The sequence below is a fragment of the Pseudoalteromonas sp. PSi26 genome, assembly GCF_054960575.1.
The window spans coordinates 172,672-230,342 of sequence record NZ_JBHNYT010000008.1; the positions used below are offsets into that span (position 1 = coordinate 172,672).

48 protein-coding genes and 1 pseudogene (1 of these 49 running past the window's edge) are annotated in these 57,671 nt (G+C 39.8%); 24 read left to right on the forward strand and 25 right to left on the reverse strand.

All coding sequences use genetic code 11. The annotated features are described in order from the left end of the window. On the reverse strand, positions 1-1,482 hold the 5' portion of the coding sequence (locus ACFI34_RS11030) for a M3 family metallopeptidase (protein WP_462673516.1). Its footprint begins 660 nt before the window's first position; 1,482 of the gene's 2,142 nt are visible here — the first part of the coding sequence; it begins with the start codon at positions 1,480-1,482; its stop codon lies off the left edge, out of view. 309 nt (positions 1,483-1,791) lie between these two features. Between ACFI34_RS11030 and ACFI34_RS11035 the strand changes: the two genes are divergently transcribed. The 6 genes from ACFI34_RS11035 to yegD all read left to right on the forward strand — a co-directional run bounded on the left by ACFI34_RS11035 (position 1,792) and on the right by yegD (position 8,791). Then, positions 1,792-2,652 carry a mechanosensitive ion channel family protein gene (locus ACFI34_RS11035; protein WP_006791430.1) on the forward strand — a complete coding sequence of 287 codons (861 nt, stop codon included), beginning with the start codon at positions 1,792-1,794 and terminating at the stop codon, positions 2,650-2,652. A gap of 416 nt (positions 2,653-3,068) precedes the next feature. Beyond that, positions 3,069-5,354 (forward strand): TonB-dependent receptor, encoded by a 2,286-nt coding sequence (locus ACFI34_RS11040; protein ID WP_462673517.1) that lies wholly within the window; start codon positions 3,069-3,071, stop codon positions 5,352-5,354. Between the two features lie 114 nt (positions 5,355-5,468). Beyond that, on the forward strand, positions 5,469-5,768 hold the full coding sequence (locus ACFI34_RS11045) for a hypothetical protein (RefSeq protein WP_058405052.1): 300 nt from the start codon (positions 5,469-5,471) through the stop codon (positions 5,766-5,768). 62 nt (positions 5,769-5,830) lie between these two features. Continuing rightward, positions 5,831-6,487 (forward strand): HAD family hydrolase, encoded by a 657-nt coding sequence (locus ACFI34_RS11050; RefSeq protein ID WP_462673518.1) that lies wholly within the window; start codon positions 5,831-5,833, stop codon positions 6,485-6,487. 33 nt (positions 6,488-6,520) lie between these two features. Continuing rightward, positions 6,521-7,363, forward strand: a complete 843-nt coding sequence (locus ACFI34_RS11055; protein WP_462673519.1) for a DNA ligase — start codon at positions 6,521-6,523, stop codon at positions 7,361-7,363. Between the two features lie 63 nt (positions 7,364-7,426). Then, positions 7,427-8,791: a molecular chaperone gene (gene yegD, locus ACFI34_RS11060; protein WP_462673520.1), complete on the forward strand. Its 1,365-nt coding sequence runs from the start codon at positions 7,427-7,429 to the stop codon at positions 8,789-8,791. Between the two features lie 9 nt (positions 8,792-8,800). Here yegD and ACFI34_RS11065 read toward each other — a convergent pair whose 3' ends face one another. The 4 genes from ACFI34_RS11065 to ACFI34_RS11080 all read right to left on the reverse strand — a co-directional run bounded on the left by ACFI34_RS11065 (position 8,801) and on the right by ACFI34_RS11080 (position 13,593). Continuing rightward, entirely contained in the window at positions 8,801-9,265 is a 465-nt protein-coding gene (locus tag ACFI34_RS11065; RefSeq protein ID WP_006791424.1) for a methylglyoxal synthase, read from the reverse strand. Between the two features lie 66 nt (positions 9,266-9,331). After that, entirely contained in the window at positions 9,332-9,964 is a 633-nt protein-coding gene (locus ACFI34_RS11070; protein ID WP_462673521.1) for a LysE family translocator, read from the reverse strand. A gap of 93 nt (positions 9,965-10,057) precedes the next feature. After that, complete coding sequence (locus ACFI34_RS11075; RefSeq protein ID WP_462673522.1) at positions 10,058-11,902, reverse strand: S8 family serine peptidase; 1,845 nt, start codon at positions 11,900-11,902, stop codon at positions 10,058-10,060. Between the two features lie 515 nt (positions 11,903-12,417). After that, a complete protein-coding gene (locus ACFI34_RS11080) occupies positions 12,418-13,593 on the reverse strand; it encodes a multidrug effflux MFS transporter (RefSeq protein ID WP_462673523.1) in 1,176 nt (391 codons plus the stop codon). Positions 13,594-13,775: 182 nt separating this feature from the next. Here ACFI34_RS11080 and ACFI34_RS11085 point away from each other — a divergent pair, with 182 nt between their 5' ends. Beyond that, the gene (locus ACFI34_RS11085) at positions 13,776-14,249 is read left to right on the forward strand and encodes a hotdog fold domain-containing protein (RefSeq protein WP_006791419.1); all 474 of its coding nucleotides are present in this window, start codon (positions 13,776-13,778) and stop codon (positions 14,247-14,249) included. Positions 14,250-14,256: 7 nt separating this feature from the next. Here the strand turns inward: ACFI34_RS11085 and ACFI34_RS11090 are convergent, their stop codons facing one another. The 12 genes from ACFI34_RS11090 to bcsR form a co-directional block, all read right to left on the reverse strand. Beyond that, positions 14,257-14,727: a bactofilin family protein gene (locus tag ACFI34_RS11090; protein ID WP_462673524.1), complete on the reverse strand. Its 471-nt coding sequence runs from the start codon at positions 14,725-14,727 to the stop codon at positions 14,257-14,259. Then, positions 14,717-15,877 carry a peptidoglycan DD-metalloendopeptidase family protein gene (locus tag ACFI34_RS11095; protein WP_462673525.1) on the reverse strand — a complete coding sequence of 387 codons (1,161 nt, stop codon included), beginning with the start codon at positions 15,875-15,877 and terminating at the stop codon, positions 14,717-14,719. Before ACFI34_RS11095 ends, ACFI34_RS11090 begins: the two co-directional genes overlap by 11 nt. A gap of 142 nt (positions 15,878-16,019) precedes the next feature. Continuing rightward, entirely contained in the window at positions 16,020-17,333 is a 1,314-nt protein-coding gene (fahA, locus tag ACFI34_RS11100) for a fumarylacetoacetase (RefSeq protein ID WP_462673526.1), read from the reverse strand. Positions 17,334-17,468: 135 nt separating this feature from the next. Beyond that, on the reverse strand, positions 17,469-18,515 hold the full coding sequence (hppD, locus tag ACFI34_RS11105) for a 4-hydroxyphenylpyruvate dioxygenase (RefSeq protein ID WP_138527457.1): 1,047 nt from the start codon (positions 18,513-18,515) through the stop codon (positions 17,469-17,471). Between the two features lie 305 nt (positions 18,516-18,820). Beyond that, the gene (locus ACFI34_RS11110) at positions 18,821-21,574 is read right to left on the reverse strand and encodes a metallophosphoesterase (RefSeq protein ID WP_462673527.1); all 2,754 of its coding nucleotides are present in this window, start codon (positions 21,572-21,574) and stop codon (positions 18,821-18,823) included. Positions 21,575-21,749: 175 nt separating this feature from the next. Then, on the reverse strand, positions 21,750-23,234 hold the full coding sequence (locus ACFI34_RS11115) for a peptide MFS transporter (RefSeq protein WP_039037791.1): 1,485 nt from the start codon (positions 23,232-23,234) through the stop codon (positions 21,750-21,752). Positions 23,235-23,482: 248 nt separating this feature from the next. Next, entirely contained in the window at positions 23,483-27,301 is a 3,819-nt protein-coding gene (locus ACFI34_RS11120) for a cellulose synthase subunit BcsC-related outer membrane protein (protein WP_462673528.1), read from the reverse strand. Then, a complete protein-coding gene (gene bcsZ, locus ACFI34_RS11125) occupies positions 27,292-28,422 on the reverse strand; it encodes a cellulose synthase complex periplasmic endoglucanase BcsZ (protein WP_462673529.1) in 1,131 nt (376 codons plus the stop codon). The genes ACFI34_RS11120 and bcsZ overlap by 10 nt, the downstream gene beginning before the upstream one ends. After that, a complete protein-coding gene (gene bcsB / locus ACFI34_RS11130) occupies positions 28,422-30,668 on the reverse strand; it encodes a cellulose biosynthesis cyclic di-GMP-binding regulatory protein BcsB (protein WP_462673530.1) in 2,247 nt (748 codons plus the stop codon). Before bcsB ends, bcsZ begins: the two co-directional genes overlap by 1 nt. After that, the gene (gene bcsA / locus ACFI34_RS11135; protein ID WP_462673531.1) at positions 30,661-33,333 is read right to left on the reverse strand and encodes a UDP-forming cellulose synthase catalytic subunit; all 2,673 of its coding nucleotides are present in this window, start codon (positions 33,331-33,333) and stop codon (positions 30,661-30,663) included. Before bcsA ends, bcsB begins: the two co-directional genes overlap by 8 nt. A gap of 2 nt (positions 33,334-33,335) precedes the next feature. After that, a complete protein-coding gene (gene bcsQ, locus ACFI34_RS11140; RefSeq protein WP_462673532.1) occupies positions 33,336-34,049 on the reverse strand; it encodes a cellulose biosynthesis protein BcsQ in 714 nt (237 codons plus the stop codon). 39 nt (positions 34,050-34,088) lie between these two features. Continuing rightward, positions 34,089-34,280, reverse strand: coding sequence for a BcsR/BcsP family cellulose biosynthesis protein (bcsR, locus tag ACFI34_RS11145; RefSeq protein WP_462673533.1), 192 nt, complete (start codon positions 34,278-34,280; stop codon positions 34,089-34,091). Positions 34,281-34,394: 114 nt separating this feature from the next. Here bcsR and bcsE point away from each other — a divergent pair, with 114 nt between their 5' ends. From bcsE to tyrR, 4 genes are all read left to right on the forward strand, one after another. Continuing rightward, positions 34,395-36,011, forward strand: a complete 1,617-nt coding sequence (gene bcsE, locus ACFI34_RS11150) for a cellulose biosynthesis protein BcsE (protein ID WP_462673534.1) — start codon at positions 34,395-34,397, stop codon at positions 36,009-36,011. A gap of 3 nt (positions 36,012-36,014) precedes the next feature. After that, entirely contained in the window at positions 36,015-36,191 is a 177-nt protein-coding gene (locus tag ACFI34_RS11155) for a hypothetical protein (protein WP_462673535.1), read from the forward strand. Continuing rightward, positions 36,188-37,768: a cellulose biosynthesis protein BcsG gene (gene bcsG / locus ACFI34_RS11160; RefSeq protein ID WP_462673536.1), complete on the forward strand. Its 1,581-nt coding sequence runs from the start codon at positions 36,188-36,190 to the stop codon at positions 37,766-37,768. The genes ACFI34_RS11155 and bcsG overlap by 4 nt, the downstream gene beginning before the upstream one ends. Positions 37,769-37,939: 171 nt before the next feature. Further along, positions 37,940-39,496, forward strand: coding sequence for a transcriptional regulator TyrR (gene tyrR / locus ACFI34_RS11165; RefSeq protein ID WP_462673537.1), 1,557 nt, complete (start codon positions 37,940-37,942; stop codon positions 39,494-39,496). A gap of 25 nt (positions 39,497-39,521) precedes the next feature. On the opposite strand, the gene ACFI34_RS11170 is transcribed toward tyrR, so the two are convergent. Continuing rightward, the gene (locus tag ACFI34_RS11170) at positions 39,522-40,016 is read right to left on the reverse strand and encodes a hypothetical protein (RefSeq protein ID WP_462673538.1); all 495 of its coding nucleotides are present in this window, start codon (positions 40,014-40,016) and stop codon (positions 39,522-39,524) included. 107 nt (positions 40,017-40,123) lie between these two features. Between ACFI34_RS11170 and ACFI34_RS11175 the strand changes: the two genes are divergently transcribed. Next, positions 40,124-40,660 (forward strand): thioesterase family protein, encoded by a 537-nt coding sequence (locus ACFI34_RS11175; protein ID WP_462673539.1) that lies wholly within the window; start codon positions 40,124-40,126, stop codon positions 40,658-40,660. 31 nt (positions 40,661-40,691) lie between these two features. Here ACFI34_RS11175 and ACFI34_RS11180 read toward each other — a convergent pair whose 3' ends face one another. Together ACFI34_RS11180 and fliK are read right to left on the reverse strand one after the other, a co-directional pair. Beyond that, a complete protein-coding gene (locus ACFI34_RS11180; protein WP_008127583.1) occupies positions 40,692-41,000 on the reverse strand; it encodes an EscU/YscU/HrcU family type III secretion system export apparatus switch protein in 309 nt (102 codons plus the stop codon). A 2-nt stretch (positions 41,001-41,002) separates the two neighbouring features. Beyond that, entirely contained in the window at positions 41,003-43,627 is a 2,625-nt protein-coding gene (fliK, locus tag ACFI34_RS11185) for a flagellar hook-length control protein FliK (RefSeq protein ID WP_462673540.1), read from the reverse strand. 113 nt (positions 43,628-43,740) lie between these two features. On the opposite strand from fliK, the gene ccmA reads away from it, so the two are divergent. From ccmA to ACFI34_RS11235, 10 genes are read left to right on the forward strand one after another with little or no spacing between them, the layout of a single operon-like run. Then, positions 43,741-44,361, forward strand: a complete 621-nt coding sequence (ccmA, locus tag ACFI34_RS11190) for a cytochrome c biogenesis heme-transporting ATPase CcmA (protein WP_462673541.1) — start codon at positions 43,741-43,743, stop codon at positions 44,359-44,361. Beyond that, positions 44,361-45,047: a heme exporter protein CcmB gene (gene ccmB, locus ACFI34_RS11195; protein WP_462673542.1), complete on the forward strand. Its 687-nt coding sequence runs from the start codon at positions 44,361-44,363 to the stop codon at positions 45,045-45,047. Before ccmA ends, ccmB begins: the two co-directional genes overlap by 1 nt. Next, complete coding sequence (locus ACFI34_RS11200; protein ID WP_008127600.1) at positions 45,047-45,784, forward strand: heme ABC transporter permease; 738 nt, start codon at positions 45,047-45,049, stop codon at positions 45,782-45,784. The genes ccmB and ACFI34_RS11200 overlap by 1 nt, the downstream gene beginning before the upstream one ends. Positions 45,785-45,786: 2 nt before the next feature. Next, the gene (gene ccmD / locus ACFI34_RS11205; protein WP_006791394.1) at positions 45,787-45,990 is read left to right on the forward strand and encodes a heme exporter protein CcmD; all 204 of its coding nucleotides are present in this window, start codon (positions 45,787-45,789) and stop codon (positions 45,988-45,990) included. Further along, positions 45,987-46,466, forward strand: a complete 480-nt coding sequence (ccmE, locus tag ACFI34_RS11210; RefSeq protein ID WP_462673543.1) for a cytochrome c maturation protein CcmE — start codon at positions 45,987-45,989, stop codon at positions 46,464-46,466. The genes ccmD and ccmE overlap by 4 nt, the downstream gene beginning before the upstream one ends. A gap of 2 nt (positions 46,467-46,468) precedes the next feature. After that, the gene (locus ACFI34_RS11215) at positions 46,469-48,439 is read left to right on the forward strand and encodes a heme lyase CcmF/NrfE family subunit (RefSeq protein ID WP_462673544.1); all 1,971 of its coding nucleotides are present in this window, start codon (positions 46,469-46,471) and stop codon (positions 48,437-48,439) included. Next, positions 48,436-49,005, forward strand: a complete 570-nt coding sequence (locus ACFI34_RS11220) for a DsbE family thiol:disulfide interchange protein (protein WP_462673545.1) — start codon at positions 48,436-48,438, stop codon at positions 49,003-49,005. Before ACFI34_RS11215 ends, ACFI34_RS11220 begins: the two co-directional genes overlap by 4 nt. Continuing rightward, positions 49,005-49,466, forward strand: a complete 462-nt coding sequence (locus tag ACFI34_RS11225) for a cytochrome c-type biogenesis protein (RefSeq protein WP_462673546.1) — start codon at positions 49,005-49,007, stop codon at positions 49,464-49,466. The genes ACFI34_RS11220 and ACFI34_RS11225 overlap by 1 nt, the downstream gene beginning before the upstream one ends. Continuing rightward, entirely contained in the window at positions 49,467-50,717 is a 1,251-nt protein-coding gene (ccmI, locus tag ACFI34_RS11230) for a c-type cytochrome biogenesis protein CcmI (protein WP_462673547.1), read from the forward strand. A gap of 9 nt (positions 50,718-50,726) precedes the next feature. Beyond that, entirely contained in the window at positions 50,727-51,458 is a 732-nt protein-coding gene (locus ACFI34_RS11235; RefSeq protein WP_462673548.1) for an MlaA family lipoprotein, read from the forward strand. 63 nt (positions 51,459-51,521) lie between these two features. Here the strand turns inward: ACFI34_RS11235 and ACFI34_RS11240 are convergent, their stop codons facing one another. Then, positions 51,522-52,745 (reverse strand): EAL and HDOD domain-containing protein, encoded by a 1,224-nt coding sequence (locus tag ACFI34_RS11240; protein ID WP_462673549.1) that lies wholly within the window; start codon positions 52,743-52,745, stop codon positions 51,522-51,524. Positions 52,746-53,076: 331 nt separating this feature from the next. Between ACFI34_RS11240 and putP the strand changes: the two genes are divergently transcribed. Continuing rightward, positions 53,077-54,555, forward strand: coding sequence for a sodium/proline symporter PutP (gene putP / locus ACFI34_RS11245; protein WP_462673550.1), 1,479 nt, complete (start codon positions 53,077-53,079; stop codon positions 54,553-54,555). Between the two features lie 70 nt (positions 54,556-54,625). On the opposite strand, the gene ACFI34_RS11250 is transcribed toward putP, so the two are convergent. Beyond that, the gene (locus tag ACFI34_RS11250) at positions 54,626-54,940 is read right to left on the reverse strand and encodes a YebG family protein (RefSeq protein WP_008127619.1); all 315 of its coding nucleotides are present in this window, start codon (positions 54,938-54,940) and stop codon (positions 54,626-54,628) included. A 317-nt stretch (positions 54,941-55,257) separates the two neighbouring features. Between ACFI34_RS11250 and ACFI34_RS11255 the strand changes: the two genes are divergently transcribed. After that, entirely contained in the window at positions 55,258-55,554 is a 297-nt protein-coding gene (locus tag ACFI34_RS11255; protein ID WP_462673551.1) for a ComEA family DNA-binding protein, read from the forward strand. Positions 55,555-55,564: 10 nt separating this feature from the next. Here the strand turns inward: ACFI34_RS11255 and ACFI34_RS11260 are convergent, their stop codons facing one another. From ACFI34_RS11260 to ACFI34_RS11270, 3 genes and pseudogenes are all read right to left on the reverse strand, one after another. Continuing rightward, on the reverse strand, positions 55,565-55,867 hold the full coding sequence (locus tag ACFI34_RS11260; protein ID WP_248519234.1) for a DUF6170 family protein: 303 nt from the start codon (positions 55,865-55,867) through the stop codon (positions 55,565-55,567). A 5-nt stretch (positions 55,868-55,872) separates the two neighbouring features. Further along, positions 55,873-56,391 (reverse strand): disulfide bond formation protein DsbB, encoded by a 519-nt coding sequence (gene dsbB / locus ACFI34_RS11265; protein WP_462673552.1) that lies wholly within the window; start codon positions 56,389-56,391, stop codon positions 55,873-55,875. A 282-nt stretch (positions 56,392-56,673) separates the two neighbouring features. After that, a pseudogene (locus ACFI34_RS11270) lies at positions 56,674-57,605 on the reverse strand (integron integrase). Positions 57,606-57,671: the final 66 nt, after the last annotated feature.

Sequence of the window (57,671 nt, forward strand, 5' to 3'; positions counted from 1 at the left end):
AAAGGTCATAAGCGTTGGCTCGCCTTCAGCAGGCTTTGGAATATTTTGCGCGTTATAAATAACAGGTTTAGTGCCTTTTAAGCCGCTTTGGCTTACGTATGCACTCATCCATGCGCCGCCACGCTTGCCTTCACGTGCGTATGGGTCCATGTAAAATAAACCAATTGCACTGCCGTCAGCGTTGAATACTTCATAAACGGTTACATCTTCGTGGTAAACCGGTAAGTCTTGACGTTCTTTGAACGTAATACCGTACAGTTTATTCATTGCAAAGAATAAACCATCGTTAATTACTGAGCTCATTTCAAAGTAAGGTTTAACTAACGCAGGGTCTAGGTCGTACTTTTCAGCCCGTACTTTTTCAGCGTAAAATGCCCAATCCCAAGGTTTAAGTTCAAAGCTTTCGCCCGAATCATTAATTACTTTTTGAATAGCAGCGGCTTCAATTTTTGCTTTTTCAACTGCTTTAGGGGCAAGGTCATCTAAAATGCCATATACATTTTCAGTTGTTTGCGCCATACGCGACGTCATTACATACGAAGCCCAGTCTTTGTAGCCTAACAGCTCTGCTTTTTGTGCACGCAAGTTAGTTTCTTCAATGATGATAGGGCCATTAGTTTGTGCTGCACGGTTTGCTGATGCAGTAAAAATTTGCTTACGTAATTCGCGGTTTTCAAGGCTCGATAAAATAGGCTGTTGCGTGGTGTTCACAAGCGTGATCATGTAGCCATCTTTACCTGCTTTTTTGGCTGCAGCTGCAAGGCCTGCAATTTCACCCTCAGAAAGGCCTGCAAGTTTAGACTTGTCAGTAACAACAATCACATCTTCTTTAAACGATTTTAAAACGTTTTGTGAAAACGCAGTAGATAAATTAGCAAGCTGTGCGTTAATTTCGCGCATTTTTGCTTTTTCTTCGTCACTTAATTTAGCACCGGCTTTTACAAACTGCTTGTAGTAAAAGTCAACAAGGCGTTGATCTTCAGCGCTTAGTGCTGCTTGGTTATCGTAGATTGTTTGAACGCGCTCGAATAAAGCACCGTTTAAATAAATGTCATCAGAGTGAGCCGATAATACTGGCGCCATTTTTTTACTAATACGCTGGTATTCGTCATCTGAAATTAAGCCCGATAAGTTATAAAATGCCGTTGATACACGGTTCAATAACTCACCAGATAGTTCCATTTCAACTAATGTGTTTTTAAATGTTGCTGGCTCTGGGTTATTAGCAATTGCTTGAATTTGAGCTGTATGCTCTGCAATACCCGCGTCGAATACAGCTTCGTAATCTTTAGTACCAAATTTATCAAACTCAGGTGCCATGTATTGTAAAGGACTTGGTTTGAATAACACATTGCTTGCGTTTACGTCTTGCACTTGTGCTGCGCTTTCTTTTGCCATTGTTTGTGTTTCTGATTTATTTTCTGAACAGGCAGATAGTAATAATGCACTAGCAATTGTAGTGGCGATTAGGGTTTTACGCATAATAACTCCATAGAAAGATTAGCCGGAATAGGCTCTTCGAGTCGAAAAACCCACTTAACTTACCAAATTTTGATTTATATACAATAAAGTTTATCGAGATTATGCAGGATTTAAACGCAAATTAGCTAAAAATAGATGTTTAGGTAGGTAAAAGTAGCTTGTGTTGATTGTTTTTTGGTGGCACAAGTACTGCAAAATAACAAAGTGTATTTTTTAAAGTCAGTTAAATTGCATTGTGGCGTGCTAAGGTTAGTTAATTAAAACACATTCACCCTATAATAAAATTAAAGACTCCCGATTGGAAAATAAATGAATTTAGAACAAATAAACGAAATCCTTTCTTTTGTTGTATTTAGTTACAACGATATACAACTCACAGTGGCAAAAATAATTCAGGTGCCGCTTATTTTATTTGCAATGTGGTTTGTGGTGACACACATTGGCAAGTTAATAAAGAGAACTTTACTCGCAAAAAAAATAAGCCAAGATGCTGTTCATTTATTTACGCGTATTTATTTTATTTTAAGTATCGCCATTTTAGTTTTTACCTCGCTAGAAGTATTAAATATTCCATTGACGGCTTTTGCGTTTGTATCTGGCGCCATAGCAATAGGCGTGGGGTTTGGTGCGCAAAATATAATTAATAACTTTATAAGCGGTTGGATATTAATGTGGGAACGCCCCATTCGAATAGGTGATTTTTTAGAAGTCGGCAGTGCTAAAGGTGTCGTCGAAACTATAAATACTCGTTCAACGCGTATACGTCGAAATGATGGCGTACATATGTTGATCCCCAACAGCCAATTATTAGAAAACACCGTAACAAACTGGACGTTAATTGATGGGAATGCACGCTCGTCGGTAAGCGTAGGTGTTGCTTATGGATCGGATGTAGTTTTAGTTAAAAAACTCATCCAACAGGTGCTTGATGAGCATAAAGCGATTTTAAAAACACCAAAATCGGCAGTGCTTTTTGACGACTTTGCCGATAGCTCATTAGTTTTTAACGCTGTTTTTTGGGTATGTGCTGAATCTGAAACCATGCTTAGAACCGTGCGCAGTGATATTCGCTTTAGTCTGTACGATGTATTTGAGCAAAATAATGTAGTGATTGCGTTCCCTCAACGAGACATTCACATAGATGGAGAAATAGCCTTAAAACGAACGTGATAAAGCATTGAGGAAAAAACCGGCTAGTGCGGTTTTTCACCTTAGCAAAAACTGTTCCTAATTTAGGTTTTTTAGTTAAAACGTTAAAACTGCTACTTTATTTGTAGTTTTATTGATAAGGACATATGTCCTTATATTTGGGTTTTTACATCTAAAAAGTAATAAAAAGTCGCTATCTTGTGGTTAAATGTTGCAAAAAAGTTTCAAAATTACAAATATTTTATGCAGTAAATTTATCACACAGTGGTATAATCTCACTCGTTCGTTCAGCCTTATTATTTCGTTTTTGTACTCTCGATAATAAGGTCCGCGCGCATATAGCCAAGTCGCGAAAAATTGTACGAGCCCGCAATGAATACATTGCGCAACACAAAAAACCGTTGAACAAGAGTGCATACAAAAGGTTAAAACCCGACATGAAAGCAATTAAAAAATCTGCAATAGCGACAATCATTAATGCCGCACTATTATCTGCTGCTGGCACTTCTGTTTCTTCATTTGCTGCTGAAGAAGAAACGGCTAAAAAAAATAACCAATTAGAAGTTATTCAAGTTACTGCTCGTAAACGTGTAGAAAATGCTCAAGAGGTGCCTGTAGCTGTATCTGCACTGCAAGGTGATAACCTTGATGCATACAGCTCGGCAGGCATGGATATTCGTTTTATGAACGCAAAAATTCCAAGCTTGTCTATCGAATCTTCATTTGGCCGTTCTTTCCCACGTTTTTACGTACGTGGTTTAGGTAACACGGATTTCGATTTAAATGCGTCTCAACCTGTATCGTTAGTTGTTGATGAAGTTGTTCAAGAAAATGCGATTTTAAAAGGCTTTCCTGTATTTGATGTTGAACGCGTAGAGGTATTACGTGGTCCGCAAGGTACTTTATTTGGCCGTAATACGCCTGCAGGCCTTGTTAAGTTTGACTCAGTTAAACCTAGCCAAGAGTTCGACGGTTACGGTGCGGTTTCATACGGAAGCCGTGGCGCAGTAGACACTGAAGGTGCTGTAGGTGGTGCGTTAACAGATCGTTTATCTGCTCGCGTTTCATTATTATGGCAAGATAAAGATGATTACATTGATAACCAAGCACCTAATTTTGAAGCTAAAGATCAACAGGGCGGTTATACTGAAAAAGCAGCACGTATTCAGTTTTTATACGAAGGCGATGATTTTTCTGCTTTATTAAACTATCACACACGTGATTTAGATGGTTCACCTATCGCGTTCCGCGCAAATGTTATTGAGTCTGGTTCTAACGAATTAGTCGATAATTATGAGCACGATGTTGTATATCAAGATGCCGGTGCTCGTTCTACTCAACAAGTAGAATCTGAAGGTATGAGTCTAAGACTTGAGTGGGATCTTGAAAACCACACTGTAACGTCTATCTCTGCATGGGAAAGCGCTGAAATATACTCTCGTGGTGATATTGACGGTGGTTACGGTGCTGTCTTCCTTCCTGATTACATGGGGCCTGGCTTTATTCCTTTCCCTTCAGAAAGTGCCGATGGTATCCCTGAGCAAGATCAAATTACTCAAGAGCTTCGTTTATCAAGTAACTTTGACGGCGACTTAAACTATCAAGTGGGCGTTTTTTACTTTGATGAAGAACTAACAATTGAAAACTTTAGCTACGACACATTTTCATCACCAAATGCTGGCGCCTTAAACGGGTATGTAAAACAGCAGCAAGACACAACAGCATGGGCAGTATTTGGCTCGGTTGATTATGTTGTATCTGATGATTTAAAAGTAACAGCGGGTCTTCGTTACTCTGATGATGAAAAAGACTTCTCTGCAGATCGTACACTAAGCCCTATTGGCGGTGGTGCTTTATTTATCGAGCAAGATGTTAGCGATAGCCACGTGAGCTGGGATTTATCTGCAAACTACAAAGTAAACGAGGACGTAAACTGGTACAGCCGTGTAGCGAACACATTCCGTGCACCAAGCTTGCAAGGTCGTATTTTATTTGGTGATGAAGTAACAACCGCTGATTCTGAAACCGTAACTTCATTTGAAACAGGTATTAAATCAGACGTGTTAGACGGACAAGGTCGCGTAAACGCAACTGTGTTCTACTACACAATGAGCGATCAGCAATTGACTGCTGTAGGTGGTGGTGCAAACTTTAACCGCTTAATCAATGCAGATAAAACCACGGGCTACGGTTTTGAGTTAGACACTGAGTGGGTATTAAGCGATGAGCTTAATGCAACATTTAACTTAAGCTATAACAAAACTGAGCTTAAAGATAATGACCTAGCTGTAGCTGTGTGTGGCCAGTGTACTGTGACAGATCCAACTTTCCAAGTTGCAGGTCCTTTTGGTCCTGAAGCTCGTGCAATTTTAGACGGTAACAGCTTACCGCATGCACCAGAGTGGATTTCTAACTTTACACTTCGTTACACTAAAGAGCTTGAAGATGGTGATTTCTTTGCAAATGGTGACATTTCTTACCGCAGCAAAATCAACATGTTCTTATATGAGTCTGTAGAGTTTGAAGGCAAGCCTTTAACTGAAGTTGGTCTTCGTGCAGGTTACAGATGGGCACAAGGTGACTACGAATACGAAGTTGCTGGTTTTGTTCGTAACTTATTTGATGAGCAACAAGCAATAGGCGCAATCGACTTTAACAATAACACAGGTATTGTTAATGAAGAGCGTTATGTTGGTGCTGAATTTAAAGTTAAATTCTTCTAATTAGTAGATTAGAAATATGCATTTAAAAGCCTGCCATGTGCAGGCTTTTTATTTTGTGATCCCTTTTAGAACTGTTAAAGTAGCGCATAATTGGTTTATTGATAGAGAAATATAATGGCTGGATTTTGGAATTACCGTGTAATTTTTTGTGAAGCAACAAAAGATGAAGCAGCGCAATATCAAATACACGAAGTAGAATATAACCTTAATGGTAAAGTAACTAATTGGTCTGAAACAGGTGCAGCACCGTTTGGTACAACGCTTGATGAATTAAAAGATGATTCGGCGCGCTTAAAAACTGCTTTTGAAAAACCTGTACTTAAGGTGGTTCGTAAAGCCCGTGGCTATGAGTTAGTTGATATTGAAACCGGTGAAGAAGCTTTTGGTGAGCCGCCGGCGGGTTTAACGCAGTAATAATGAAAAACAAAAAAGGTGCTCTAGCACCTTTTTTTAGCACTTTAATTTAAGGAGAGATCATGAGCTTACAGGCCGTTTTATTTGATATGGATGGCACGCTAGTCGATTCAGAAGCGATGCATTTTGTATGTTGGAGCACATTGTTAGCGCCATTTGAGGTAAGTTATTTAGAAGATGAATTTTGTCAGCGGTTTTCAGGGCGTCCTACACTAGAAGCGGCAATTGAAATTAAAAGTGAGAATAACTTATCAGTTAGTGCTGAGTTTTTAGCTGCTGAAAAATACCGATTATTTGGTGAGTACGTCAAAACGAACTTACCACCGCTTATGCCATATGTAGTACAAACGTTAAAAGCGGTTAAAAATAGTGGCTTAAAAATGGCACTTGTCACCGGTAGTGCAACAAGCGAAGCTATGCCAATTCTAAAAGGATTAGGGTTTTATGAGCTGTTTGACACACTTGTTACTAAAGACGATGTAATTAATCCCAAGCCTGCAGGCGACCCGTATTTACTCGCTTTAAAGCAAATAAACATAAAGCCAGAAAATGCGATAGCCGTAGAAGATACATTTACAGGCGTAAGCGCCGCAAATAATGCGAGTTTAAGGGTGGTTGCTATTGCTAATAGCCACACCAAAGATCATGACTTTAGCAAAGCGACCTATTGCATGGGTAACCTTGATGAGTTTTGGCAATGGGTGCAATCTCAACTATAGTTTAAGTCACTATTACCTAGCTTGGATGCGCTAATGATTGCTATAAAATGGATGTTATTTATTACGGTTATTTTGTTTAGCTGCTCGGCTTATACTTCTCAGCCTTCTGTATTATTAGCCAAAGTATATGATGAAGAAAAGCACAATGATATTAGTGCGTATTTAGTTAGCGAAAAATTTGACGGTGTAAGAGCCATATGGACCGGCACACAGTTTGTTACTCGCAAAGGTAATGTGATTAATGCACCACCTTGGTTTACTTCATCACTGCCTAACATATGGTTAGATGGCGAGCTTTGGACTGAACGGGCACATTTTGCTGCATTAAGCGGTATAGTAAGAACTAAAATACCAAATAACCAAGACTGGCAAACTGTCACTTACAAAATATTTGATATGCCAGATAAAACCCTACCTTTCAGTGAGCGTTATAAAAATTACACCCAACTTGTTACACATATTAATCAGCCCCATATCCAAGCCGTTAAACAGCGTCGATTTAAAAATAACAAACAGCTTTCTGACTATTTTAATAACATAACTTCGCTGGGTGCAGAAGGCGTTATGTTGCACTTAGCTGATGCAAAACACAAAAGTGGACGAAGTGGTGCTTTGTTAAAGTTAAAACCTTACCTTGATGCTGAGGCGGTTGTCATTGCTTATTTACCGGGTAAAGGGAAATACACGGGGATGCTTGGTGCGCTGCGCGTTAAGTCAGCCTCTGGGCAGCTATTTTCAATTGGTACAGGATTTAGCGATGCCCAACGGCAAAACCCACCGGCCATTGGTAGCACCGTTACCTATCGTTTTCATGGGTTGACTAAAAATGGCCTTCCTCGCTTTGCTAGCTTTTTAAGAGTGCGAGAAAGCATATAGCAATTTAAAAGTGATCTTAAATATGCTAAATTGCGCGGCCTTTTTGGTAATGTGTGGTGGTATATGTTTGTAGGTTTTGATTACGGTAGTTCAAATTGTGCTATGGGTGTAATGAACAATAATAATGTTCAGTTAGTGCCTTTAGAGCAAGGCAAGCATTACTTACCTTCTACACTTTATACGCATCATAGTGCTTTGGTAGTTGATTTTGTGGCTAAGCATTTGAAAGGAACCGCGCATGAACAAGATTTTAAATCTCAGCGCCAAGCCCTTTTAAATTCATTGCCTCGAATTAAATCAGACCTTGATTTACAACCTTCAGATGAAACCTTATTTATTGGCCGTGAAGCAATTAGTGAATACGTTCAATTTCCTGAAGAAGGGTACTTTGTTAAGTCACCCAAATCGTTTTTTGGTGCAACCGGTTTAAAGCAAGGCCAAATTAACTTTTTTGAAGACATTGCAACGGCAATGATCTTAAAAATAAAACAACGCGCAGAGCAGTCTTTAGAAAAAGAGCTTACTCAAACTGTTATTGGCCGCCCTGTAAACTTTCAGGCGGTAGGCGGTGAACAGTCGAACCAGCAAGCTGTGGGTATTTTAGAGCGAGCTGCAAAACGTGCAGGCTTTAAAGACGTTAATTTTTTATACGAACCGCTAGCAGCAGGTATCGATTACGAAAGTGATTTAACACACGATCAGAAAGTGTTGGTTATAGATATTGGTGGGGGGACCAGTGATTGTTCGTTTGTGCAAATGGGCCCAAGTTTTAGAGGAAATAGCCAGCGCGATAACGACTTTTTAGCTCACAGCGGTAAACGCGTTGGCGGAAACGATTTAGATATTGCATTGAGCTTTCACGGGTTAATGCCCTTATTAGGGCTTGGCAGTACATTTAAGTCGGGATTACCTTTGCCAAATCAGCCGTTTTGGCAGGCATGTAAAATTAACGATGTTAATTTGCAAAGCCAATTTTACAGTGAAAGTCAGGCGCGTGAACTTAATGCACAGTTGCGAGATGTAAGTGCACCAGACCTTTATAAACGCTTAATTCACTTACAACAAAATAAACAAGGGCATCAACTAGTTCAACAAGGTGAAGCCGCAAAAATAGCTCTTTCGTCAACACATGACTTTAACTGTGACTTGCGCTTTTTAGATACTGAACTTAGTAAAAACTTATCTGTTCATGATTTATCGCTAGCTGTAGAAAGTAGTATTAGCCAAATAGTCACTTTGGCAAAACAAGCAATAAGCGATGCACAAACAACACCAGACGTTATTTATTTAACGGGGGGCAGTGCGCAGTCTCCACTAATCAAAGCAGCACTTAGCGAGCACTTAGGTGATATTAATATGGTCAATGGTGACCATTTTGGTAGCGTAACTGCTGGCCTGACTAAATGGGCCAGCATGCTTTATAAGTAGCTTAAAGGCTTATAGACTTATTTGTCGGGTTGCGAGGTATTTTTCGTAATCTGGCAAGGTACGCTCAAGCTCGTTTTCCATTAAAGGAGAACTTAACAGCATATCAGCACTTACCTCGTTACACGCTACAGGAATATTCCACACTGCCGCTAAGCGCAGTAATGCTTTTACATCAGGGTCATGAGGCTGAGAAGCTAAAGGGTCCCAAAAAAATATTAAAACATGAATTTCATGCTCTGCTATTTTGGCGCCCAGTTGTTGGTCGCCACCCATTGGGCCACTTAAAAGCTGAACAACATCAAGCCCTGTACTTTTTTGAATTAAATGCCCCGTTGTACCTGTGCCGTATAAGGTGTGTTTGCTCAGTGTGTTTTTATGTTTGTCGCACCACAGCTTTAGTGCGGCTTTTTTGCCATCGTGAGCAACAAGGGCAATATTTTTTTTTGCAGGGAGAGATTGCGTTTTTTGTTCCATATTAATTCTTTTTATTTGTGCCTAAATGCTCATAGTTACACCAACTGTTCGCAATATTTAGGAAAGTTATAATAGTAGATTAATAGCGAGGGTAATAAATATTATTCCCGTTACTCTATCAATCCAAAGTTGACTATTTGGATGCTGCCTAAAAAACTGTGCGATCTTGTCGCCAAAATAAATATACGTGCAGTCTATTGGAAAAGCAAAAATAGGGTATAGCAGGCCAAAAAATGCGAGCTGAAAAGTGGCTGATGATAAGTTCGGGTCTACAAACTGTGGAATAAAAGCAATAAAAAATAAAGCGACCTTAGGGTTAAGTACCTCGGTCATCATGGCTTGAAACATCACATTAGACTTTTTAGCTGTGCTCACGTGTGGCTTATTTTCACTTTGTGTTTGTGTGGCAGTAGCCGTGCTTTTTATCATCATAAAGCCTAAATAACACAAATAAGCTGCACCGGCATATTGAACAGCACTATAGGCAACTGGTGATGCTTTTAAAATAGCACTTAAGCCTATTACGGCAAAAAAGGTATGCACAACACCACCTAATGCAAAACCAAACGCACTTTGCATACCCGCAGTGCGGCCATTTGCGAATGTTTGTGCCATTAAAAACGCATTCGAAGGGCCTGGGGCAACCGCCATTAAAAAACTAGCAATTAAAAAAGAGAAAAGAAAATCGGGATTAATCATTATTAGAATTGATTGCTAAATATGAGTGAGTTTATCAAGCAACTAAGTAAATAAAAAGCGGGCTTTTGCCCGCTTTTGTAGGTTACGTTTTTATTAAAAAGTAACGGTTGAGTTGTTAGAGCATGCGGTTGTGCTTTGTGCTTCACATATTTGGTAAGTGTATGTGCCGCCACCTTTGGTCGATATTCTATCAGTGAAGCTATTAGTATTAGCTGTACTTGTTACTTTGCTACCGTTACGGTAAACATCCACTTGGCTTGTTGTTGCACCAGCCCAATTAAGGTCAACATACTTAGTGCCCTTTGATTTATAACCTGATGCAGAAAGCGTTATGTCACCCACAGGTTCTGGGTCAGTACCACCGCCACCATTATCGCCACCCGCACAGCCATTGGCTGTTAGATAGGCATCTGCGTCGGCTGCTTTTACAATACCGTACCCAAAGTAATCATCGCGACCTGTTGCGCCTTGATCTTGTGCAGTTGCTTTTAGCGCGTCACGAATCTCCGTACCTGTACATTCACTATGGTTTGACCATACAAGTGCAGCAATACCCGATACCGCTGGCGTTGCCATTGATGTACCACTCATGAACCCATAGTCAGATGCGCCAATATCTATGGTGACAGTTGTACTTCCAAGCAGTGCAGTGCGATCTTCAAATGCGGCACCCACAGCCGGGATTGTTGTATTGTTAGTATCGCCAAGTGTTGCGTAAAGCATACCCGCTTCGTTGTTAATGATAACAGCGCCTATTCCACCTGAATTTTCACAGTTGGCCACTTTGTCATAAAAAGAAACTACACCACGGTCGATTAAACACACTTTCCCAGCAGCACCATTATCAATATTTTGTGCAGTTCCCATAAAGTACGCAGATGCTGATGCTTGACCAGTATTTTCCATTGCAGATGATGCGTATGGTGTGCCGTCAGCAGACATATTTGCAGCGGATGCCATGCCAGCAGGGTAGGTTGAAAGCGTATCTACACCACCAGCAGTTACTTCAACACATACTGTTTCGTCAGTTGTAACACGTCTTCCCTTACCTGATGAACAACTCGGGAATTGTGAAAAGTCAGCAATTTGATTATCTGCATCATTTGCACCCACCATCATAACTGATGGGTAGCCAGCTGGATATGAACGAACGTTGTTGCCATCGTTACCGGCAGCAGCAACTACCAGGCCTCCAGAATTAGTAAAGTTAGCAAAAGCATTCGATTCAGTGCTGTTTGAGCCACCACCGCCTAAGCTCATGCTGATAATATTTGCACCTGCCTGAGAACATAAATTAGCAGCTTGTGCTAGGTCTGATGAATAACCCCAGCCAGATTCGTTAAATACTTTTATTATGTGCATAGCAACACCTGGTGCCATGCCTACAACACCTAAGTTGTTATCAGCTGCACCTATGGTACCCGCAACATGAGTCCCATGTGGCCCACCATTATCGAACCAGTTACCTGTGCCGCTGTCGTTATCACCTGTGATGTTTCCCCAAATGAAATCAGGGTTTGTACTGTCTAAGCCAGAATCAATAACACATACTTTCATACCCGCATTAGCGTCAAATGTTACCTGGTCAGCTTGAGATTGATAAACAGCATACGGTGTAATTTGTTGTTGCATTGCGTTGCCAGCGTCATCATTAAATAATGATAAAGGAACACGTTTTTGGTCTTCTTCAATAAGGTTTATGTGAGGGTTATTCAGTAAACCTTTTAAGCTTGTTAAATCGTGGCCGGTAAATTCAGCGGCAATAAACCCGTTACCGTCAACTTTTATATCACCACCGAGCTTTTTAGTAAGCGCTTTTACGACACCTTTTTTGTTGTTATCGACTTGAATTACGAAACGATCGTTTTGTGCACTTGCATTACTTGCAGCACATAGACCAGATAAAATTAATGCTAAGGCAAGTTTATTTTTTTTCATTTTTACATCCTAGAACTATATTGTTAACCATTCGTTAACTTAAATTAACGATAGAGGATTTGTACCTAGATTGCAACACTGGATTGTTAATAAAAGTGAAATAATATTGATTGAGTTATTAGGGTCTGTTGATCTTTGCGGATTAAAGTTTTTTAAACTGGGGGTTATTTAATCGCGGCATGAGAGTTGTAACTTAGTGAGCAGTCGATAACCGTTTCTGCGTTATTTAACTGGCTTACATCCTTGTAAAAATAAGTAAAAATTGAGTAAAGCTTCCGCATCCTGCTCACGCTCCTTACCTTCATTCATGAAGGCAACAAAGAGTAGATAGCCTCTAGAAAGAAACCCTTGAGCAGCGATTGTTTGGCATTAATGCTGCTTTATCGCCAATTTATGGGTAATAACCACACTACATAGGCTGCTGAAAATTTAACTTTGAAGGGGCAACAGATCCCAGTTAACAGTGCGTAAATATAAGTTACTTACCCACTAATGATTAACTTTTGTTAAGTAGGTTATGAAAACTGTGCTTTGCGAAACAACAAATAACTAAAAGGCGCCAATAATAAAAAGTGGACGCCAATTAATATCGGGGTCGATAATTGTAAAAATTGAGTGATGAACACCAGCAAACTTGCTCCACTCATTTGCATTGCACCAAGCAGCGCTGAAGCTGTTCCTGCTTGTTTAGGAAAGAGGCTTAATGCTCTTCCTGCTGCAGAGCCAAGGGTAAGTGCAAAGCCAAATGCAGCCACAAACATGGGGATCATTAACGCGAGTGCCGATTTATATTGGCTAAACACGAGCATCAATAAACCAGAGCCAACCAATAGGAGTAACCCTATTTTCAAAGCACGTTTGGGGTGGCGCTTTATATATAGCGGCATAACAAAGCTGGCAATAATGCTTAAAACGGCATTAAGTGAAAACCAAAATGTAAAGTTAGCTACGCTGCCGCCAAGTTCTGTAATGATCCACCCTGGCGCTAAAGTGACAAATACCAAAATAACCGACATTGTGACCATACAAAGTAAGCTATTAAATAAAAATAGTGGCGTAGATATAATGGGTATAAAGCGTCTTAAGTCGAGAATATGCCCCTGATACACGCTATCGGCTGGTCGTGTTTCTCTAAAAAAGAATAGCGTTACAATAAAGCCTACTAATGCAAACCCAGTTAAAAATAAGAAGTTCATTTCCCAGCCAAACTTAACCGTTAACCAAGCTCCTAAAATGGGCGCCAACGCAGGAATAAAGCACACAATGCCATTTAAGTAGGTAATAATTTGGCCGCTACGCTCGCTACCAAATTTATCTCTTACAATAGCAAAAGCAACAACAAATGTGGCGCATGCGCCTAACCCTTGCAATGCACGCGCAGAAAGTAATACTTCAAACGAAGGGGCATAGTAAGCAAGTAGCGCAGAGCCTGCATATAAGCTTATACCCACTAATGCGACAGGCTTTCGGCCAAATCTATCAGCTAAAGGCCCTGCTATTAATTGACCTAATCCAACAGTTAACATAAAAATGGCAACGGTTTGCTGCACTTGTTGCTCAGTTACCAAAAATTGCTCTGCTATGGTAGGGAAGGCGGGCAGATAAATATCAATAGCCATAGGGCAAAAAATAACAAGCAACGCTAAGATAAGTAATAAAGTTAGATTAGGTTTTGCGGGTTGTGAATGCATTGAGTCTCCTTTTTCGCGTATTTTAGGGGGGCACTCATAAAAAAGAAAGGGCTTTTGGCCTATGCATACGTCGTCATTCGTATTTTTTATTAAACACGTGGTAAAAGCAGCGATTAAAACGGCTTTTTTTAACTGGTCTGATGTGTTAGCGTTAATAAAGTAATTGTAACTGGAAAACTATAATGGCAAATCAATCACCACTTGTAAAAACGTGGCATAAATTTAAAAACTTACCCTTTGGTAATTGGCTTTTTACTAAGGCGGTTTGTTTTAAAGCCCCTTACTTTGGTTCTATGAAACCTTACGTATTAGACCTTCGAGAAGGTCATTGTAGCGCTGTTGTTAAAAACCGCCGAAGTGTTCATAACCACATTGGAACCATTCATGCAATTGCGCAGTGTAACCTAGCTGAGTTGTGTGCAGGTGTGATGGTTGATGCGACTGTACCGGTAAAAACCCACCGTTGGATCCCAAAGGGGATGACCGTACAATATTTGGCAAAGGTTGATACAGACGTTACGGCTATTGCTGAGATTGATTTACCACGCCAGTGGATAGATAAAGAAGACTTAGTAGTACCCGTTAAGCTTTATAATACCCGCAACGAACTCGTGTTCACTGCAGATATTACAATGTATATTACTGAGAAAAAATAGCCTACCGCTAACTTTTATCTGTGGCTTGTTTATTTACAAACGACAAGCCGCTGTCATCTTCTTCAATCAGTGTTTTTACTTCTGTTTCAATTGGTTCAGCAGTTAATTCTACTGTTTCTTTTTCAGTGCGTTGCTTTAAGTTGCCTTCAATTACAGCGCCAGCATCAATACTCAATGAGTCATGAAACACATCGCCATGAACATGGGCACCACTTTGTATTTTTACTTCGCTTGCATTGATAGAGCCAATAACAGTGCCTTTAACAACAATGCCTACTGCTTCAACAATTCCTTCAACTACACCGGAGGAGCCTATAACTAACTGCTCGGCTTTAATGTCGCCATCTATGCGACCATCAAGTTGAACTTCACCTTGGCTTATTAAAGTGCCAGTAAGGCGCACATCTTCAGAAATAATAGAGGGGGTGTGATTAACCTTTCTTAGGTTAGTACTTGTTGATTTTTTTCTACCGAACACGAGAGAGCGCCTTTGTTATTTTTAGAGGATTGACTTGTTCGCCATTAACCAATACTTCGTAGTGTAAATGAGTGCTGGTACTTCTTCCAGTGCTCCCCATTAAACCAATCACATCGTGCTTAGCAATGTGCTGGCCTTTTTTTACTTTTATTTTATTTAAGTGGCCAAAGCGAGTGACTAAGCCATTTTTGTGTTCAAGTTCAATAAAATTACCGTATCCGCCATTACGCCCTGCACGAAGAACCACAGCGTCGGCCGGAGCAAAAATTTCGGTTTTGTGCCAACCCGCTAAGTCTACGCCCTTGTGAAATGCTCGGCGGTTATTCATTGGGTCTTTACGTAAGCCAAAGCTACTTGAAATATAATATTTTGCAGCGGGTAAGGGCAGGGTGTTAGGTAATTCAGTTAATAAATTTTCTAGATTATTTAACGCAACTAACTTATCAACTATAGCCAAAAAATGACCGGGTATATTTGTTTCATCGAATACATCAAACGGGCCACCTTGAGCAATATGCAAAGAGTTAATTGTTAGGTGTTTTTCCAAAGCGGCATCAAGGCCTGCGCCCTTAAGCATCGCTAAAATAGCGTTATGTCGTTCGTTTATTTTTTTGTCTAGGTAATTAAAGCTTTGTTCATATTGCTCATTTAAATGTGCCAAACGCGCCTCAAAACTAATAGGCTTACCTAAATTAACTTGCTTAACATTTGGGGCTTCATCCACTAAAGGTTCATGAAATTCGTTTTTATTTTCGTTAATAGGTGACTCAAGCTCTTCACTCAACTGAATAACGTCTTGGCTAATTGAAGCAGGTAAAGATTCGATCATACTTTGAAGTAGCGCTTGTTTTTGTTCAAGGGTTACTAGCTGTTTGAGTTGCTGTTCGTGAAGACGTTGTTGCTCGCTAACTTTTTGTTCCCATAGTGCTTGTTTGTTAAGCTGATTTTTTTCTATGTCAGAGATATGGTTAGTTTGTGTGTATACACGAAAGCTAGAAATGCTCACCCAGACAAGTGTTGCTAAAATAAGCACTATTGCAAAAAGTTGTAACCAAGGCGCTAAAACAACATGCTTAACCTCGCCATTTTGACGAATAAGGAGTTGGCGAGCTGGAAAAAGTTTTTTGTAAGACTTTATAAATACTGACATGGCATATAAACACTGGCTACTAACCGGAATAATGTATCAATCTGAGCTTAAAAAGCCAGAAAAAAATTGTAACTGTTCAAAAATTAATAAAAAAGGGCTGCTTTTAAAAGCAGCCCTTTCATTTAAGTATGTTTGATTGAGATTATTTTGCGGCTAAAACCGTGCTTTCAACTGAACCAAAACCAATACGTGCAAAACCTTCTTTTTCACACCAGCCGCGCATGATAACGTTATCGCCATCTTCTAAAAAGCTGCGTTGTTCACCATTGCTTAGCGTTATTTTTTCTTTACCGCCACGAGATAGCTCAAGTAAAGAACCCGCTTCTTCATGTGTTGGGCCTGATTGCGTACCCGAACCCAGCATATCACCCGGCATAAAGTTACACCCGTTAACCGTGTGGTGAGTGACCATTTGAGCAACAGTCCAGTAAGAGTGCTTAAAGCTAGAGGTAGATACGCGGGTAGGAGAGTGCCCTTCGCTACGCATTTTTTCGGTTTGAATTTTTACATCCATTTGAATATCAAATGCACCTTGCTCGCGATTAGCGGCAGACTCTAGATATGCCATAGGTTGAGGATCGTTTTCATCACGGGTCCAACTTGTTCTGTAAGGTGCGAGTGCTTCTGTTGTAACAATCCAAGGAGACACTGTTGATGCAAAATTTTTCGCTAAAAACGGACCTAATGGTTGGTATTCCCAAGCTTGTAAGTCGCGGGCAGACCAGTCGTTAAACACACAAAAACCAAATACATGGCTTTCTGCATTTTCGATTGCAATTGCATCGCCAAGCGCATTTCCTTTACCTAAGTAAATGCCAAGCTCTAGCTCGTAATCAAGGCGTTTACATGGGCCGAATGATGGTACTTCAGCATCAGGTGCTTTAGTTTGTCCTTTAGGGCGGTGAAATGTTTGCCCAGACACATCAATAGATGAAGAACGGCCATGGTAACCAATTGGTACCCATTTATAGTTTGGTAATAGTGGGTTATCAGGGCGAAATAAACTACCTACTGCCGTTGCATGATAAATAGAGGTGTAAAAGTCGGTGTAGTCACCAATACGACATGGTAATGAAAATTCAATATCAGCTTGCGATATTAATACGCCCGCAATATCTTTTTGACAATCAGCGCCTTCGCGTAATGCTTTTGAAAGGGCTAAACGAAGTGCTGACCAAAATTGCTGACCCAAACCCATAAATGCATTTAGTGTTGATTCGCTAGCTGCATCGAGTGCTGTTTTAGCATCGCCTGTAAATACATTAAGCTCACTTAGTTTTGCAAGATCGATAACCTGATCACCTATCGCAACACCGCCACGAAATTCTTCGTTAGTACCTTTGCGACGAAACTCGGCAAATGGCAAGTTTTGAATAGGAAAGTCGCAATTGGCAACATTCGCTGACTCTACCCAGCTTGTTAAATTAATATCATGGGTTTCGTTAATTAGGCTCATTACATTTCCTTTGGTTTAACTGTATGGCAACAATGGAGTATTTATTTAAGCATACTTGCACTTTAAGCCATACATTTTAAATATTAAAACGACAAAAAGCAGCGAAGGCCGCTGCTTTTAATTCACTCAAAAAGATTATAAAACGCCGCGGCGCTCTTGATCGCGTTCAATTGATTCAAATAACGCTTGGAAATTACCTTCACCAAAACCGCCATCATCAACGCGTTGAATCATTTCAATAAAAATTGGGCCAAATAAGTTTTTAGAGAAAATTTGTAGTAGGTAACAATTTTCGCTTTGGCTATCAACCAGTATTTGGTGTTCGCGAATTTTGTCTTTGTCTTCTTTTACCCACGGCACACGGTCAAAAATGGTGTCGTAGTACTCAGGGATAATATCAAGCGTTGCAATCGTTGATTTATCTAGCTTGTCTAGCGAGCTAACTAAATCGTCAGTTAAAAATGCTAAATGCTGTACGCCTGGGCCATTGTACTCACCTAAGTACTCGTCAATTTGGTTGTTGTCATTGCCTTTACCTTCATTGATTGGAATTGAGAAGGTGCCACATGGAGATTTAAGCGCATATGAAATTAGCGCCGTTTTTTGACCTTTAATGTCAAAGTAACGTACTTCTGTAAAACCAAACACATCTTTATAAAAGTTTGCCCATGTTTCCATTGTGCCTTTATAAACATTATTAGTTAGGTGGTCGATACGCTTAAAGCCTTTGTCTTCAACAATAGTTTGTGTTGCTAAATCTTCAAAGTCACTTTCGTAAATAGTGCCTTTATCGCCAAATTGGTCAATAAAGTAAATTAGGCTATCGCCAATACCGTAAATTGCAGGGTAAGGAAGATTTTTGTGTGTAGAATCGGTTGCAGGTTTTGCACCGCGCTCTACTGCAGTTTCAAATGCTTTTTGAGCATCTTCAACACGCCAACCCATTGAACAAATTGCAGGGCCATGGCTTTTAGCAAATTCGGCTGAAAAACCTTCACGCTCGTTGTTCAGTAAAAAGTGAATATCGTTTTGATTGTAATAAACAATGTCTTTACCTTTAAACTTTTTAAGCTTTGAAAAGCCAAAGTCAGTAAATACTTTGTCCATGTAATCTGCATCAGGCGTGGCGTATTCAGTAAATTCAATACCGACTAAACCTAAATAGTTAGTTACTTCACTCATTTTAATTACTCCCACAATGTAAGCACTGTGATTATTTGTTGTTGTGTTAATGGCAAGATAATTAACCAGAATAAGATTTAGGGGAAGCGTTGCGCTGTATTTAGTATTTAGGCTGTGTGTAAATTTTATAGGACGTTTAAGGTGAACTTGCTTTTAGTGCATACAGAGGAGAACATTTACGCTGTAAAAATAAGCGGTTAGCGTTATTGGTTTTTAGTTAAGTTTATGATTTAAATTAATAAAAAAGAGAGTTTAAGTGGCTAAACTCTCTTTTGTGGAGTGGTATGAAATAGGGTTAAGTGTAATTAATTGTTTACGTTTTTGGTGTGTTCACCAAAAAACTTGCTACGCTGTTGTAACCACAAGTTTGGTTTTATTTCAGGGGCCGCTTGGTAATGGCGTTCAATGGTTTGATTAAGTACGCGTGTTGCTTGCTCGTAAGTCAGTTTTTGCTGCGCATTACCTAAGCTTTTTATTTCGTCGCGGCTCATTGCACGGCCAGCATAAAGCATGGCGTTTAAATAGCCTGGTTCGGTTTCAAAGTTGTCATCATTAAACAGCAGTACTGCGTCTTTGAGTGCCCAGCGGTTGTTTATTTCTCCATCTTCCTTTACACCCACTAGTTCGCCATCTATGTACACTTCAAATACGCCATTGGAAGGCGCCGTATAAAATACTAAAGCGACACGATGCCAAGAGTCTGGTTGTGTATTGCCAAAATAGCCGCTGTCGCTGGTTGATTTACCATAACCACCACTTGGGTCAATAAATATGTCGGCGTCGTCGGTTAGGTAGTTAATAGTATCGGCTTGGACAACCGCACGATAAATATCTTGGCCTTCTGATGGCCAGTATAAATCCATTACAAGCGTGTAGTCTGAAACCATGCCATCAGCGGCATAATCGCCGTTAGCGGGTGTGTTTAAGGTAATATGCAAGCCTTCGGTTGGTGCATGCCTTGAAAATGCCATTACACCTGACGGTCCATCACTCAAATCACTAATGCCGAGTTCGGTAGTGGTTTTATATTGAGTTTCTTCTGGGCCCCAGTCTTTTTCTTCAGGATCGAAGTAACTGAGTACTGAAGGTCCAAAATCTGCTGTAAGTGGGCTTGCTGTATTATCAAAATTCCATACCGTTATGTTTTCTTCGTTTGTACATGAAAACAGTTGATTGTTGGTATCTAGGTATAAGCACTGGCTTGTTCTAAATCGGGCGTACTGATCTAGTAACCACCATGCTTCGGCAATGGGTTCTACGTTTGAAAATGTAACACCATTAAAAAATAATTCAGGGTTAAGCGCTGCACCTTTAAATAAAGCAACATCATAGCTGCTGGTAGCTTGAATGTTATCTGGTGTAAGTGCAAACCAGTCAGGTTGGCTTGCATACATAGATGTTAAGTCTGTACCTGTTACTGTCACTTTATATATTGCGTTAAAACCGGGTGTATTTGAAGGCTGTCTTTCTACATAGAATGCTTCGTGAAAATCTTCTTGTGTGAGCGTGCCGGGTGTCCAACGCTTTTGAACCAGTTCGGGGTTTAACAGTGCAGCTGTGATTGAGCTTTCGTGTTGCGCGGCTAATGCTGTTATTTCAGCTAACTCAATTGCACTAGGGTAGTTTTCTGAAATAGCTATTTCGGTTTGCGCATCGGGTGCGTAACGCCCCATAATTTCATCAATGGCTTGCTTTGTTGGGTCATCACGTTCTGTAATTGTTTCAGTGGCAATTGTTTGATAGTTCACAACAGGGGATGTTTTATCAGCTAAATTAAACTCAAGTGTTAAATCGGTTATTCCTTTTGCATAAAAGTCAGGTTGAATAACAATGGCGCCATTATCTAGTGTATCAAAGCTTTCGCCGCCATGAGTATGGCCCCCTAATACTAAATCAATGCCTTCAACGTCAGTTGCCATATCGGTATCTAGGCCTACACCTAAATGGCTTAGCATTACCATGTAATCAACATCATCACGGTATTGGCTTACAATGCTTTGTGCGACTTGTTGCCATTCCCAGCTCATTTTAAATTGTTTGATAAAATCAGGAATTGGATCGTCTTGCTGTGGCTCATCTAATTCATTCCATGGCACCGACGTCATGCCAAATACGCCTAAGGTCACACAGCCCACTTGCACTTTTGCAAAGCTCACAGCGGCAAAATCTTGAAGTTGCTCCCCTTCATAGCGAGTGTTACTTGCAAGCACAATTGCTTTATCATCTTGCGAATAGCTCAGTAGTTTTTCTGGCCCCCATGCATAGTCGTGGTTTCCCACAACACGAATGTCAAACTGCATCGCTTTAATGGCTTCTTCGGTTGCTGTACCTTGTGAAAGTTGCTCTGCTACCGTGCCTTTTTCATAATCGTCACCACCATTGGTAAATAGGGTATGTGGTGTTTGGTTGGCGACTTGATTGTAATAGGCTTTAATACGGCTAAAGTATTGTTCCTGATACCCAAAACGAGCATGTAAGTCTGCTACATGAACAAAGCGTACCGATTGTGTTGTTGCGCTCGCTTCACATGTTGGACCAATATCGGCGAATGCTTCTTTACGCTGCATTTGAATTGCATAAGTGCCTACTTGGTTCACTTGTGCACTGACATAATCATCGCTTACGGTTGAGTTAGTAATCGTTTCCCACCTATTTAGGCCTAACTGTCTGGCTATGAATAATTGCCCACCGAGTACATAGTCTTCAGGTATTTTTATTCTAATAGTAATAGAATCTGAAAATGTAATGTCAGGGTCGGGTATAAGAGTGTGTAAATCAGAGATAATGTTTAACTGTGCGTTGGCATCATCTAGCGTTGTTTTTTCGTAAGTGATTTCGCTATTTGATGAAGCTATATTTGCAGGGATAATTAATTCAAACCCGCCGTTATCTAGCGTTGAGTTTAATCCGTTAGCAGCAGTTAAAGAAAGTAGGGTTGGCTCGGGTTCAACAGGATCGTTTGGATTAACCGTTACTGCATCACTCGCACCACCGCATGCACTTAACATAAAGAGCAAAAATGGTATTGCAGCTATTTTTAATAACTTGTCCAATAACATATACAGCAGTCCTCGGGTGTCTAATTTAACAATTTATTAATGCATAATATCAGTTAAAAGTATGGGAGCATAGCTGTATAAAAATGCCCCCATAACAATTATGGGGGCATTTTTTATTTGTTACTACATTTGGAATATGCAGTAAATAATTATTAGTACAAAAGGATTAACCGAATTAGGTCTCTAATCCTTGTTTTTCCCATATTTTCGCTTTAAAGCTCATAAGCACTAAAACAATACCTACACCAATGCTAAATAATGCAATTTGTAAGTATAGGGTAGGGATCTCTTGAACGTTATTAGGATCAAAGTTACCTGCAAGTATGCCCGAGATAACATTACCAATAGAGTAAGTTAAAACAAACACACCCATTAACTGGCCCGTATAGCGACGAGGCGACAGTTTACTCACTGCACTTAATGCCACAGGGCTTAAACAAAGCTCACCCACTGTGTGTAAAAAGTACGTAGTAACCAACCAGTAAGGCGCTACTTTTAAGCCTTCTGCTGCATAATGTGCTGCCATAAACATGACTAAAAAGCCTGAGGCCATAATAATCAAGCCAAATGCACATTTTACGCTGTAAGTAGGCGATATCATTTTTTTAGATAGGTTTATCCAAAGCGCAGCAAAAAATGGCGATAAAACAATAATAAATATTGAATTTAAAGATTGAAACCATGTAGTTGGAATTTCAAAAGTACCAATAAGTCGGTCAGTGTAATCGCGGGCAAATAGGTTTAATGAGGAGCCAGCTTGCTCAAAACCAGACCAAAAACATGCAGAGGCAACACAGACTAAAAATAGTGCCCACATTCTTTGCTTTTCTTCGCCTGTTAATTTGCCTTTAAAATAAATAAGGCCAAAGTACACAAAGAATATAACAGTAAATATAACAGCTGTATAACCGGCTACAACTGAAGGGTTTATAATAATGGCACCCGTCATAGCGGCTATGGTAACACCCGCAACAACAGCCACAAACAAAGCGATAGCGCCCCAAGTACGTGAAGTGCCTTTAGCGCTTAATGGATTAGCAGGTAAAGCGCTGTGCTCTGGTAAGTTATTAAGGGTAAGTTTGTATTGTACTAAACCAATGGCCATACCAACAGCTGCTGCACCAAATGCCCAGTGCCAACCTACGTTCTCCATAAAGTAACCACATACGTAGTAGCCTATTAAAGAACCCAAGTTAATACCCATGTAATAAATAGCGTAACCGCCATCACGACGCTCATCAGCATCGCTGTACAACTGGCCTACCATTGCACTGATATTTGGCTTGAGTAAGCCCGTACCTGTAGCAACAAAAATTAAACCAATAAAAAACGAATATTCATGCGGAACGGCCAAAATAATATGGCCACACATAATGATAATACCGCCGTACCAAACCGCTTTTTGGCCACCGAATAATCTATCTGCAAGCCAGCCACCTGGCAAACCTAAAAAGTATACCGCACCTGTGTACAAACCATAAATAGCAGCCGCTGATGCAACCGTAAAGCCAAGGCCTTCTTGTTGTAAGCTTGCTGTCATGAATAATACGAGCATAGCTCGCATACCGTAATAACTCATTCGTTCCCACATTTCAGTGAAGAACAATGTCGAAAGTCCTTTAGGGTGGCCAAACCAGCCACTATCTGGAGCTGAACTCATATTTACTTCCTAACTTAAAGAATTGTTGTGATGGCCTTATAATTTTTTGCTTTAGCTAAGTTAGCCCGTTTATAAGGTTAAAGTGCTCGACCACCAGTATATTATTTGTATCTAAGATAATGATTTGCTGTATGGCTATAACACCACAAGGTAAGAGACACACCCTTATCCTAGCTACAATTGCGCTCAAGTATACATATACCTCAAGGCGAGGGGAAGTACTGAGCGGTGTATCACCTTATGCTAAGTTAGAACTCAGCATAAGGGATAATAGGTGTACCCGGAAATTCGAGCGTCCCGTAGACAGGATTGAAGTAGTAACGGATATACAGTTGGCCAAAATTAGGTTCGTAAAAGTCAGAACGGTCAATAGCTAAATAACCACCAAAGAACCAATGTGGGGTTATTCTGTATTCAAAGCTGCCTTCTAAGTTGTACGATACGCCCGCACTTGTATCTGAATCAAAGGCAGGATCTACACCGGTTTCAAGTTGGCGAACAAAGGCTTCAGCTTGAAGGTCAGGATCATTAGGGAAAAAGTCGATGGCTTGCGTTTTAGTTTGTGAATACGACACGCCTGTTTTTACGCGGTATACAAAGTCATCACCCCAACGTGCATCGTAGGTTAAAGGAACCGATAACCCAATGTAGTTCTGTGGGCTATAGTAGCCGCCGTGACCCCAGGTTTCTTCACTTAAATTAAATTTATACGCCCAATGCAATAAACTTGCACCCACTGTAAATTCGCGGTCTTGATTGCTTATCACGCGATAATAGGTGCCGCCCATTAAGCGGTAGCGCTGGTTATCTTTTACGTTTTGACCTTTATATAATGTAAAGTCAGCACTAGACCAAAATCCCCAATCGCCGCCTAAATCGTGAGAAACATTAGCGGTTAAACCGGTTGAGCGAACACCCCCCCAAATTTTACCAGTATTAACGTCTTCAAGACCTGCATAGGCGAGTACTGAGCTGGTTACTGGTCGTTTTTCTAACTCAAGGCTATAGCCAAAGTCACCAAAGTCGTCCGAGTAATTAACACCCCATACAATGTCTTCGATTAAAAAGCCCAGTGGTGTTGTGCCAATATCTACGCGCCAGTTTTCGTTCTGCCAACCAATGCCAATATCAACGCCATCTTGCTCGGGACTTACCTCGTCAATACCACAGGTAAATATACACAAAGCGCCTTGTCCGTATCGACTGCCAGCAAATTGCTCGTCAAATCGTGTTGTTTGCGCGCTAATATTTGTAGGATCTATTTTTACAAAGCCTTGCCCTTGCCAAAGCGGAAAGTACGCTTCAATAGGGACTAAACCAGCGCCCAATGTGGCTTCACTTTCAGTGCTTACTTGTCCGCTAAAATTTACACCAACAGCAATGTAGGCTTGGTTTTTGCTTTGTTGGCTGAGTAGTTCTCGTTTGGCGCCGTTTATATACCACTGGTCGTTTTCATTAATGCGTGAAAGTGATGCGTAGAGTTCTTTTTCATTTAGTTGACGATTAGGTGAAAGCGTTTGTGCGTACCACGTTTGTGCTTGCTCTGTTTCATTAAAATTAGCAGCAACTTGCCCGCCTAAATAACGAAGCTCTAAATCATTAGGTGCTTTTTGAATAAGTTGTTCAGCTAAATAAAGGGCATCACCTGCGTAGTTAAAATCGTTTAACGATTCCATAATTTGACGCTGAAAATAACCTTCTTGCGTTGTACTTTGTTCAATGGCGAGTTGTGTGACCTCTTTTGCTTGGAAATCATCCCCAAGTGCTCTGTAGGCTTTAGATATTGCTATTAAAGCTTGGGGTTCAATTAGCTGATTATTTTTTACTTTTTGTTCATACAAAATAATGGCTGATTGGTTTTGATCAAGTGCTAAGTTTGCATTTATTAGCGCAGTCGTTGTAGCCGGTGAGCTGGGGTATTTTTGATCAAGCTGATTTAGCTTGGCAATAAGGTCACTGCCATTAAAATACTCAGAATAATAAGCATTTTGTAATCGCACAAACTGATCTATTTCACTCTCAGAGGCATTTTCAGGAAGCCTATAACGATTAAACCAATCCGTAGTCTGAGCTTTATTACCCTGTGCTAAAAGCCATTCTCCATACAACATATGCCAATAGGCTGATAATGAGGTGTCTTCAGCTAAGGCGTCACGCATGAGTTTTAAAGCGTGGTTTTGTTCATCTATGCTAAACCAGCTTCGTGCTAGCTCAGCTTTCATTGGTGGGGTTAAATTTTGCGCTTCTAACGCACTTAAATGATAAATAGCAGCCGCTTTATTTTGAGAATTAATAAAACGCTCGCTTTGTGCTAAAGACTCATTAAGTTGTAACTGTTGTTCAAGAGATACAATGTCAGCATCGCGAGATTTAAATGGAATATACTGAAGCGTAGCAAGCGCACCTTGGTAATCGTCTAAAGCACGCAAAAACAGTGCATGGCTATACCTAAGCTGTGAATTTAGCGGAAATTGCCACAATACATTATTAAACAATGAGCGAGCTTTGTCGGTGAGTCCTTTTTGTTGATATATAAACGCTAAGTCGTAATATAACCAAGGCTCTTCTGGTGTTGCTTGAATAGCCTCTTTTAATATTTTTTCAGCCTCTTCTAATTCACCAGCTTCAGTTAGCTTTGTTGCCTTAGCTCTATACACGCTACTTAATGAGCTTAAATATGACGCTCTTAATATTTCTTTTTGTGAAAATGAAAGTCGATTAAAAAAAGAGGTGAGCGTTTTTTCACTTTGTTCAAGCTTTGCAATTTCAAGTAAACCAAATAGGGCGCCTTCGTTTAAAGGCTCGCTTTTAAGCACCACTTGGTAGGTAAGCGCAGCTTGTGAATATAGCCCTTGGGCAAATTGTAAGGTGCCACGATTTGCCAATACGGTATTAGGTTCTTCTTCTAATGCGGCGGCTAAATCGAGTTTTAGTTTAGCAACTCTAAATTCACTGCTATCTATAGCGTCTCTTGCTTGGCGAATATACAACCAAAACTTAGCTGTTTTAGCCATACTTTTAAGGGTATTTCGCTCTGCAAAGTCGGCAGTGTATTTTTGTGCACGTGTAAAATAGTTATAGGCTTTACCATGCTCACCTAGTTGTAGGTAAAGTATGCCTAAGCTGTTCATGATTTCGCCGTCAGTAGGGCGGCCTTTTAATGCTTTTAATAGAAGAGGTTCTGCTGCATTTAACCTTTCTTGTTCGAGTAGCTTATTGCCTTTTAACCAAAGCTGATAAGCCGGGTCGGCTAATAATTTTTGGCGTGCTTTTAATTGCTTTTTAAAATCTTGATACTGTAACTCTCCCTTGTTACTAAACGGGTAAAGTATAAAGTATTGCTGAAATTGCTTGTCAGTATTACTGTTTATTGGCATATTTTTTAGTGCAGAGAGCCAAATACCTTCAACTTCATCACTAAAACCTGATGTCGATCCATACTTACTTAAAATACGCATAGCTGCTTTATCGCGTGGGTTACGTCTTAGTAAATGTCTGGCATAAGCAACTTCTATAGTGCCTAGGTTGTCATAGCGTTTTAATAATTGCTTGTAACCATTTTTAACCCCTTGCCATTGAGCGCTGTCTTGTGCATACCAGCTTAAATGCTCAAGCTCAAAGTTTAAAGTAGGATAAACATCATTAAATATTTTATTGTAAATTTGACGTGCTTGTTCATATCTGCCGGCACGAGCAAGGAGCTTTGCTTCTTGAATTACTGCCTTGTCTTTACCTTGAATACGAGACATAACCTTGAGTTTTTTTACGCAAGGTGTTTGTTGTGTTAGTTGGTTATCAAGCTTATTTAATAACAAGTTTGCCTGGTCTGTATTGCCATTCGTAAAGTCGTAATGTGCAAGCGCACATTGCGTTTCTATTCGCGTAGGGGCAATTGCAACCAATTTTTGCAGGCTATCTTCAACAAGTCTTTTGTTTTGTTGTGCTTCACCAATACTAATTTGGTTTAATAACCAATCAACCGATTGTGTATCAATATCATTTATTGTTGCGGCATTTAAATTAGTGCTTAGTGCCAATGTACAAGCTAAGGCCAACCTTAACGACATTCAGTGCTCCAAGTAGGTTGTAGCGTTCCATCAGCCGTTATTTTAAAGCGCTTGTTTACAGCACTTTCACCAAATAAATGCAATACACTGTCGTAATAACGTGTTTGCGTAAAAGACTTATCAATCATTAGCTTTTGCTGAATGGCCATTACTAGCTCATCATTACCTTGCTCTGCTAACAAAGGCAACAGGGCAGCGTTAAAGCCCAAAGGTCCTCTTTTTTCAGATTTACCTGATTGAGCGTACGTATTTAAAGGAACATGGCCACGCTCTTTAATAGTGTCCACAAACGGTGCAAACTGAGCAATAAGCTCTTGTTTGTAGGGCGCATCTTTTGCCATCATACTTGCCCAAAGGTAAACACGAATTGCGTTATAACTACCTAAATCTGAATTTTTTCTGTCGTAGTAAAAACCGCGGTTTGAATCAAACATAACCCAATCAGGGCTGACGCCTTGCTTTGCGGTATCTAAAATTAACTTAGCTGATCCTTCGTGCAGTTGGTGCCACGGTGAATGTGGATAAAGCTTTTTAAATTGCTGGTAAATAAATAACGGCGAGTAGCTAGGATTTAGCTTATAGCGCTCATTGTCAAACTCAAAACCGGCAGGCGCGGGGAGTAAAGACAGGCCAAGGCCCGTTATGTAGGCGGTTTCTTCTCTGATTATACGTTGAGCAAGCACTGCGGCTAAAATACTATAGCGGCGTTCATCCCATAAAATTGCCGCTTGCGATAAACTGTAGGCAATCCATAGGTCTGAATCTGACGCAGGGTTTGAATCTAAAATCCCCCCTACGCGGTTTTTATCTAGTCCCCATTTCCATGCTGGTAAACGCGTACTTAAATCGCCCTCTGATAAATGCTCTTGGGTCCAATTTAAAACAGAATCAAAAGCGGCTTTATCGTTGGCAATTAGCGCAAAAAATAGTGCATATGATTGGCCTTCTGAGGTTGTGATACTTTGATCACTGCCCAAGTCAATAACGCGGCCGTCTTGGCTTATAAAATGATTTTTAAACACTTGCCACGACTGCCAAGGTTCACACTGTTCAACTTGTGCGTTGGCATTGAAAGCAAATAGTGCCATCACAGTAAAAAACATATTAACGAGTGATTTCATTATTCGTCTCCTTCAGCTAAACGCTTGTAAGTTAGTGCTTGTAATAATCGCCATAATATAAATGAGATCAGCAATAGCGTTAAAATAGACAATAATGCCAAAATAAATGGATGATCAGATAAGTGAAACCACACTAATGTATGGACTGGAATATGGCCTACAAAGTATTGTTCATCTACTTGGATGGTTTTAATACCCTGTGAGTTGATAATGGCTGCACTACCATTTATTTGGGCTAATTTTTCTGAGTTCATTAGAACATCGTCAAGTATAGTAAATGCATTTTGAGTAGTAGCACTCAAAGAGACGATAGAGCGGTCTGAGTCAAACGGTGATTGAAACCCTGTTATAACAGCCATATCGCCACTACTTTTAATACTAACCTCTACTTTATCGGTCGTTTGTTCGTCGTATGCACCATTATAAATCGCTTGTTTAATTGCGCGCTGATTATTATTCAGTAAAACATTTGTTTGTGCATCTTCATCTAAGTCATTAGCAATACTGTTAGGTTTAGCAATAACGAGTATGTCTTTATCATCTAAATCAGTGTCCTCATTTAAATGAGCAACACTCATTCTATGGGTTGGATAACCAGTGATCGCGCCAAAGTGACCCGTTAAGTTAAATAAAACGGTTAAAGCATTAGGTGTTGGGTTTTCATCAATAAGCACAAGTGTTTGTTGTAAATCAGCATATTTGGTAAATGGGAACCCACTATTAGCAAATACATTTAAGTCTGGCAGAGCAATGTAATGGTCAAAACCGCTTACATCAATACTTGAGTCGCCATCAATAACACCAAACTCACCGCCAGGAGGTGCAACAGCACATTCGCCTTTTTTGAGGACCCCAAACCTAAAGTCAAAGTTAAGCTCATTTCTGTTAGCTAAATTAATGCCATTTACAGAAAAGCCTTCTGTGCTTTGTGTGGTGTCTGTATTGGCAACTAGTGGCAACAACATTTGAGTTGTTTGTAATAAATCGTTGTTTTCGTCTAGTAAAAAACCACTTATAAATTCTTGGTTTATAAGCATATTTAAACGAGAGTCGATGGCTTCTGATTCTGGCGTGCTACGGTACTGAAGAGTAATAGGTATTCCTCTTTCACGCCACGTGAATAGGTCAGGTGCAAAGCGAATGTTTAGTTTTACAGGACCATTATTAAGACCTTGCGCCTGTAGTTGCGTAGGGTAGTCAATAAGCTCGTCAAAATGCACTGGACGATCGCTTCTAAGCCAGCGTGGTGCATCATACGCTTTTCGAAGTGGCAACTGATTTATGGCTTCAATACTTGCGCTTCTTCCTGTCATTACTTTGTGGCCAAATGCAAGGCCAGTCACCGCTGTTTTTAAATCAGCTTCATCACGGCCCAATATAAGTAACATTTTATAGTAACGATTAAATGGGTTTGAAATGATTTCAATCGTTGGTTTTTCAACATCTGGGTAATCTTTCAAAAAATCAGGTTTTGAATCATTAGTAATAAAAATCACACTGTGTTGGTCAGGCGATTTATTTAACGTTACCGGAAAATTAAATCCACGCCAATCAGCTTGTGCTCCAAACCAACTCGATAGCGTTGCTGCTGCCTCAATAGCTTGGGTATTGGGTGTTTTAGCAAATACAAATGGAAGGTTAAGCTTGTTGTAATCCTTTTCATCAAAAAACGGCTCTGGGAGGTATTCTAAACGGCTATCGATAGCAAGTTGCTTTTGATCGAGCGTTATATTGCTTGATTTATTTATTTCTGTCCAAATAGTACGGCTGAAGTAATCTTGACATCTAAGGTCGTAATAACCAACCAATTCAAAACGGACTTGGTTGTAATCTTGAATGTATTTAGCGTTAAGATCGAGGCTATGCTGCACTGTGTTCTTTACAATACTAAGTTGTTCGTTAATAGGTAAAACAGTGACTAAATTATCATTAAAGTATACTTTTAAGTGCGAAACATTCGCGATTAATGAAGGCGAGTTAGTATACGAAAAGTTAAGCTTTAAATTGGTGCTCAATTTATCTATTCGGTTTGTAAAGTCAACGCGGGAGTTATTATTTACCCCGTTGAGCCTAAAACCTGTAAAGCCTAACGCTTCAAACTCTAAGCGTAAACTCGACACCTGAGCGCTCTCAGGGTATCCATTAATGAACATTGATTTATTTTGTAATGGCTCAACCGCGTGTGCAATATGCACACTACAAATAAGTGACAATGTTAGGAGTGTATTTAGCAACTTTTTAATCATAATTATTATGCACTATTGGTCTTTTTGGGGTAAATGAGTTTATGTACACAACTATATTAGTTATGAACTGAATAGTCGGTTGAAGCGCTCTTGGCGCGTGGAAGAGCAGGTTACTAAAGCCTCTAAGGCTCGTTTTTTGCACTTCTTTAAAACTGTAAGATGGGCGGTCATGTCTAAAGTTATTTTGCCAGTCAAGCCAGGCATCTGCTCGTGAAAATGTACATTGTATAAACGCGCGCTGTTTTTCAAGAGATAAATCTTTAATGGTTAAGCCAATTTGATTACCCCGAGTATTACAAACATGGGTAGTGAAGGAAAACTGCTTATTACCACGGCTCATTAATAATTCTATTTTATCGTTTACGCGACAAGAATGCGCATGGTCGGTTTCTATACCCACGCCGTTGTCTGAGTAATCTGTAATTTTTACTTTTAGCGTATGTCCATTTGCTAAACGAACACCCGCTGGAAAATTTGCTTTAATACGGTGAGAGTGCCTAACCTGACGTGCTTCTGCAGCTACCGCAACGGCAGCCCCTAAAATAATAATGTTATAAAGCGCCCACCCCATACTAATTAGTAACACACCAATCTGTGTAGGGTCGCCAAAAAACAGGCGCAAAACACCAACTAACATACCTACTAAATTAATGGCGAGTAAAACAAGATAGGGCCTAGAGATTCCCCAGTCATAATGCTCTTTGTCATTTAAGCCGCCTTTTTCGGTAACGTTAAATTTACCCTTGTTTGGGTTAAATAAAGCAACCGTTGTTGGCTTTAATATGTACCAAGCAAGCACAGATTCGTAAACTTCGCCCCAAAACGAATAGCGATACTTACCTTGTATTCGTGAGTTAGTTGCTTTTATCTGAATAAGTGTCGGTACAACATAGATAAAAATAGCTAAAAATGGCGCATAAATAATGTATGCATTAAAGTAGATGAGTGCCAGGGGCGCCGTCAAAAATACAATGCGTGGAATGCCGGATAAAAAATGCAGCATAGCGTTTAAGTAACAAAGTCGCTGAGGTATGTTTAAGCCTTTACCTAAAAGCGGGTTATCGAGCCTAAATATTTGCGCCATACCACGGGCCCAACGAATTCGCTGGCCGATATGAGCCGATAAACTATCAGTGGCAAGTCCTGCCGCTTGTGGAATATTTATGTAAGCCGTTTTGTAACCTGCGCGTTGCATTCGCAGCGCAGTGTGTGCATCCTCGGTGACGGTTTCAAAAGCAAACCCACCAATTTCATCAAGCGCTTCTCTTTTGAGTACCGCACACGAACCACAAAAGAACGTGGCATCCCACATATCGTTTCCGTCTTGAATAAGCCCGTAAAACAACATGTTTTCGTTTGGAATTTGACTGTGGTTATTTAAATTTCTCTCAAATGGATCTGCTGAGAAAAAATGATGTGGTGTTTGTACTAAACACACTTTACTGTCTTTTAAAAACTGTCCCATGGTCATTTGCAAAAATGAACGAGCAGGTACGTGGTCGCAATCAAAAATAGCGATGTAATCACCGTTGGTATAGCGCATAGCACTATTCATGTTACCCGCTTTTGCATGGTTATTATCTGGCCTTGTTAAATAACCTGCACCCACTTGTTTGGCAAATTCACCAAATTCAGGGCGTTTACCATCATCTAAAATATACACGTTTAATTTATCTGCCGGCCAATCAATACTTAATGCAGCAAGGGTAGTGGGCCTTACAACACTTAATGGTTCATTGTAAGTGGGAATGTAAATATCTACCGTAGGCCATAAGTCAGTATTTTTTGGCAGCATTACGGGTTTTCTTTCAAGTGGATTAATTGTTTGAAAGAAACCTAAAATAAGCACCATCCACGCATATGTTTCTGCAAGTAATAAACCTGCACCCAATGTTAATGCGAGTGGATCATCCCAGTTAAGTGTTTCGGTATAGCGCCACCATAAGTAACGAGAAGATGTAGTGACAGAAAGCGTGACCATTACAATGGTGGCCATATGACCTTTTACGCGTTTTAGCGCGTAAGCAACCAGTAATATAAAGCTAATAAAAACGGCTTGTGCTTCAAGGCTAAATGGAATGGTTACAAAGATTGCGAGCAAAAATAATATAAGCGCAACTACAATGTACTTAATTAACTTATTTTGCCAAATACGAGCGTCGGCCATTGTTTTAAAAGCACTTTTTTTAGGCTTATTGTTTTTGGAAAAAAGGCGCCTTATTAATTGGCCTAATTTAAGGTCGTACCAGCGAAGTTGTCTTAGGCTGTAGCTCACCAAATCATAAAAATAATTTGTTGCATGCTTTTTGATTGATACAGATTTACTTTTAGGTTTGTTGACGGTAAATAATAAAAAAATGGTCTGAATTATAAAGCGCACAATATTAGAGTATATGAAGGACCTGTAAGGGAGCCTTAAGTGTGGGTAATAGTTATATAAGGTTAGTTCAAAGTTTTCTTTGTTCTTTTTTATATTTACAAATAATGAACCGAACAAAGTAATGAAGGGCATTAAAAATGCTTCAATTACATTAACCTTGTGCTGGTTAAAGTAACTATGAAATTTAAATAAAATGTAACGCACAAGCTTATCAGTAAATAATATGCTCAGCAGCAAATACAGAGTACTGTGTATGGGCCGTTTATAAAAAAGAGAAAAGCTCATTGTTACAACGCCGCTTTACTTACAAGCCACCCGGCAAGTGTTTCAAAGTCATCATTAGCGACACTGTATGGTGCACAATTAAGTGCAACATTTCGGTTTGCTGTGGCTTCTTTAATAACTTCATCACTGTTGATAAAAAACGGCGCCATAAATGGCAATGTAGATTGCCAAAGAGAAGATAGATCAAATTCTAACACTGAGGCTGCGTTGTAACGATTAACAACAAAAAAGTGTTTCCAACTTGACTCTACTGACTTAAGGGTTTGTAGGCGCTTGTATATGAGGCTATGGCAAATTGCATCGCAAGTGACTAGCTCAATAACAATATCGTTTTCTTCTAACGGGTAGTGAGAAATATTAATGTGTGAAGGGCAGTCGAATATTATCCAAGCAGATTCCTTATAATCCAGTTTTTTGCAATTGTTAATTGTGGCTATAATTTCATCTAACGTTGCTTCATTATCGCCATGGGGTAAAAAAAGAACGCCATCGCTGTCTTTACGAAAATGCAATAACGCATCGTCAAAAGTACTCTCGTTGCTCCACCCTTTTGTGGCTGTCCACTTAAGGCCAAAATGCAACCCAAGGTCGCTTTTAGCGTCTAAATCTATGGCAATAACATCTACATCCGATTTTTTTAATACGCACGCAAGATTGGCAACGACCGATGTGCTGCCAATTCCTCCTTTAATACCCTTTACAAAAATCCGTTGCAATGGAACGCTGCCTTTATGTTATTTGTTATTTGTTATTGGTTATTGGTTATTGGTTGTTTTTATTGCGTCATCAATTTCTTTTAATAGCGCGTATTTGTTTATTGTTTTTTGGTTTTTTTGTGTATTCATAATTTCTATATAGTCATCGCTTTTCCCACCAAAACGGCGAGCTAGGTTTTCTATGTCACTTGATGTGAGTATTTGTGAGCTTTTTGTAGCTAAATTGTTCATCACAACCTTCGTAAGCGTAATATTTATTTTATTAAAAGTGGACAATATTTGTCTATTATATATAGAATAGCGGGCAAAACTAGTAAAAAAGTATTTTTTTTAAGGGCTTTTTAAGTGCATAACTTTAACATACCTGGATTAGAGCCAGCTGCAAAGGAGTTAAAATCGGCTTCAAGTTATGCTGTTTTAGCGCCTTTAGACAATTTTGTGGTTGAATTTGCTTTACATGCAATTAACCAAAATTGCGCAAACGCTATTTACATTGTTTCTCAAGACGTTGAATCTTTCTTTGAGTCGTCATTTTCTGCAGCAATTAATACTGCGTACAAACGCAGTAAAGTTCATCCATTTTCTCTCTCATCTGAGACACAGCATTACTCAATAGAGCGAATAAACAAAGGTATAATTAAAGAGATAGGCGCGTATAAAAAATTAAAAAATGCGCTAGTGTTTATCCACTTCAACACAGAGCTACTTAGTGCAGCAACCGAAGCTAGCACAAAAACAATAATGAACGATTACAGTGAGTTTGCAAAAAAAACAGGGGTTACCTTATTATTTTTGCTATCTGGTCCAGAAGTAACACACTATCGATTTTTAATAAGGCAGCTTAATAAATCTTTTGATGGACTAATTTTTGTAGATAATGATTCCGCTACCCGCGTTTTAGAGTACGATTATTGGCACCACACTACGGGTGTATTTGCTGATATGCAGTTTCAACTGTCGCTTGAAGGTAATCAGTTTTTGGTACAAGAGGGCACTGTAAACGATCAAAAAATATTCAATGGCTCGCATTTTCCAGATGAAGACGATGTCTGGTTAGTACAAAGCGCGGTACCAATCGGTACAAAATTGCCTACGCATTATTATACCGCAAAAGACAATAATGAATTGTTCGACAAAGGCCCCAAATTAAAAGCGGCTACATTGGTGTTTGCTGTTACGCGTTACACAGATTTAGCGCTACTAGGTAAACAGTGCTTTGAACTTAGAAAAAGCTGCGGTCGTTGGTTGAAATTGGTAGTACAAAATGTTGATGGCGTTATTCGCCATCAAGATGAATGTTTATTTTTAACGTTAGGCGTTAACCTTATTTTGTATAGCTTTTCTGAACCTTCGCGATTATTATCTCAAATTCAATCTATTCAAGGGTTTCAATTTTCTAGACCGTTACCGCCATCTGTCGAGCACGTTCTGAAATATACTGAAAATACGTTTTCTAAAGGCTATCTACCTTTTGATGAATTTACGCGCCAAGTAGAGGTTCATAGTGACTCTGCTGTTAATCTGGGTGTTAGCGGCGTGTTGGTTAAGCTTGAGTTATTACCCCGCATAGAGCCCATTCACCCTTTACACTTGTTTCATATTAAGCGTGAAGGGGATGTATTTAGCCTTGCAGATAACACCGTGTATTTGTACTTGCATGCGTGTAGAGAGAACGACGTAAATAATGCAATTAAGCATTTATTCAAGCTACAAACGAGTGACTTTTTTGTGCAGCAAAATGTTATTTCAGATCATTTTCATATACAGCAAGAATGTAAGCAATTAAGACGGCTTTATAGCGGTAAACATGTTACTGATTATTCTAAACAGTTAACAGAGAATGATAGCTATAAGTTTGAACCCGGTGTGTCAAAAAATATTACAGAGGCATTAGAAACACCTGAGTTTACAAATGATGCGCGCCCCGATGCTGTGTCATTTGTAATGAGGTTAAAGGCTTAACCAATGAGTATTAATCAGCTTTTTATTACCGTTATTTTGGCGATTATAGTCGGTATTGTGCTTTGTATGTCGGCAACTCAAATATTGGCCAGAGTAAAAACATATTATTACAAGCTTACTTTTAAACACGAAGTACTTGAACCTTATACACCGAATAAAAAAGAGAAGGATGAGCAGTGAAATTATCAGGTTTAGGAGCGTGGAATCTTTATTTCTTAGCTAAATTTGCCTTGTTTTATTACGGCGCAATTGATTTTAATGTATTAACCAATGCAGCCCTTGCAGCACTTTTAGCAATCAAATTTAATAAACCGACTTTTGAAAAGTTAAAACATGTACTTGGTGGTATTTTTGCGATTATCATACTTTACCAAGACTCTTGGTTGCCCCCGATAAATAGGCTGACAAAGCAAGCTGGTAATGTTCAAGATTTCAGCTTTGGCTATTTTTTTGAACTTTTAGCACGTGTAATTAGTGTTGATATGTTATTGGCATTATTTGTTATCACAGTCTGCTTTTGGTACACATCGCAATGGTTACGTTTTACAACTATCACAATTGTGGGGTTACTCGTTATTGGCTGGCAGGGAGACAGCGAACAAACGCCACCAGTTGCTATTAACAACTCAGCGAATACCGCCATATATAACTCACCCGAGCAACAAACACAGGTTATTACTCGCGCTACTCAAACACCGGGTCAAAAACTCACTGATTTTTACCAGCAACAAAGTCACCTAGTGAGTCACTTTCCATCACAAGTAAATGGCGAACTGTTCGATGTCATCGTTTTAAATATTTGTTCAATGGCGATTGATGACTTGAACGCTATTGGCGTTAGTGTTGAAGATATGTTTAATGATTTTGATGTGGTGTTTTCAGATTTTAACTCAGCAACATCTTACAGTGGGCCTGCAGCTATTAGGCTTTTACGCGCAAGTTGTGGGCAAACAAGCCAAACGGCTTTATTTAATGATGCACCAGAGCAGTGCTATTTATTTAAAAACTTAGAAAAATTAGGGTATCAAAGTAGCGTGGTGATGAACCACGATGGCCACTTCGATGACTTTAAAGGCTTGGTTAATCGCTTTGGTGGCCTAAACGATAAACCACTTAATATTGATTCGCTTCCAGTAGCGCAATACGGTTTTGACGATAGCCCTATTTACTCTGACGGGGCAGTATTAAACAACTGGCTTGAAAATGAGGCAGACGATTGTAAGCCGTGTGCAATGTACTACAACACGACAAGTTTGCACGACGGTAACCAGTTAGCTAATCAAAAACGTATGAATAGCCTTGAAAGTTACCCAATCAGGCACGCTAACTTATTATCTGATATTAATCGTTTTATTCAAAACCTTGAAAAGCGCGGTCGTAATGTCATGCTAATGGTAGTACCCGAACATGGCGCAGCATTAAAGGGTGACAAAGTACAGTTTGCTGGCCTTCGTGAAATACCCAGCCCTACTATTGTATCTGTACCAGCTGCTATTAAATTTATTGGCCCAGACGTTAAAAGCTACTCGCAGATTATGATTAACGAATCGACTAGTTACTTTGCCTTATCTGAAATTGTTGCAAAAACACTTGAGACAAATGTTTTTGGGGGTAATAACAGCATTGCCAATTTAGTTGAAAACTTGCCAAAAGCACCAAAAGTTGCTGAAAATGCGGGCACAATCATGATGTATGTTAATAAACGACCTTACATACAACTTGATGGCGAAGAATGGTCTGCTTACCCTCAAGGCTAAAAGTAATCTAGCTATGCAGCAGGCTAGCTCTGCTGTGTAGCGTGTTTAGGCTGTTATTCCTATGGCTTAATTTAAACGCAGATTTGTCCAAAAATGTTTACAATAAGCTACCTTATCAAAGCGACTTAGCGTATTATTCGGCTAATTTAGTTTTTCCTGCTTTGAGGATGTATGCGTCTAGATATTCACTGTGCTGATAGGATCGGTATAGCCCAAGAAATCCTTAATATTTTAGTTAACTACAGTGTTGATTTAAAAGGTATTGAGGTCGATTCTGTCAATTGCCGTATGTATGTGAGCTTTCCAGAAATAGAGTTTGAGCAGTTTCAAAAAATCATGCCTTCTATCCGTCTGATTGATGGTGTGCATGATGTACGCACTACCGCATTTCTCCCTTCTGAGCGAGAGCATAACGAATTAAATACCTTGTTACGTGCATTACCTGATGGTGTTATTTCTATTGATGCTAAGGGCTGGGTTCGTTTATGCAACGATGCTGCGTGTAAAGACCTGCAGTTAAGTGAAAAAGAGGTTATTGGCGCTAACATAAACAACCTACTAAAGGGCTTTAACTTTACGCGTTGGTTAGAGGGCAAGGAAGTGTTAGGCCAAACCACCCGAGTTGAAGTAGCTGGCGAAGACTTTATTGCCGATATTTTACCAATTGCCGTACCACAAGGCAGTGAAGGCGATGTTTTAGCTGGTGCGGTTATTAACATTAAGTCGCAAAGTCGTTTAGGCCAGCAAGTTAGTGCATTTAGACGCTACGGACAAGAAAGCTTTGCCACCATTCATAACTTTAGTACTGCTATGCGCCGTGTTGTGCGTGAAGCACGAAAAATGGCACAGTTAGAAGCACCCATACTCATCACGGGTGAAACGGGCACAGGTAAAGAGTTACTTGCGCGAGCGTGTCATTATGCGTCAAACCGTTCTGTTAAGCCGTTTATTGCGCTTTCGTGCGCGTCGTTACCTGATGATGTAGCGGAGTCTGAGCTTTTTGGTTATGCAGGCTACGAAGAAAATGCAGCTCCTAAACGCGGTGTACTAGAGCAAGCTGACGGCGGTACTGTATTTTTAGATGAAGTGGGTGAAATGTCGACCCAGCTACAAACTAAACTTTTGCGCTTTTTACAAGACGGAACGTTTAGAAAAGTAGGCGATGAGAACGAAGTCAAGGTTAATGTTCGTATTGTAGCCGCTACTCAAAAAGACTTGCCCGCAATGGTACAAGAAGGTGTGTTTAGAGAAGACTTGTACTATCGAATTAATGTATTAACTCTCGAAATAGCGCCGCTAAGAGATCGCAAAGCCGATGTGGGTCCTCTGGCAGAGCATTTTATCCAAAAATATGCTCAGCAAAATGGCCATGCTATCCCGTTATTATCACAAGAGTGCTTAAGCTTTTTACAAGAATACCCATGGCCTGGAAATGTTCGCCAACTTGAAAATGCTATTTACCGCGCAGTCTCATTGTTAGATGATAGCGAGTTACGTTTAGAGCATTTACAACTGCCTACGTTTACGCATGAATTAGGGTATTTGGAGTCAGACTTTGAGGGAACGCTTGATCAAGCAGTAAAACGTTTTGAAGCCACATTACTACGTAAACTTTACCCTGCTTACCCAAGTTCAAGGCAACTCGCTAAACGCTTAGGGCTTAGTCATACCGCAGTGGCAAATAAGTTGCGTGACTACGGCATAAACAGAAAAACCGTTAAGGTTTAGATGATTCTAAAATTAAAACAGGGGACTAGCTTTTAGTCCCTATGTTTTTTGTAACACCATCAATAGCAATAGTTTCTATACCGTCTTCATTAAAGTTTATAACAATACTGGCATTGTTACGGGTAAAAAAGTAACTACGGTTATTTAACTCTATAACGTAATCGCCTTTTACTCGGTCACTAAATTTTTGCTTTTTAAGTGACACAGTATGCTCGCCAATTTGCCAATTAAACCCTTCAATAAAACCATTGTTAAACTCTTGTACCCATACCTGGCTTTCATCTTTTGATAGTGTAATAGCCACTGAATATGAATTTGGAATACTTTGCATATTGTAGCTTTTAGCGCCAATTTTAAATTGTTCAGCTTTTTGTTGCCAAGCAAAACCAAAGTCAAATTCTTTTTGTATACCCGTAGGGTAGGTAATAGTGCCTTTGCCGGGTAATGAAAAATCAGCTAATGCTGAATAGCTTGGTACGAGTAATCCAATAAACGTAATTATATGTAGTAGAGGTTTCATAAGCATTTAATTTTTATATATATGAGTAATAAAGAGTAAGGGAGAACATACGTCTTAGCAAGTGCTTGTGATACACTCGGTTAAATTTTGCTGGTAAGACCTTTGTTGTGAACTTATATATTCGACTCCTATTATTATTTTTTAAAATTAAGCGTAATAAACACTATCAAGATTTACTCGATACGGTAGATATTGATTACAAAGCACTTCCTACTGATTGTGATATTAATTTACATTTAACTAATTCGCGTTATTTGGCCATGATGGACTTGTCGCGTACGTGGATGACTGAGCGAGTAGGTTTGCTAAAACAAATAATGAAACGACGCTGGTTTCCTATTGTTAATGCAACAGCTATTACTTACATCCGTGATATTAAACCCATGCAAAAATACACTATTAGCACTAAGTTAGTGGGCTGGGATCATAAGTATTTTTACATTGAGCAGAAATTTCATTCTGATCGTGGCTTGCATGCGATTGCGTACGTACGTGGTGTATTTAAAAGCAAAAAAGGTATTATAAGTATTGAAGAAATGCTTGAAGTGGCAGGCTTTGAAGGTAAAACGCCTATTTTACCAAGTGAAGTAATGCACTGGAAAGAAATGCTCGAGCAGAAAAAAATGACTAATTTACCAAAATAAATGAAAAGGCGCTTTGCGCCTTTTTTCAATTTTAAGCTTTTATATTTAGCTTACCTTGAAAGTCCTGCCACCCAGGTGGAAACTGCCCACGTAATACATACGAAAACGCAATCAGTTCTGCAATCACAAAATAAAGCTCTTTTGGAATTTCTTCACCTAATTCGAGGTGCGATAAGGTTTTAGCTAAATCAGGATCTTCGTGGATCATGATCCCTTTTTGTTTTGCTGCAGCGATTATTTCTTCCGCTAACTCCCCAAATCCCTTAACACTCACTGAAGGCGTGCTTCCTGCTTCGTATAAAAGGCCAATTGCCGACTTGCTTTTAGGGGAATCACTCATAGCTACACCTTAATATTAATAATAGCATGGGATTTATAAAAAGCAGCATGGGTTGCCTCCCCTCGTTTTAGGTTTAGTTCAGCAACTTGCAAGCCGTGTTTAGCCAGTTTTGAGCGCAGGTTATCAAGGTGAGGGTGGGCAATGGCACTCACTTCTTGGCTTGATGCTAATAATTGGCAATCGAGCGATTTGTCCATTAACTCGGCGGTAATTTGTAGTTGACCGAGATCTGCATAATCAAAATTTAATCTAACAAACCAGACATTTTTAGGCTCTAGCTTATCGGCCGATGGTTTTTTATATTGCCCTAGCGTTATTTCTGTTTGGGCTGCTTCTGGCGGTAATTTCATCGGAAGTAAAAACTGTGCCAGCGGGTTACTTTCGGGTTGCTGATTTGGTGTTGAAACACTTACCTGTGTGAGCGTGTTTTTAACCTGAGTAAGCTCTCCAGCAAGCGCTTGCACTTGTGATTGCTGAAGTTGCTCTAGTATTTTTGAACTTGCTTTGCCTGCTTTAAACGTAGGCATAAGCACCTGTAGTAATGCATCAATGCCTGTTTTTGAGTCAAAGGTAATTGGGGCTACAGATTGGTTAATAATAGGCGCCGCCAAAATACTAACCGCTAGCTGCTCAAGCCCTTTGGTAAAGCTACTTTGCAGGGTGTCATGCGTGAGGCTGTTAGGCTGCAGCGTCGCTAATATCTCTCTTTGCACGGCAGTCGGGCTAACGTTGCTGCTTGATACCATACGATTAAAAGCTTGATTAACCAGCGCATTGAGGTCAGGTGTTTGCTTAGTCGCTTTAACTTGAATATCGGCTATTTGACTACTCAATGAAATTTTTTCTTCAGTGAGTGTGTGAGTTGAATCATGCGATGGTGGCAGCTTTAAAAGCGGCGTTAATATTTTAGCTTCAATAGGTTGCAACATTTGGCTTGGTGAGGCAATAGTCGTTGTGTTACTAAATACTGCACTAAATAGGGGGTTACTTGCTGGTGTAGAAGATACAGCATGTGTTTGTTGGGTTGCTGGGCTATTGGCTTTTAGGGTAGGGAGTGTAGCCAGTTTATTATCTGCATTAGCTTGTTGAGCATGGCTTAGCCCCACTTTTGTAACAGGAAGAGAATTTAACTCTTTAATTGTCGTTTGTTTTTGTAGGTTATTACTCATGGTGGATTGAACTTGCACTGTTTGGCTTTTTAATACTTGCTCTGTATTTTTGGTTGCGGGCTCTGCCTTTTTTTGAGTGCTTAATAGTGCGCCTGATTGTGCACCTACCTCTGCTTTACTTTGGGCTGAGGCTTTTTCGATTGATTGGGGGTTATGTTCTGGTGTATTTGCCGTAATAGCATTGGGTATAGGCAAATGACTACTGATAACTTTGCCACCAGGAGGCTGCCAAACAGCAACATTTGCTTTTATTAGCTGTGTTAACTGCACAATAGGGGGCAATTGAGAGAAATGCTTAGGTAAAATATTAACAAATTCCGTCCTTGGCTTTTGCGCGCTATTAGCAACTTGTATACCTGCATTTTCAATTAAATTAATTCTACTCGTTTGTGGAGACGGGGCGATAAACTGTTTTTGTAAAGTGAGTGATGGTGCTATTTGATTTTTATTTTCGTTTGCAAACGATTTGTTTTCAAAATAATTTACTGCATCATTGATTCGTGTTTTTAAATCACTAAAACTAGTTTGTAGCCAAGACTTTATAGGGCTATGAGTACTCACCAGCGGACTTACTTTAGCGGTGTTATTAATCTGCGCTGGCGCGGTTTGTAAATTAGCGTGTTGCGCAGTAAGTAATTCATTAAAAGGTTTAGTAAAAGAGTTACTCAGCATCACTTTTATGCTTTGAGCTTGTGTTTTTATTACTAGCTTGTCTGCTTGATTTGCAACAGTCACTTTCACAGGCGAGTTTGGCAGTTCAGCAAGCTGCGTGTTTGATACTTGTGTGGTGAAAGAGCCTGATTTTTGCGGATGCGTTAAAATGGCTAATTTAGGCGTTGCCTGTAGTTGTGCATTGGGTAACAAGCTTGCTAGCATTTTAACCAGCTTTGTTTGGCTTAAAGGCTGGGTATGAACGGTATCAGCAAAGCGGTTAATAACATCAATTTGCGCGCCTTTAGTGTTGGTACTTATGACTAGTTTTAAAGGTTGCTCTGTGCTGAGCAATTGTGCAACGTCTTTATTAATGGCAATACTAGCATTGAGCTTATCAATAATTAATTTGGGTGCCGGCGTTAAAGCAACCTGAACGGCAAGTGGCTTGCTTTCAACTTCTGCGCCGGTACTAATGAAATTTAATAAGCGTTGTAATTGGGCAGGCTGGTTAAGTTTAATTGTTGCGGTATTTGGCAAAATAGATAGTTGCTTTCCGTCTGCGCTTAGTTGAATGCGCGCGCTAGCAATTTTATCTAAAGATTGAGGGGCATTGCTTGTGCCTAGTCTGAGCGTTTGCCATTGCTTATTAACCAGTACTTCTAGTGTGATAGAGTCTTTTGAAAATTGAATGTTTTTAGCCGCAAGTACTTCACTTGGTATTTGTGGTAACTCATTGGTTTGGTTATTAGTTGATGAATTGATAACCAATGAATTGGATAATGTTATTTGCGTTGGCGTATTCATTATTTTAAATCAAGTTTTCTCTATTTTAAGTGAATCGATTTTAAAGCAATATTCGTATTACCCTATCATTATGGTAGACTAACGCCTAATTTTTGGCAGAGAGAATCGTCATCTTGTTACACATTAAGTCCGTCTCCTGCATCAAGCAAGAACGTTGTTTGTTTGCGGACCTTAATTTTAGCCTTAAAAGCGGTCAAATCATGCAATTAGCGGGTCCTAATGGGGCTGGTAAAACATCGTTATTGCGTATCATCGCTGGCTTTTCTGCGCCTGATGAAGGCGAGGTTTTGTATCAAGAACGCTCAATAAATAAATACTATGAAGAGTTCGCCCACGACTTACTTTTTATAGGCCATAAAACGGGTGTTAACATTCAGTTGAGCGCTGTTGAAAATGTACGCTTTTGGTTACGGATCAACGGTTATTCAAATGAGCCCGACCTATACCCAATCTTAGCAAAACTAGGCTTGGTCGGTCTTGAAGATGTGCCTGTTAGAATGCTGTCGGCAGGCCAGCAACGACGAGTTGCATTGGTTAGACTTTGGCTAAGCGACGCAAATTTATGGATATTAGACGAGCCATTTACTGCGCTCGATAAAAGCGGTGTCGCGTTTTTGCAGCAGCGATTTACTCAACATCTAAATAATAATGGCGCCATATTATTAACTACCCACCAAGATCTAACTGCTCACTTTAGTGATTTACAAACAATCACATTGGAGTACCGCCACTGATGACTCGTCAACACTCTTATTGGTTACTATTTAGTGCGGTTTTTACTAAAGATATAAAGCTTGCCTTTCGCCAGCGAGCTGAAATTGTAAACCCAATATTGTTTTTTTTAATTGTTATTTCTTTGTTTCCGTTAGCAATAGGTCCTGAGCCCGGTCTCCTTGCTAGAATGGCGCCCGGTATCATTTGGGTTGCAGCTTTACTCTCTACCATGTTGGGCCTAGATAAACTGTTTAGAGATGACTTTAATGATGGGTCTCTAGAGCAGTTAATTTCCTCATCGTACCCATTGTCACTTACAGTGCTTGCAAAAGTGGCTGCACATTGGGTTGTGACGGGGTTGCCCCTTGTATTAATGACACCGTTATTCGCGTTATTACTTAATTTAGATAGTAATGCGCTGATGGCCACTGTATTAACGTTATTATTAGGTACACCGTTATTAAGTTTTATTGGTGCAATAGGTGCTGGGCTTACTGTTGGGCTACAAAAAGGGGGGATTTTGATGAGTTTACTCGTACTGCCTTTGTATATTCCTGTTCTAATTTTTGCAACGTCGGCTATCGATACCAGTGTTATGTCGCTGGATTATAGCGGGCAACTTGCCATCCTTGGTGCTATGTTAGTCATCGCTATTATTAGCGCACCAATCGCCATATCGTCAGCTTTAAAAGTGAGTATAAGTTAATGTGGAAGTGGTTACATCCCTATGCTAAAGCAGAGCGTGCATACCAGTTATGCAATACGTTACTGCCTTATTTTGCCGTAGTTACGGTTGTTAGTATGCTCGTTGGTTGGGTGTGGGGGCTTGGTTTTGCACCTGCCGATTACCAACAAAAAGACAGCTACCGTATCATTTTTATTCACGTTCCTTCTGCCATTTTATCAATGGGGGCATATTCCTCTATGGCCATTGCTGCCATTGTTGCGCTTGTATGGCAACTCAGAAACGCAGAACTTGCCGTTATAGCAATTGCACCTGTTGGCGCATGTATGACTGCAATAGCACTTATAACGGGGGCTGCTTGGGGTAAACCTATGTGGGGCGCTTGGTGGGTGTGGGATGCACGACTTACATCGGAGCTTATTTTATTATTTTTATATTTGGGCGTAATTTCGTTATACCACGCTTTTGAAGATAAAAAATCAGCGGGCCGTGCTGCATCTATCTTAGCGATTGTAGGGGTGATCAATTTACCAATCATTCACTTTTCGGTTGAGTGGTGGAACACCCTCCATCAGGGAGCAAGCATCACTAAATTTAATACCAATGCGGTTGACCCAAGCATGTTTTGGCCATTGATGGTAAATATTTTAGCCTTTGCAGCGTTTGTTGGCACAGTCACTTTAATTCGTCTTAAAAATGAAATTTTGCAACGTGAAAAGCATCGCCCATGGGTGCGCCAGTTGCTTAATAGGGGGTAATTATGCAGTTTGACTCTTTTTCTGATTTTATTGCAATGGGAGGCTATGGATTTTATGTGTGGCTTTCATTTGGTACTTGCGCACTTATTTTACTAGGTATTTTAGTGAGCTCTTTGAGAGATACTAAGCATATTATGGCTTCAGTGGAGCAACAAATTGTGCGTGAAGAGCGTATAAAGCAAGCTAAGCAGGAGCAAGCATCATGAACCCTAGACGTAAAAAACGCTTATTAGTGATTGTTGCTATTTTATTTGGTTTGGGTTCTGCCATCGGTTTAGTGCTTTATGCTTTACAAGAAAACATAAACTTATTTTATACCCCAAGTGAATTGATTGATGGCAAAGGCCCAAACAAAGAAAAACCTTTTATTGGTCAAAAGCTTCGTATTGGTGGCATGGTAGTCCCAGGATCTGTTGATAGAAACGAGCAAAGCTTAGAAGTGAGTTTTAAATTAATTGATACAGGTCCATTAGTAACTGTGAAATATCAGGGGATATTGCCTGATCTGTTTCGTGAGGGCCAGGGTATTGTTGCGCAAGGTGTTTTAATTGAGCCTAATGTCATTGAAGCGTTTGAAGTACTGGCCAAGCATGATGAAGAATACATGCCTGCAGAAGTTGCTGAAGCGGTTAAAGGTATTAAGCATGAAAAACCAAAATACAACTTAGATAGTGGTAATTAGCTATGATCCCAGAAATTGGTTATTTTTCTTTAACGCTCGCCATGGTGCTGAGCGTTTTATTATGTATTTTTCCACTTTGGGGCGCGCATACAGGTAATCTTCGCTTAATGCGTGCTGCCCCCTCTTTAGCTATTGGTCAGTTTGCGTTTGTATTAATTTCGTTTGCTGCGCTTATTTATGCAAGTTTAACTGATGATTTTACCGTATCTTATGTGGCGTATCATTCGAGTAGCACACTGCCATGGTATTACAAAATAACATCGACTTGGGGCGGTCATGAAGGAGCAATATTGCTTTGGTTAGTGATGCAAGCAGGTTGGACTGCTGTTGTTGCTGCTCGCTCAAAGTCATTACCTTGGGTTCTACGTGCCCGTGTTTTAGGCGTGCTTGGTTTTTTAGGTGTTGGTTTCATGATGTATACCTTACTATTGTCAAGCCCATTTGAACGTTTACTTCCCTATTTCCCGGTAGAAGGGCGAGATTTGAATCCGCTTTTACAAGACCCCGGTATGATCATTCATCCGCCATTACTGTACATGGGTTATGTTGGCTTATCGGTTGCTTTTTCGTTTGCAATTGCAGCACTTTTAACAGGTAAGCTTGATAACACGTGGGCTAAATGGTCACGTCCGTGGACAATGACCGCGTGGGGTTTTTTAAGTTTAGGTATTACTATTGGCAGTTGGTGGGCTTATGCAGAGCTTGGCTGGGGTGGCTGGTGGTTTTGGGATCCAGTAGAAAACGCGTCCCTTATGCCCTGGCTTGTTGCAACCGCTTTACTTCATTCGCTAAGCGTGACAGAAAAGCGCGGCATTTTTAAATCGTGGACCGTATTACTGGCAATTGCAGCATTTTCGTTAAGCTTGCTGGGAACGTTTATTGTGCGTTCAGGTATTATTGTATCAGTTCATGCGTTTGCAACTGATCCCGACAGAGGCCTGTTTATACTCGCTTTTTTAGGAATAGTTGTTGGCGGTGGTTTAGCGCTTTATGCATTACGCGTATCGCAAGTTCATAGCGAAGGACGCTACAAGTTTGTATCGCGCGAAGTGGCTTTATGGCTAAACAATATCTTTTTAGTTGTGGCGACCTTAATTGTATTACTGGGTACTTTATTGCCTATGGTGCACAAAGAAATGGGCTTGGGCAGTATTTCTATAGGTGAACCGTTCTTTAATAAAATGTTTGCAATACTACTTGTGCCATTTGCTATTTTAATGGGCATTGGTCCTTTTTTGCGCTGGAAGCAAAACAAATGGGCGTTTTTGCAAAATAAAATTGTTGTAGGTATTTTGGCCAGTGTTGCGATCACTTGTGTGTGGTTGTTCTCAGCTTACGACGAAGTGACACCACTTACGCTATTAGCGACAACGCTGGGTGTGTGGGTTGCCGTTTCAACCTTGATTGACATTTACACTAAAGCTGCGGTGCATGGCACACTGAAAGAAGGGTTAAAACGCTTAGGTGTTAGTTATTGGGCAATGGTGCTAGGCCACATTGGTATGGCATTTGTTATTGCAGGCGTTGCGTTAACCTCAGCGTACTCTGTTGAGCGTGATGTATCGATGAAGAAAGGCGATATAGTGCAACTTAATCAATACAACTACCGCTTTGAAGGCGTTAAAACAATTCGTGGACCTAATTATAGTGGCCATGCTGGTGTTGTTACGGTGCTAAAAAACGATGATGTAGTCACTCGTTTGTACGCTGAAAAACGTAAATACGATATTGGCATGCAATTTATGACAGAAGCCGCCATTGATGCTGGTTTTACACGTGATTTATACCTTGCTCTCGGTGAGCAATTAAGCCAAGGGGCTTGGTCGCTTCGCATATACCATAAGCCGTTTGTGCGTTGGTTATGGATCGGTGGTGCATTAATTTCACTTGCAGGGTTTATGATTTTGTTTGATAAACGTTACCGTACATCTGCAAAAACAGCTCGAAAAGCGGCAGCGGAGAGCGTGTTATGAACCGTAAATTGTTAGCCATAGCGCCTCTTTTAGCCTTTGCTTTTATTTGTATATTTTTATACCAAGGGCTGTTTGCAAACCCACGTGAAATACAAACAGGGCGAATTGGCCATGAAATGCCGGCTTTTACCCTTCCTGATTTAATGCAAGACAATAAGCAATGGACCAACGAAGCGTTAAAAGGCGAGGTTTATTTATTGAATGTTTGGGGCACTTGGTGCCCAACCTGCTTAGCCGAGCTGGGTTACTTAACAAAGTTGCGAGAGCAAGGCGTTAAAATTATTGGCTTGTATTATGTGCAAGGCTACGACGCCGACTTTGATGGTCCTTTTGATATGCAAGCCTTACGTACTGAAGTACAAGATATGCTCAAGCGTGCCGGTGATCCTTATCAGTTTAATATTTTGGATTTACACCGCACTCTGTCCTTAGATTTGGGTGTATCGGGTGCGCCAGAAACATTTTTAATCGATAAAAACGGCACCATTTTGCTACACCATACCGGTGATATTAATCCACGAGTATGGCGTTCTAAATTTGCACCTATGATGCAGGAGCTAAAATAATGAAGTGGCTATTGTTTTCACTCAGCCTTTTACTGACTACGAGTGTATTAGCGCAAACTGATCGCTACGTATTTGATACCGACGAGCAAGCGGTTCGTTTTGAAGAGCTTACAAAAGAACTTCGTTGTCCTAAATGTCAAAACCAAAATATTGCAGATTCAGACGCTATTGTTGCCAAAGATCTTCGTGAAAGAGTGGTAGAGCTAGTTAAAGAAGGCAACACAAAAGATGAAGTTATTGACTACATGATTGACCGCTATGGTTACTTTGTTCATTACGACCCACCTGTGACACCTGCAACACTGGTGCTTTGGGTATTGCCGGTACTCATTGTTATTGTTGGATTTGGTTTTATTGTAATTCGTCAGCGTAAAGCGTCTGTGAAGCAGACCTGGAGCAACCAAGATGAAGTACTTTTAAATAAACTAATTGAACAAAATAAACGTCAGGAGCAAAGTTAAATGATTTTAATGTGGGCGTGTTTTGCTTTACTCACACTGATTGCACTGGCGTTTGTTATGCTGCCTTTTTTGCAAAAAGAGCGTGTTAAAACAATTACTCATAACGCAAATGCCGAGCTTATAAGTATTTATGAACAGCGTTTGGTTGATTTAAAGACTGATTTAGATAACCAACGTATTGATGATACTAACTACTCTGAATCGATAGTTGAACTAAAACGCCGTTTGCTTAATGAGCTTTCTCCAGAAAAGTCATTAATTAGCAAAGGTAACAACCGTATTTTTGCCCTGACAGGGGGCGCATTTGTTATTGCACTAAGCGGTATTTTTTATAGTTTAACGGGTAGTCAACAGCAAATTTCAGCATGGCACGATGCCATGGATAACCTGACCGAATACGGTGAGCGCGCTGTGATGCAAAAAGGCGAGCAGCTTACTCAAAACGAGCTACAAGCATTTGCACTGGCGTTACGCACCAAGTTAAGCCGTTCAGGCGATGACGAAATGGCATGGATGTTACTTGGTCGTGTTGCTATGTCACTGAATGAATTTGATATGGCTCAGCAGTCATTTGATAAAGCACTGCGCATGAACCCTGATAATAAACAGGTGTTAATAAGTTACAGCCAAATTTTGCTACTTGAGGGTAGCGAAGCGAATATGACGCGTGCAGCGGGTATGTTGTCTAAAGTATTAAACGCAGAACCGACTAACTTAGATGCTATTTCGTTATTGGCGCTCATTGCTTACGAACGAAAAGACTGGCCTCAAGCTAAAGCCGCCTTTGAAGTATTGCTAGCCAGTATGGAAAAAAATGATTCTCGCTATGGTTTAATATCTCAGCGTATTGCAGATATTGAACTGCAAATGCAAAGCGAAGGCTCGGTAATGCCAGTAACTAAAGCCAACAGCATTGCTGTTACCGTAAATGTTGTCAGTGAGCTTATAAATAAACTGCCTGAAAAGGGGACTTTATTTGTATTTGCAAAAGCGGCAAATGGTTCGCCAATGCCGATTGCTGCTGTAAAACTCACTTCATATTCATTCCCTGTTACAGTTGAGTTAAACGATAGCACTGCCATGGTTGAAGGTATGAACTTGTCTAGCGCAGAAGATATTATTATATCGGCGCGTATTTCGCTTGATGACTCTGTTATGCCAAGTTCAGGTGAATTAGAAGGGCATTCTGGCTCATTAAAGCGTGAAAGTGTAAGTGAATACCAACTTAAAATAGATACATTAATACCTTAAGGACGAAAAATGTTAAGACAAAGTTTAGCTTTTTTAAGCTTTTTGATACTGGTCGGTTGTGCGCAAGTACCAGAAAGCAAAATTGATGAAAGAGATCCACTGCAAAGTATTAACCGTCCGTTATATGACTTTAATATGGATGTTTTAGACGCTTACATACTTCGCCCAGCAGCGGTTGGTTATGTTGCTGTGACTCCTGTGCCTGTGCGTCAAAGCATTGTTCACTTCACTGATAACCTAACGGCACCGGTTGATATGGTAAATGCGGGGCTACAGGGTAAACCGGGTAATGCAAGTGTTAGCCTTGCGCGCTTTTTAGTGAATTCTACCGTGGGCATTTTTGGTATTTTTGATGTAGCTAGCTCGCTTGGTTTAAATCGAGTAGATGAAGATTTTGGCCAAACAATGGGTGTATGGGGCATTGGTGATGGTGCATATTTAATGTTACCTGCAATGGGGCCTACTACAGCAAGAAACTTAACCGGTGACGTAGTAGACAACTTTGTTCTGCCTGAAATTGCCTTAACTACGCCACAAACGGTGCTAGTATTTGCGTTAAAAGCGGTAGAGGCGCGTGCTTCATTAATGGCGCAAGAAGGGCTTTTAAATGACTCACTTGACCCCTATTTATTTGTAAAAGATATTTATTTTCAGCGTCAGTTATTCGAACTTTACGATGGTAACCCGCCAATTAAAGAAGAGCCTGCCGACTTTGATGAAGACTTTTTAGAAAGTTTATAAGCCAAATCAAAATAAAAACGCCAGCTTAATGCTGGCGTTTTTTATAATATTGCTTAGCAAGTATTAGGTATTAACCATCAAGCTCATTTGCTCGTTCACCCAACTAAGTGCCTCGTGATACGCATCAGGTACTTTATCGGCAATATTAAGTGCTGTTGAAATGTCGTTTGCTTGTGACCAATCAGCCTTTTCGTAATGTTTAACAAGGTTCAAGTATTGCGCTAATAACCCCTCGTTATCTAACAGAGCTGCCTTAATATCGTTAGACAAAGGAAGCTTTTGCATCACGCTTTGCATACTTTCATCTAAAATGGCATCCATTAACGACATCATACCGGTTAAAAATGCCATGCCGGTATCTTTCATTTGGCCATGTGAAATAGCTAACAGCTCACAAAAGCGAGCGCGTGTAAGTGATAGCCTAATTAACTCTACCGGTTTATCAGCCGAGACTTGTGCAGCAAATAACAAAGAGAGAAGTTTTTTGATCTCTTGGGCACCTAAAACAATAAGTGCTTGTTTTATAGTGCTTATTTCAGCTCGTCGTGCAAAAGCTGCTGAGTTTGAGTATCGGAGCAGTTTGTAAGATAGGTTTACGTCGCGCTCAAATACATCGGTGATTTTTTTTAGGTCCATTTCTACACTTGACGTTTGGTAAAGTAATTCTGCAAGCGCCATTTCTGATGGTGGTAACGCTTTACTTTGCACCATTTCTGGTTTTGAAAAGAAAAACCCTTGAAAATAATCAAAGCCAAGCTCTAACGCTAAGCTGTATGTTTCGTACGTTTCTACTTTTTCAGCTAAAAGCTTTATATGAGGGTGCGCCTTTAGCTCTTTTATAATGGTTTTTATTGTTGCTAAATCACACGTTAAAAAGTCGATTTTAATAATATCAATAAACGGATAAAAGTGGCGCCACACCGGCTGGTGAATGTAATCATCGAGCGCGATGGTGTAGCCTTTGTCTTTGAGGTTTTTAACAATCGCAAGTAAACGTTTACCCGGTTGAATTGTTTCAAGTATTTCTACAACAATAGTGTCTTTACCCAACAGGGTAGGGTAACCCTTAAGTAAGGTTTCTAGTGTAAAGTTAATATAAGCGGGTTTATTATCGGTTAAGTCTTCTAAACCAAAGTTAAACTGACTGCCTTCAATTAAGCGAGTAGTTGCTTCGTCACCATCTATATTGGGAAATACATTATCTACGCCATCACGAAATAAAAGCTCATAACCAATAAGCTCTTTATCACGATTTAAAATAGGTTGGCGCGCAGCATAAAAATACATAAAAAAATCCGTGTCAGTCGAGTCAGTCGCTATTGTAATAATATATTAGAAAACATACAAAATAGCATGCTGTATATTTTACTAAATAATAAAATATCATTATTAAATAAAAGCGTTTGGCTATTTTTTACGTGTAAAAAAGTTTTTTTAGCAATTGTTTTCAATATGATTATTTTTAAACTAAGAAAATACAACAAATAGAGATTTTTGTTACAAGCATGATATAGTCCGAAGGAATGCTTTTATCCTAATAGTGACTTTATTATAAAATTTTAAGAGTCAATATTCGGATCAAAAGCCTGCTACTTTTAATTGTTTTATGGAGGCGAATTTGGAAACAGGAATGATCATTTCATTGTCACTATATTTTGTTGTTATGTTAGGTATTGGTTTATATGCCTATAAGCAGTCAACAAGTGATGTTTCTGGTTATATGCTGGGTGGTAGAAACTTGTCGCCAAGTGTTGCAGCACTCTCAGCGGGTGCTTCAGATATGAGTGGCTGGATTTTAATGGGGTTACCTGGCGCCATGTTTGTTACTGGCTTAAGTAGCACATGGATTGCATTTGGTTTAATTGCCGGTGCATGGTTAAACTACTTTTTAGTCGCGCCGCGTTTAAGGGTTTACACTGAAAAAGCGAATGACTCTATTACCATCCCTGATTACTTTTCTAATCGATTTAACGATAAATCAAATTTACTCCGTGTTGTGTCGGCTGTTGTAATTATTGTGTTCTTCACACTGTATACCTCTTCAGGTGTTGTTGCCGGTGGTAAACTATTTGAGAGCTCATTTGGCTTAAGCTACGAAATGGGGCTGTATATCACAACGGGTGTTGTTGTTTTGTATACACTCTTTGGCGGCTTTTTAGCGGTTAGCTTAACTGACTTCGTGCAAGGCTGTATTATGTTTATTGCACTTATTTTGGTACCCGCTGTAGCTTACTCTTTATTAGAGCAACCACTGCAGTCAACCCTAAACAGTGTTAATCCAGATATGCTAAGTTGGATAGGTGCGGGGTCTGCGCTAGGTATTATTTCAGCAATGGCGTGGGGCTTGGGTTACTTTGGTCAACCACATATCATTGTTCGCTTTATGTCGGTGCGCAGTGTTAAAGATATGCCAACAGCACGTCGTATTGGTATGTCTTGGATGATTGTCGCTGCAATTGGTGCGGTAGGCACGGGTATTTTTGGTGCAGCATACACTTATGAAAATAATATAGTTGTGGATGATCCTGAAACTATATTCTTGATCCTGTCAGAGCTGTTGTTTCATCCACTTATTGCTGGCTTTTTACTTGCGGCAATATTAGCTGCAATAATGAGTACAATTTCGTCTCAGCTATTAGTAAGCTCAAGCTCACTAACTGAAGATTTTTACAAAACATTTTTACATAAAGAAGCCAGTGACGCAGAGCTTGTACTAGTAGGGCGTATTAGTGTGTCTATTGTGGCAATACTTGCTATTTACCTCGCATACGATAGAGACAGCTCTATTTTAGACTTAGTAAGTAATGCATGGGCAGGCTTTGGTGCTGCATTTGGCCCGCTTGTATTGTTTAGCCTTTACTGGAAACGTATGAACTTTGCGGGAGCGCTTTCAGGCATGGTTGTGGGTGCAGTTACTGTTTTGCTATGGATTTACGGCCCATTCACAATCAACGGTGAAAGTTTAAGTAGCGTAATGTACGAAATTGTCCCAGGCTTTATACTTGCAAGTATTGCTATTGTAGTTGTAAGTTTAGCAACCAATGAGCCTAACTCAGATATAACAACGTTATTTGATGAAGTTGAAAAAGAGCTTTAATTAATATTCGTTTTTATAACAGCTAAAAAAAGGGAGCAACTAAGTTGCTCCCTTTTTATTTGCAAAATGTTTAGCTTGCTTGTTTGGCGTTGTTATCGTCAATAGATGCAACGTTATCTGATTTTTTATTTTTACTTGCCGCTTTAGTCGTAGGCTCTTTGGCACCTTTAAGTACCGACATAAAGTCGTCTTTACTTTTTGCTATTTCTAACGCAAGCGATTCTATTTGTTGCTCACTCAATGGCACGTCTACTTTTTCTAGCATCAGCTCAAGTGATTCTGCTATGTCTAGCATTTTGTCATAGGCATCAGCTTCTTTTTTAGTAGTAAACGTCATACGCTCGACTCCGTTTCGTTCTACAACATATTTAACAACAACAGCCATGATTTCTCCTGCAAACTTGCTTGGCACTGTGGTTTATAAAAAACCATAAGATTACTGTTTTTATATACAGTAAAGGTTTGCAAGTAAATATGCAAGCGCAGAGTTGTAATTTTTAAGTGTCTTAAATTTGACAAAAAACGGTAACTTAACTTTATTTAATATATCACTTGGTTGTACCAGCTGCATTTTAAGGATTTCGGAGAAAAGTGATAATGCATTTAGGTACTTCCAAAGTGACTAGCCTCGCGTTTGTCATTTATGGTCTTCCCTAATAATTAAAATAAATATGTTCTAAAATGGACAATAAGGACGATAAAATGAAAACGTTTAAACTTTTACTCATAGCAAGCTTGTTAAGCATTCTACCGGTTACTACCTCTTACGCGCAATTACCTGAAGTGAGCAAATCTATGGCTCCCATCGAAGCGGTAAGTATTAATGATGCAGATGCAAAAATGTTGGCTAAACTTCCTGGAATTGGTAAAAAGAAAGCACAAGCAATAGTAAATTACCGAGATAAAAATGGTGTATTTACAAGCCTTGAGGACTTAGCCAAAGTGAAGGGGATTGGCAAAAAAGTAATGGATAAGTTAGAAGGAAAAGTTAAACTTTAGCAAAAGGGCGCTAAGCGCCCTTTTCATGTTGTTGTAGTGCTTCGTTTAAGTTTTTTCTGGCAAAATTTATATCGACCGGAGCGGTTAATAACGGATAAAAAAGCCCACCGAGTATTAAAAAGGGAATGATTATCCAACCTTCAAAAAGTGTAAATATTAAAAATAACGGGCTTAATAGCAATATTTTGATAATACGCAGTAATACACGGTCGGTAGGTGACAGCATTGATAAAGAACGTGCTATTACAAGCTGTCTCTCGCGTATTTTTAAATGTTGCAACTGTTTAAGTTGACTAGAAAAAAAGGTAAACATAATTATTAAACTGTTCTTTTTAGTATCAAGCGACTACCTAATACAATAAAAAATGTTATGACGAATAGCCCAAAAATAATTTCCATCCAAGCCGGCATACTGAGCGATAAAAACTCCCAATCTATGTTACCGCAATCGCCAGTGGCTTCAAAAAAACTCGGTATCCATTCATGCAGCGGCATAAACGATGGAAAGTTAGGTTCAAACTCGCAGCTAAACGCAAACGGATCTGTTGTCGTTTGCATATCTATGTGCTCACGGGCAATTAAATACCCCCAAATGCTCGATACTCCCCAAGCAATATAAGCAACTATACGCATTATTTTACTTTGTGGATTAATTGACCCAACAATACCTGCGCCAAGTAATCCTAACACCGCGGTACGTTGATAAATACACATAATGCAGGGCGCTAACCCCATTTTATACTGAAAAAGCAATGCAGTTACTTCTAGCATAAAAACAATCGCAGTGAATAGAAGCCAAGGTGTTCGTTGAGTCGGTAAATGCGCAAGCCAGTTCATAAAAAGTCCGCTAATAAATAAGGCGTTAGATTATGACGCACGAAAAAGTACGCGGCAACAAAAAGAGGTATATTAAAAGTTTTATTGTTACCCTTTAAAAAATGTGTTTGCACTCTAAAAGGCTATGTTGAAATACTCGGTGATATGCTTTTATGCATATTGTGGTTTTGATGGATTTACATTCTTGCTACTGGAAAATATGTGCTTTGTCCATTTGTTTGCCTCATGGTGGGTTTTACGCTAGAAAATTTTGCTTAATGGGCTAACAACACCGCTTGCCCCTTACTGTAAGACATGAGTGTAAATCTGCGTGGTTTTAACATCTGTATAACCTAACTGAGCTTGCACCGTTCTTATATCTGCTCCACCTTGTAATAAGTGTGTTGCAAAAGAATGACGAAAGGTACGAGGCGTCACAATCTTTATAATATTGGTTTGCTTTAATGCCTTTTTAACCGCTTTCCTAACACATGTTGGATGGAAGTGATGACGCCGTATCTCGCTAGTTTCTGGATCACTTCTTAATTTATAAGAAGGAAATAAGTATTGCCACGCGAGTGATTTGTTAGCTGACGGATATTTACGGGCTAAAGCGTTTGGCATCCATACGCCTGCGTATTGTTCGTTTTGTAAATCTAATCGCAAATATTCTTCAACTTGCATTATTTGATTTCTAAGTAACAGGAGCAACTCAGTTGCAAGGGTAACGATACGATGCTTATTGCCTTTCCCGTTCCAAACTTGAATACATTTATAATCAAAATCAATGTCTTTTACTCGCAGTTGCACAGCTTCCATCACTCGCAAGCCACTACCATACATCAACCCCACGATTAAGTAATATCGTTTCGATAAATGAATCATCAATTGTTTGACCTCATCGGGTGTCATTACAACAGGCAATTTGGGTTGTCGTTTACTTCGAGCAAAGTTCAAGTTTAACGAAAGTTCATTTTTGACAATATGTACTTATATAAAAAAGCTAGTGCATTTAAAGCTGCACTTTGTGTTTTAGCTGACATGTTACGTTTTAATACAATATGGTCTAAAAACGCTTCGACTTCTGAATTTCCCATTGAGCTTGGGTGGCGTTTGTTGTGAAAGTGAATAAAGTTTGCGATCCAACTCAAATAAGCATTAATAGTTCTTAGTGAATACTGTCGAGTGAGCATATAGTCCGCAATGTAATTTAAATACGCAGAGCGAGTTTTCATTTTCAATCCATCGAATTGGTGCTGTATGTATATACAGTTACAGCTCAGTCGCTCGCATAGTCAAGA

Bases quoted from the DNA above. Each gene is read 5' to 3' on its own strand.
- ACFI34_RS11115 (WP_039037791.1), bottom strand. From the start codon at position 23,234: ATGAGTTCAGCTCCAGATAGTGGCTGGTTTGGCCACCCTAAAGGACTT.
- ACFI34_RS11255 (WP_462673551.1), top strand. From the start codon at position 55,258: ATGAAAACGTTTAAACTTTTACTCATAGCAAGCTTGTTAAGCATTCTA.
- ACFI34_RS11095 (WP_462673525.1), bottom strand. From the start codon at position 15,877: ATGTCAGTATTTATAAAGTCTTACAAAAAACTTTTTCCAGCTCGCCAA.
- bcsA (WP_462673531.1), bottom strand. From the start codon at position 33,333: ATGAGCTTTTCTCTTTTTTATAAACGGCCCATACACAGTACTCTGTAT.
- ACFI34_RS11110 (WP_462673527.1), bottom strand. From the start codon at position 21,574: ATGTTATTGGACAAGTTATTAAAAATAGCTGCAATACCATTTTTGCTC.
- ACFI34_RS11250 (WP_008127619.1), bottom strand. From the start codon at position 54,940: ATGGCTGTTGTTGTTAAATATGTTGTAGAACGAAACGGAGTCGAGCGT.
- ACFI34_RS11170 (WP_462673538.1), bottom strand. From the start codon at position 40,016: ATGAAACCTCTACTACATATAATTACGTTTATTGGATTACTCGTACCA.
- fliK (WP_462673540.1), bottom strand. From the start codon at position 43,627: ATGAATACGCCAACGCAAATAACATTATCCAATTCATTGGTTATCAAT.
- tyrR (WP_462673537.1), top strand. From the start codon at position 37,940: ATGCGTCTAGATATTCACTGTGCTGATAGGATCGGTATAGCCCAAGAA.
- ACFI34_RS11075 (WP_462673522.1), bottom strand. From the start codon at position 11,902: ATGAAAAAAAATAAACTTGCCTTAGCATTAATTTTATCTGGTCTATGT.
- ACFI34_RS11120 (WP_462673528.1), bottom strand. From the start codon at position 27,301: ATGTCGTTAAGGTTGGCCTTAGCTTGTACATTGGCACTAAGCACTAAT.
- ACFI34_RS11200 (WP_008127600.1), top strand. From the start codon at position 45,047: ATGTGGAAGTGGTTACATCCCTATGCTAAAGCAGAGCGTGCATACCAG.
- ACFI34_RS11040 (WP_462673517.1), top strand. From the start codon at position 3,069: ATGAAAGCAATTAAAAAATCTGCAATAGCGACAATCATTAATGCCGCA.
- ACFI34_RS11065 (WP_006791424.1), bottom strand. From the start codon at position 9,265: ATGGAACAAAAAACGCAATCTCTCCCTGCAAAAAAAAATATTGCCCTT.
- ACFI34_RS11070 (WP_462673521.1), bottom strand. From the start codon at position 9,964: ATGATTAATCCCGATTTTCTTTTCTCTTTTTTAATTGCTAGTTTTTTA.
- ACFI34_RS11180 (WP_008127583.1), bottom strand. From the start codon at position 41,000: ATGAGTGATTCCCCTAAAAGCAAGTCGGCAATTGGCCTTTTATACGAA.
- ACFI34_RS11050 (WP_462673518.1), top strand. From the start codon at position 5,831: ATGAGCTTACAGGCCGTTTTATTTGATATGGATGGCACGCTAGTCGAT.
- ACFI34_RS11055 (WP_462673519.1), top strand. From the start codon at position 6,521: ATGATTGCTATAAAATGGATGTTATTTATTACGGTTATTTTGTTTAGC.
- ACFI34_RS11045 (WP_058405052.1), top strand. From the start codon at position 5,469: ATGGCTGGATTTTGGAATTACCGTGTAATTTTTTGTGAAGCAACAAAA.
- ccmB (WP_462673542.1), top strand. From the start codon at position 44,361: ATGACTCGTCAACACTCTTATTGGTTACTATTTAGTGCGGTTTTTACT.
- ccmD (WP_006791394.1), top strand. From the start codon at position 45,787: ATGCAGTTTGACTCTTTTTCTGATTTTATTGCAATGGGAGGCTATGGA.
- ACFI34_RS11225 (WP_462673546.1), top strand. From the start codon at position 49,005: ATGAAGTGGCTATTGTTTTCACTCAGCCTTTTACTGACTACGAGTGTA.
- ACFI34_RS11035 (WP_006791430.1), top strand. From the start codon at position 1,792: ATGAATTTAGAACAAATAAACGAAATCCTTTCTTTTGTTGTATTTAGT.
- ACFI34_RS11235 (WP_462673548.1), top strand. From the start codon at position 50,727: ATGTTAAGACAAAGTTTAGCTTTTTTAAGCTTTTTGATACTGGTCGGT.
- ccmI (WP_462673547.1), top strand. From the start codon at position 49,467: ATGATTTTAATGTGGGCGTGTTTTGCTTTACTCACACTGATTGCACTG.
- ACFI34_RS11260 (WP_248519234.1), bottom strand. From the start codon at position 55,867: ATGTTTACCTTTTTTTCTAGTCAACTTAAACAGTTGCAACATTTAAAA.
- bcsR (WP_462673533.1), bottom strand. From the start codon at position 34,280: ATGAACAATTTAGCTACAAAAAGCTCACAAATACTCACATCAAGTGAC.
- ACFI34_RS11240 (WP_462673549.1), bottom strand. From the start codon at position 52,745: ATGTATTTTTATGCTGCGCGCCAACCTATTTTAAATCGTGATAAAGAG.
- fahA (WP_462673526.1), bottom strand. From the start codon at position 17,333: ATGAGCCTAATTAACGAAACCCATGATATTAATTTAACAAGCTGGGTA.
- dsbB (WP_462673552.1), bottom strand. From the start codon at position 56,391: ATGAACTGGCTTGCGCATTTACCGACTCAACGAACACCTTGGCTTCTA.
- bcsB (WP_462673530.1), bottom strand. From the start codon at position 30,668: ATGATTAAAAAGTTGCTAAATACACTCCTAACATTGTCACTTATTTGT.
- ACFI34_RS11155 (WP_462673535.1), top strand. From the start codon at position 36,015: ATGAGTATTAATCAGCTTTTTATTACCGTTATTTTGGCGATTATAGTC.
- ACFI34_RS11220 (WP_462673545.1), top strand. From the start codon at position 48,436: ATGAACCGTAAATTGTTAGCCATAGCGCCTCTTTTAGCCTTTGCTTTT.
- yegD (WP_462673520.1), top strand. From the start codon at position 7,427: ATGTTTGTAGGTTTTGATTACGGTAGTTCAAATTGTGCTATGGGTGTA.
- ACFI34_RS11085 (WP_006791419.1), top strand. From the start codon at position 13,776: ATGGCAAATCAATCACCACTTGTAAAAACGTGGCATAAATTTAAAAAC.
- ACFI34_RS11215 (WP_462673544.1), top strand. From the start codon at position 46,469: ATGATCCCAGAAATTGGTTATTTTTCTTTAACGCTCGCCATGGTGCTG.
- ccmE (WP_462673543.1), top strand. From the start codon at position 45,987: ATGAACCCTAGACGTAAAAAACGCTTATTAGTGATTGTTGCTATTTTA.
- ACFI34_RS11080 (WP_462673523.1), bottom strand. From the start codon at position 13,593: ATGCATTCACAACCCGCAAAACCTAATCTAACTTTATTACTTATCTTA.
- hppD (WP_138527457.1), bottom strand. From the start codon at position 18,515: ATGAGTGAAGTAACTAACTATTTAGGTTTAGTCGGTATTGAATTTACT.
- bcsZ (WP_462673529.1), bottom strand. From the start codon at position 28,422: ATGAAATCACTCGTTAATATGTTTTTTACTGTGATGGCACTATTTGCT.